At 68.4% G+C, this 42,973-nt stretch carries 31 protein-coding genes and 1 pseudogene; 7 read left to right on the forward strand and 25 right to left on the reverse strand.

The genetic code is table 11. The features are described 5' to 3' along the window. Both N2652_00005 and N2652_00010 read right to left on the reverse strand, forming a co-directional pair. Window positions 1–1,100: DegT/DnrJ/EryC1/StrS family aminotransferase (locus N2652_00005; protein MCX7817595.1), on the reverse strand; the 1,100-nt coding region annotated here is incomplete at its 3' end. 135 nt (window positions 1,101–1,235) lie between these two features. After that, window positions 1,236–1,748, reverse strand: coding sequence for a hypothetical protein (locus N2652_00010; protein ID MCX7817596.1), 513 nt, complete (start codon window positions 1,746–1,748; stop codon window positions 1,236–1,238). A gap of 240 nt (window positions 1,749–1,988) precedes the next feature. Here N2652_00010 and N2652_00015 point away from each other — a divergent pair, with 240 nt between their 5' ends. Continuing rightward, window positions 1,989–3,131 carry an acetoin utilization protein AcuC gene (locus N2652_00015; protein ID MCX7817597.1) on the forward strand — a complete coding sequence of 381 codons (1,143 nt, stop codon included), beginning with the start codon at window positions 1,989–1,991 and terminating at the stop codon, window positions 3,129–3,131. Between the two features lie 252 nt (window positions 3,132–3,383). Here the strand turns inward: N2652_00015 and N2652_00020 are convergent, their stop codons facing one another. The 6 genes from N2652_00020 to N2652_00045 are packed head-to-tail and all read right to left on the reverse strand — an operon-like array spanning window position 3,384 to window position 9,869. Then, complete coding sequence (locus N2652_00020) at window positions 3,384–4,079, reverse strand: hypothetical protein (protein MCX7817598.1); 696 nt, start codon at window positions 4,077–4,079, stop codon at window positions 3,384–3,386. Window positions 4,080–4,111: 32 nt separating this feature from the next. Further along, entirely contained in the window at window positions 4,112–4,951 is an 840-nt protein-coding gene (locus N2652_00025) for a type III pantothenate kinase (protein ID MCX7817599.1), read from the reverse strand. Continuing rightward, window positions 4,948–5,649 carry a biotin--[acetyl-CoA-carboxylase] ligase gene (locus N2652_00030; GenBank protein ID MCX7817600.1) on the reverse strand — a complete coding sequence of 234 codons (702 nt, stop codon included), beginning with the start codon at window positions 5,647–5,649 and terminating at the stop codon, window positions 4,948–4,950. The genes N2652_00025 and N2652_00030 overlap by 4 nt, the downstream gene beginning before the upstream one ends. Beyond that, window positions 5,646–6,530, reverse strand: coding sequence for a carboxylating nicotinate-nucleotide diphosphorylase (gene nadC, locus N2652_00035; GenBank protein ID MCX7817601.1), 885 nt, complete (start codon window positions 6,528–6,530; stop codon window positions 5,646–5,648). Before nadC ends, N2652_00030 begins: the two co-directional genes overlap by 4 nt. A gap of 30 nt (window positions 6,531–6,560) precedes the next feature. Beyond that, a complete protein-coding gene (uvrB, locus tag N2652_00040) occupies window positions 6,561–8,585 on the reverse strand; it encodes an excinuclease ABC subunit UvrB (protein MCX7817602.1) in 2,025 nt (674 codons plus the stop codon). Window positions 8,586–8,639: 54 nt separating this feature from the next. Further along, window positions 8,640–9,869, reverse strand: a complete 1,230-nt coding sequence (locus tag N2652_00045; GenBank protein ID MCX7817603.1) for a M20/M25/M40 family metallo-hydrolase — start codon at window positions 9,867–9,869, stop codon at window positions 8,640–8,642. A 1,480-nt stretch (window positions 9,870–11,349) separates the two neighbouring features. Here N2652_00045 and N2652_00050 point away from each other — a divergent pair. Beyond that, window positions 11,350–11,532 (forward strand): annotated as a pseudogene (locus N2652_00050) (lytic transglycosylase). Window positions 11,533–12,495: 963 nt separating this feature from the next. Here N2652_00050 and N2652_00055 read toward each other — a convergent pair. The 4 genes from N2652_00055 to N2652_00070 all read right to left on the reverse strand — a co-directional run bounded on the left by N2652_00055 (window position 12,496) and on the right by N2652_00070 (window position 16,909). Continuing rightward, the gene (locus N2652_00055) at window positions 12,496–15,054 is read right to left on the reverse strand and encodes a hypothetical protein (GenBank protein ID MCX7817604.1); all 2,559 of its coding nucleotides are present in this window, start codon (window positions 15,052–15,054) and stop codon (window positions 12,496–12,498) included. Between the two features lie 132 nt (window positions 15,055–15,186). Then, window positions 15,187–15,768, reverse strand: coding sequence for a hypothetical protein (locus tag N2652_00060; protein MCX7817605.1), 582 nt, complete (start codon window positions 15,766–15,768; stop codon window positions 15,187–15,189). Further along, a complete protein-coding gene (locus N2652_00065; protein MCX7817606.1) occupies window positions 15,765–16,322 on the reverse strand; it encodes a hypothetical protein in 558 nt (185 codons plus the stop codon). The genes N2652_00060 and N2652_00065 overlap by 4 nt, the downstream gene beginning before the upstream one ends. After that, window positions 16,319–16,909: a sigma-70 family RNA polymerase sigma factor gene (locus N2652_00070; protein MCX7817607.1), complete on the reverse strand. Its 591-nt coding sequence runs from the start codon at window positions 16,907–16,909 to the stop codon at window positions 16,319–16,321. Before N2652_00070 ends, N2652_00065 begins: the two co-directional genes overlap by 4 nt. Window positions 16,910–17,097: 188 nt before the next feature. Between N2652_00070 and N2652_00075 the strand changes: the two genes are divergently transcribed. From N2652_00075 to N2652_00095, 5 genes are all read left to right on the forward strand, one after another. After that, window positions 17,098–18,912, forward strand: a complete 1,815-nt coding sequence (locus N2652_00075) for a TolC family protein (GenBank protein MCX7817608.1) — start codon at window positions 17,098–17,100, stop codon at window positions 18,910–18,912. Beyond that, a complete protein-coding gene (locus N2652_00080; protein ID MCX7817609.1) occupies window positions 18,909–20,027 on the forward strand; it encodes an efflux RND transporter periplasmic adaptor subunit in 1,119 nt (372 codons plus the stop codon). The genes N2652_00075 and N2652_00080 overlap by 4 nt, the downstream gene beginning before the upstream one ends. After that, window positions 20,024–23,125, forward strand: coding sequence for an efflux RND transporter permease subunit (locus tag N2652_00085; GenBank protein MCX7817610.1), 3,102 nt, complete (start codon window positions 20,024–20,026; stop codon window positions 23,123–23,125). Before N2652_00080 ends, N2652_00085 begins: the two co-directional genes overlap by 4 nt. Window positions 23,126–23,241: 116 nt before the next feature. Further along, a complete protein-coding gene (locus N2652_00090; GenBank protein MCX7817611.1) occupies window positions 23,242–25,140 on the forward strand; it encodes a C45 family autoproteolytic acyltransferase/hydrolase in 1,899 nt (632 codons plus the stop codon). 66 nt (window positions 25,141–25,206) lie between these two features. Continuing rightward, window positions 25,207–26,211, forward strand: a complete 1,005-nt coding sequence (locus N2652_00095) for a permease (protein ID MCX7817612.1) — start codon at window positions 25,207–25,209, stop codon at window positions 26,209–26,211. 13 nt (window positions 26,212–26,224) lie between these two features. Here N2652_00095 and N2652_00100 read toward each other — a convergent pair whose 3' ends face one another. From N2652_00100 to N2652_00160, 13 genes are all read right to left on the reverse strand, one after another. Further along, window positions 26,225–27,373, reverse strand: a complete 1,149-nt coding sequence (locus tag N2652_00100) for a hypothetical protein (protein MCX7817613.1) — start codon at window positions 27,371–27,373, stop codon at window positions 26,225–26,227. Beyond that, a complete protein-coding gene (ftsA, locus tag N2652_00105) occupies window positions 27,370–28,587 on the reverse strand; it encodes a cell division protein FtsA (GenBank protein MCX7817614.1) in 1,218 nt (405 codons plus the stop codon). The genes N2652_00100 and ftsA overlap by 4 nt, the downstream gene beginning before the upstream one ends. Window positions 28,588–28,591: 4 nt before the next feature. Continuing rightward, entirely contained in the window at window positions 28,592–29,467 is an 876-nt protein-coding gene (locus N2652_00110; GenBank protein ID MCX7817615.1) for an FtsQ-type POTRA domain-containing protein, read from the reverse strand. Between the two features lie 54 nt (window positions 29,468–29,521). Next, window positions 29,522–30,421 (reverse strand): D-alanine--D-alanine ligase, encoded by a 900-nt coding sequence (locus tag N2652_00115; GenBank protein MCX7817616.1) that lies wholly within the window; start codon window positions 30,419–30,421, stop codon window positions 29,522–29,524. A gap of 132 nt (window positions 30,422–30,553) precedes the next feature. Further along, complete coding sequence (locus N2652_00120; protein ID MCX7817617.1) at window positions 30,554–31,585, reverse strand: alcohol dehydrogenase catalytic domain-containing protein; 1,032 nt, start codon at window positions 31,583–31,585, stop codon at window positions 30,554–30,556. A gap of 26 nt (window positions 31,586–31,611) precedes the next feature. Next, the gene (locus N2652_00125; GenBank protein ID MCX7817618.1) at window positions 31,612–32,535 is read right to left on the reverse strand and encodes a PfkB family carbohydrate kinase; all 924 of its coding nucleotides are present in this window, start codon (window positions 32,533–32,535) and stop codon (window positions 31,612–31,614) included. Beyond that, complete coding sequence (locus N2652_00130) at window positions 32,532–33,116, reverse strand: SIS domain-containing protein (GenBank protein ID MCX7817619.1); 585 nt, start codon at window positions 33,114–33,116, stop codon at window positions 32,532–32,534. Before N2652_00130 ends, N2652_00125 begins: the two co-directional genes overlap by 4 nt. 2 nt (window positions 33,117–33,118) lie before the next feature. After that, entirely contained in the window at window positions 33,119–33,685 is a 567-nt protein-coding gene (locus N2652_00135; protein ID MCX7817620.1) for an alkaline shock response membrane anchor protein AmaP, read from the reverse strand. Beyond that, the gene (locus tag N2652_00140) at window positions 33,682–34,143 is read right to left on the reverse strand and encodes an Asp23/Gls24 family envelope stress response protein (GenBank protein ID MCX7817621.1); all 462 of its coding nucleotides are present in this window, start codon (window positions 34,141–34,143) and stop codon (window positions 33,682–33,684) included. The genes N2652_00135 and N2652_00140 overlap by 4 nt, the downstream gene beginning before the upstream one ends. Beyond that, window positions 34,140–35,525, reverse strand: coding sequence for an acetyl-CoA carboxylase biotin carboxylase subunit (gene accC / locus N2652_00145; protein MCX7817622.1), 1,386 nt, complete (start codon window positions 35,523–35,525; stop codon window positions 34,140–34,142). The genes N2652_00140 and accC overlap by 4 nt, the downstream gene beginning before the upstream one ends. A gap of 15 nt (window positions 35,526–35,540) precedes the next feature. Then, complete coding sequence (accB, locus tag N2652_00150) at window positions 35,541–36,011, reverse strand: acetyl-CoA carboxylase biotin carboxyl carrier protein (GenBank protein MCX7817623.1); 471 nt, start codon at window positions 36,009–36,011, stop codon at window positions 35,541–35,543. 13 nt (window positions 36,012–36,024) lie between these two features. Next, the gene (gene aroQ, locus N2652_00155; protein ID MCX7817624.1) at window positions 36,025–36,483 is read right to left on the reverse strand and encodes a type II 3-dehydroquinate dehydratase; all 459 of its coding nucleotides are present in this window, start codon (window positions 36,481–36,483) and stop codon (window positions 36,025–36,027) included. 119 nt (window positions 36,484–36,602) lie between these two features. Then, complete coding sequence (locus tag N2652_00160; protein ID MCX7817625.1) at window positions 36,603–42,929, reverse strand: PEP-CTERM sorting domain-containing protein; 6,327 nt, start codon at window positions 42,927–42,929, stop codon at window positions 36,603–36,605. Window positions 42,930–42,973: the final 44 nt, after the last annotated feature.

Here is a 42,973-nt window from a genome sequence, read left to right on the forward strand (position 1 = left end):
GCGACAGCGCGAACCACTGCGCTCGCTTGCTCGTCGGTCAGTTCCGGGTAGACCGGCAATGCCAGCGTCTCTTTTGCTGCGCGCTCCGCTTCTGGAAAGTCTCCGGGGCCGTAGCCGAGGCCCCGAAAACACTCCTGTAGATGGAGCGGAATCGGATAGTAAATCTCGCAGCCGATGCCGCACCCCCGCAAATGCTCCACCAGCGCGTCGCGGCGCTCCGCTCGAATCACATACTGGTTGAACACGTGCCGATCCGTCACCGTCACCGGCGTGCGAACCAGTCCCCGCACCGTCAGACCGGCCTCCGCAAACATGCGATCGTACCGCGCCGCATTCCGCCGGCGCGCCTGGGTCCAGTTGTCGAGATGTCGCAGCTTCGCAAGCAACACCGCCGCCTGCAGCGTGTCGAGCCGGAAGTTCCCGCCAACTTTGCGGTGCACATACTTCGGATGCATTCCATGCATCCGCAAAAGCCGCACGCACTCGGCCTTCGCCGGATCGCGAGCGGTGACCATCCCGCCATCGCCAAAACCACCAAGGTTTTTGGATGGGAAAAACGAAAAGCAGCCATAGTCCCCGATCCCGCCCGCCCTCCGCCCGCGGTGCTCCGCCCCGATCGCCTGGCAAGCGTCCTCGATCACCACCAGGTGGTGGCGACTCGCGACTTCGAGGATCGGCCCCATCTCTGCGAGCTGGCCGAACAAATGCACCGGCAAGATGGCGCGGGTTCGCGCCGTCACCGCGCCGGCGACAAGGTCCGACCGCAAATTGAAGGTCACCGGGTCAATGTCCACGAACACCGGTTTCGCACCCAGCCGCACGATCGAACCGGCCGTCGCAAAAAAGCTGTAGGGCGTTGTGACGACTTCATCGCCGGCGCCGATCTCCTCGGCCATCATCGCGACGAGCAGCGCATCGGTGCCAGACGACACGCCCACCGCGTGCGGCACGCCGCAGTACGCCGCCACCGCCGCCTCCAGCGCGCCAACCTGCGGGCCGTTGATGAAGACCTGCGACTCCACCACCTCGCGCATCGCGGCTTCCACCTCGCTGCGGATCGCTGCGTACTGCGCCTTCAGGTCCAACAGAGGAACATTCATCACGCCCTCGCGTTCGGCTTCCGCTCTCTCCCCTCGCCCCGTCAGCTCTTCGCCGAATCAGCACAGGCTACCGCCCGTGGTCGTTGGAGCGGTGTCGTCCAACGGCCCCGCCGCTCGACTCGCGGCCATCCCACGTCACGTTTGCAGCATGCGCAGCAGCAGCGGGATCATCTGCTCCGCCCGCCGGTGCCATCGGCTGAGCTGCGCGACCCGCTCCTGCAGCACCTTCCGCGCACCACCGTTGGTCTCGGTCAGAAGCGCGCGGATTTCCTTCAGTCCTTCATCCCCGCTTCGGAGGTGGGGCACCACTTTCTCCTGCAAGTACCCCGACACGAGCTTCCGTAGTTCCCGTTCAGCGGTGAAGTGGTCCCGCCGGTCGCCCGGCACATACACAGTGCGCACCGCGCCAAACGATCGCAGCAACCGAAGCCCCTGGCTCACCGCGCCCTTGCTCAGATTCAGGCGCGACATCAGGCCGTCCATCGGCAGCGGGTCAGCACAGATAAAAAGACACCCGTAAATTTCGCCGACCGAGCGCGGCAGCCCCGCGACCTCCGCCAGCCGCACGAAGAGATCCACCACTTCGCGCTCTACTCGCTCGAGCTGCGCGACGGGCGAGACAGCAGACGCAGGGTCGGTCGACGCCATTCCGTTCGTTCACTCTAGAATGAACAAAATGAACGTCGCCGTCAAGACCAGCCGCGCTGCCCCGCCAAACCGCCGGCGCCGCGCCCTTCATCCGCCGGGGCAGACCGGCCCGCGGCCGCTCGGACGGCAGAGCTGGCGGTGCGCAGCCCGCGCGCGCAGGTCCACAGCGGGCTTGTGAGCGCGGCGGACAGACGCTATGTTGCGCATCCGATGCCAGCTGATCCGGATGGTTCCCGCGCGGTGAAGGGTGCGTCCATTTTCGTGCACGGACCCGAGCTGGACGAGGACGGCTACCCGCCCTCCTGCCCGTTCAACACTCACCGGGCCCAGCAGACGCGCGATGTCGTCGCCCGCATGGGGCTACTCGGCACCGACGATCGCATCGAACTGCCGCCCCGCCCCGCACGACGCGAGGAGCTGGAATGGTTTCACACGCCGGAATACCTCGACCTGCTCCAGCGCGGCGAACGCGAGGAGCTGGGCTGGGAAGGACTGGAGGCCGGAATCGGCACACTGGACTGCCCACGATTTGAGCACATGTACCGGTTCCCGGCGCTTGCCACCGGCGCGACACTCACCGCGGCAGAAGCGATCCTCGACGGTCGGGCGCGGGTGGCGTTCAATCCCTCCGGCGGCTTTCACCATGCGTTCCCGGACCGCGCCGCCGGGTTTTGCTATCTGAATGATGTGGTGCTCGGCGCGATGCGGCTGGCCTCCGGTGGCCGGCGAGTTTTGGTGCTGGATATCGATGCGCACCACTCCGATGGGGTGCAGCACGCGTTTTACCGGCGCGCAGACGTCATGGTGATCTCGGTGCACGAAAGCGGCCGGACGCTCTTCCCGGGCACCGGCTTCGAGGACGAAATCGGTGAGGACGAGGGCGAAGGATACACCGTCAATGTGCCGCTACCCGTCGGGACGCCCGACGCCGTCTACGAGCGGGTGCTCGCGGAAATCGTCTGGCCGTTGGCCGACGCGTTTGCTCCCGACGCGATCCTCGTGGAGCTGGGCATGGACACCCTGGCCGGCGACCCGCTGGCCCACCTGCGGCTCTCCAACAATGTGCCCGCCGGCGTTGTCTCCCGGTTGGTGCGAATGAACCGCCCCATTCTGGCGGTCGGTGGTGGCGGGTACCAGTTCGAGCCCACCGTTCGCGGGTGGGCTCTGTGCTGGAGCATTCTGTGCGGCGCGAACACCGAGACGGATGATTTTGGAGCCGGGTTCGGCGGCGTGATGCTCCAAAACACGGACTGGATCGGAGGACTCCGCGACCGCATTCTGATCTCCGACGCCGCGAACATGGCGGAGATCGATGCGGAAGTGTCCGCAACGATCGACCGGCTACGCCGCCGACTGTTTCCGCTGCACGGTCTACCGCTGTAGGCGAACGCGCGGTGTCCGACTGATCGAGGGGGGTGTTCCGCGCGCCATCGTGCGCCGGGGTTGCCTCCGCACCCAACGGTGACGGTCATGCGTGAGCCGCAACATCGGTCCGCCGTTCACGCGATCTCATCCACCGTTCCGGACAGAGTTGCACAAAGCCCCGCGACGCACCTGGACAGACCCGACGGCCCGGCTCGACGGCCAACGCGATGCTACCCCTGGCCCGCGCAAGCCAGTAGGTCGATGGTCGACTCAGCGGTCGATCGAGACGTAACGGACCACGCGCTCGGGCATCCCACAGAAGCGGAAGCTGTTGTTCATGTGGTCCCGCTCATCGAGTGCGATCCGACGAAACACGTCGCCCCAGGTTTGGAACGGTCCGAACTGCTGGGCCACGTCGCACTCGACCTTTTCCTGATCAAGCTCCGGGTGGTCCTTCACAAACTGCATGTAAGCGTGCTCCGCATGATCCTCAAACTCCGCGTTCAGGTAGAACGCGCGGCGGATGTTCACGCGCGCCAGCAGCCGGCTGAACCACGCGTACTTGAACGTGGCGAGCCGCGGCAGCCAGATCCGTCGAAACGCGCCTTCCTGCATGCCCAGCTGGCGCATTCGATCGTCGATCACCAGGAGATGCCAGAACTCGTTGTCCTGCGCCTCGCGGCCCCAGTCCACAATTTTCGTGGCCCGCTCCACCGTCGGTCGGTCGTGATGGTGGGTCGACAGCAGGCTGTACTGACGCGTCTCCCAGGCCTGGTACGGGATGCGCGCAAGGGTTTCGAGCAACCGCACTTTTGGCAGGGAGGTGTCCTTGCCGTAGAGGAGGTCCATCGCCGCAAACAGCATCCTTGCCATCGGCGTGTACTGCAGACGCGGACGGGCCAGCGAGGCCTCCTGCTCACGCCGGAGATCCACCGGCTCCTTCCGCAAATCGAGCACTGGACTCATACCACATCTCCTCTCGCCACGAGGCGAACCTCTCAGCAGACTACACGGGAACCGCGTGAATGCAAGAGCAGGCCGCGCCGGCTGCAGCATTCCGGAGCGCACCGCCGTTCGGCCAGGGCGGCCAAGCCCCGGAGGGTGAGGTCCGGATCGTGTCGCGCGGACGGAACCGCACGCACCACTAACTTCGCCGCCCCGCCCGTTGCGACGACCCTCGCCCGCCGCAACCCGCCGTTGCCGCGCATGCGGCAAAGAATCGCCCTGACCATTCCCGCAAACCCCGCTTCGGCTCCGATTCGGATCGCCGACACGGTCCCATCACCCACCGAACCGGTCGCCGCCGGCCCCGCCCGAAGGTGCGGAAGTCGCGCGGTCCGCTCGGCGAGGTAGTCGTAGAACATCGCCGGGCCCGGTGCGATCACCCCGCCAATGTACCGATCGCCGATCACCGCATCGAAGGTGGTGGCAGTGCCGGCATCCACCACGATCACCGCCCCCCCTCCTCGGCGGGCGATCGCGGCGATATTTGCGAGACGGTCCGCTCCCAACGTGGACGGCCGCGGATAGTCGAACCGAACATGACGGGCCAGTGCCGGGCTCGCCGTCAGTGCGACCAGACGACCGTCCAGCCGAATCGCGCGGCGCCAATCGCGGGTCGCAGCCGGTACGACCGATCCGACCACGATCGACTTCGCCCCCCTGACCGCCAGCCAGCCGACCGCCCGGGCGAGCACCGCGGGCTCGCGGCGAGCCGTCCGCTGACGCCACCGCCGAAGGACCCGTCCTCCCACGACCAGCGCGAGGGTTGTGTGCGTGTTGCCGATGTTCAGAACCGCAACCGGCTCCCCGACCGACCGCTGGCGTGCCACCTTCATTCCCACGCCGGAACGCGAGCCGGCCCGCCGGCGGCGCGCCAGGCCTCCCGCAACACCCGCCGCTGTGCACCCGACAACGGCCGGGGACGATACAGCCCATCGAAGCGGGCCAGCCATCGGGCGGCGACTTCCTCAAGGGGCACCACAAGGCCCTCCATCCGGCACGACGTCGCGTGGCCGCGCAGTCCGACTGCGCTGAAATGTTCCTCGCTCTGGCCCACGTTGATGCCCACACCGAGCACCACAAAGTCAATCTGGGAACCGTTCAGTCGAGGTTCCGTGAGGATGCCCGCAATCTTGCCGCGCGGTGTGACGACATCGTTCGGCGGCTTCACCCGAACGTGTCGGATGCCCAAATCACCGAGCGCCCGAAGCGTCGCGACCACCGCCAGCAAGGGCAACCAGCCGGCGTCCGCGGCGGCCCACGCGCAGCGCAGGAGCACCGACAGATAGACACCCTGATCGCGCGGCGACTGCCAGCGGCGCCCATGACGCCCACGCCCGGCGGTTTGCTCTCGTGCGAGTACCGCCGTTCGATCCGGTGCACCGCGCTCCGCGAGTCGCCGTACCGTGTCCTGCGTGGACACCACGCGATCGAGCACTCGCACCTGCCATCTCGGCGCGGCGGCGAGCAGCCGCTCCTGGATGCGCGCGCGCATCGCGGCCGGGGTGGACTCTGGCACGGCGGCCGGACTCACAGGAAATCCATACCGAAATCCGCGGCCGGCGCAGAGTGGGTCAGCGCGCCCACCGAGATCGCATCCACCCCTGTCGCCGCAATGGCGCGAACGTTGTGCAGGCTCACCCCCCCGGATGCCTCCAGCCGGGCCCGGCCCCGCACAAGCCGGACACACCGGCGCAGGCGCGCCAGAGACATGTTATCGAGGAGGATCCAGTCCGGCCGGCCCTCCAACGCGTCGAGCAGTTCGCGCTCCGTGTCCACCTCGATCTCGATCAGCCGTCCGCCGCAACGCCGGCGGGCGGCGCGGATCGCGTCGGCGAGCGGGCGCGCGGACGTTCCCGCCCAGAGTTTGCGATGATTGTCCTTGATGAGCACCCGGTCGTAGAGCCCCATCCGGTGGTTCTCTCCGCCACCGCATCGTACCGCGTACTTTTCCAGGCGGCGCCAGCCCGGCGTCGTTTTACGCGTGTCGAGGATCGTGACGCCGGTGGAGCCAACGCGGCGGACAAATTCACGGGTGAGCGTCGCGATGCCGGACAACCGTTGGAGGAAGTTCAGCGCGATTCGCTCGCCGGCCAGCAGCGCGCGCGCGGGCCCCTCGACGTGCAACGCGGCCGCCCCTGCGCGCAGCGTCTCGCCGTCGCGATGGTCGCTTTCACACCGAATCCGTCGGTCGAGCCGGCGAAATACCTCGGCGGCGAGCGGCAGCCCCGCCAGCACGCACGGCCGCCGCGCCACGATCACCGCGCGAGCGACCGCTCCCGCCGGCACCAGCGCGCGCGAGGTGACGTCGCCCCTGCCCACATCCTCCCGGATCGCAGCGCGCAACAAGGTGGCGGCCTCGCGGCGTGTCGCCCGATCCAGCGCAGTCCACTGCAGCGCAGAGCCTGTTCGCATGCGAGCATCTTACGCGGCGGGGGGGCGGGGTCAACGGCGCGCGCGCGCCCGCCGACGACGACAGGCCCCGCCCGCCGCCGAAACCAGTGGCCGACCCGCTTTCAGCGCGCGAATCCGGTCACGCAGCATGGCCGCGCGCTCGAACTCCAGCGCCTCCGCCGCCTCAAACATCTCGGCCTCCAGCTGCTGAATCGCCGCATGAACGTCCTCGTCCTCTCCCCCCTCGCGGACAATCCGGCGCTCGATCTCTCGCGCCCGTTCTCGCACCGCGAGCGCCGCCTGGATCTCTTTCTCAATCGAACGCGGTGTGATGCCGTGCTCGCGGTTGTAGGCCAACTGCCGGGCGCGCCGCTCCTCCGTCCGTTCGATCATCCGCCGCATCGAATCGGTGATCTCGTCCGCGTATAGAATCACGCGTCCCCGTGTATGGCGTGCGGCGCGGCCGGCAGTCTGCACCAGCGAGGTCTCCGAGCGCAGAAATCCCTCCTTATCCGCGTCGAGGATCGCCACCAGCGACACCTCCGGCAGATCCAGACCCTCGCGCAGCAGATTGATGCCGATGAGACAGTCAAAATCGGCCTTCCGCAGACCCCGAAGGATCTCCACCCGCTCGATCGCGTCAATCTCCGAGTGCAAATACCGCACCCGCAGACCGGCGGAGCGTAGATAGTCGGCGAGATCTTCCGCGGTTTTCTTCGTCAATGTCGTGACCAGCACCCTCTCCCGCCGGGCGGCCGCGCGACGAATCTCCTCCATCACGTCGTCAATCTGGTTGGCGAGAGGTCGGACCTCGACCGGCGGATCAACAATGCCGGTCGGTCGAATCAGCTGCCGTACCGGTGGGCCGGACATCTGCAGCTCGAACTCGCCCGGCGTCGCGGAGGTAAACAACATCGGGCCGGTGACCGCGAGAAACTCTTCGAAGTTGAGCGGGCGGTTGTCGAGCGCGGACGGCAGCCGGAACCCGTGTTCGACGAGCGTGAGCTTCCGCGCACGGTCGCCGTTGTACATGCCCCGCAGTTGCGGCAGTGTCACGTGCGACTCGTCAATCACCGTCAGAAATTCCCGCGGGAAATAGTCCACCAGGCAGGCCGGCCGTTCACCGGGCCCGCGGCCGGAAAGATGGCGGGAGTAGTTCTCGATGCCGCTGCAGAAGCCGACCTCCGCCAGCATCTCGAGATCGTACTCGGTACGCATGCGCAGCCGCTGCGCCTCGATCAACTTCCCGCGCTCGACAAACCACGACACGCGTTCCTCCAGCTCCGCACGGATCGCCTCTAACGCCGGTCGGATCTTCGCGGATGGCATCACAAAGTGACGGGCCGGCGAGAGCGTCACCGCCTCCACCGGCGGTCCCGCCCGACCGCTCACCGGATCCAGCCGGCGCAAACCGGCGACCGTGGCGCCATCGAACGTCACACGGATCTGCTCGTGGCGGTAGGAGGGAAAAACGTCCACCGTTTCACCCCGCACCCGGAACGTGCCGGGCTCCGGCGCCAGGTCGTTGCGCGAGTACTGAATCGCGACCAGCCGAGCCAGCAGCTCATCTCGGTCCAAACGGTCGCCCACTTGCAGCCGGACGGTCATCTCCCGGTAGTCCTCCGGCGAACCGAGGCCGTAGATGCAGGAGACCGAGGCGACGATGATCACGTCTTCGCGGTTCAGCAACGCGTCGGTCGCGGCCAGCCGTAGCCGTTCGATTTCTTCATTGATGGAGGCGTCCTTTTCGATGTACGTGTCGGTCGCGGGAATGTACGCCTCCGGCTGGTAGTAGTCGTAGTAACTGACGAAGTACTCAACCGCATTGCGCGGAAAGAATCCTTTCAGTTCCGCATAGAGCTGCGCCGCGAGCGTCTTGTTGTGGGAGATCACCAACACCGGCCTCCCCCAGCGCGCGATCACGTTCGCGATCGTGAACGTCTTGCCCGAGCCGGTCACCCCCTCGAGCGTCTGAAAACGCCGGCCCTCTTCAAGACCGCGAACCAAGGCCTCGATCGCCTCCGGCTGGTCGCCGGTGGGCGCATAAGGGGCCACGAGCTGAAATCGTTCGCGCATCGTGCGTTCGACTATAGGCCCGGGGCGCCGGTCCGACAACGGCCGGGCCAGCGATCATCCGCCGGTTGCCATCGCGGCGTCGCGCGCACCTCCGCCCGCCGCTTCCAGCACCGCCGCCGCAACGCCGTCGACCACCGCCGCCAGCGCCGTGTAGTTCAGCTTCTCGGGCAGGTCGTCTGGCTGATGGTATGCGTCATAGCGGAACGGCGCGGTGTCCGTGACCATCAGCGCGGGCACCCCGCGGCGCGCAAACGGCCAGTGATCAGACCACGCAACGCCCGCTACCCACATCGGTAGCGCGGCCCAGCACACGGGCACGTCCGTCGCGCATCGCATCGCGGCGGCGAAGCGGCGGAGCGCGCCGGCACTGCGCACACCGCCGACGAGCGCGATGAAGTTGCCACGGTCCGGATACAGCAGGTAGAACAACGGTGAGGGATAGGCCTGACTGCCGGGCACGTCGCGAAAACATCCCATCGTTTCCAGCGCAACCATCAGTGCGATCCGTTCACCCCGACGCACCGCGGCCGCCGCGTGCACCTCGCTGCCCATGTGCGGCGTCATGAAGAACGGCGGCTCCTCGTTCACAAACGCGACCAGTCGCAGCGTGCGGTCCGGCTCCAGGCTTCGCCACCGCGTCGCCAGTTCAAGCAACGCCGCGACCCCCGACGCGTTGTCGTTGGCGCCGGGCGTGCCGGGCACGGTATCGTAGTGCGCACCGACCAGCACCAGCTCATCGGGACGCACGCGGCCACGACGCTCCGCCACCAGATTCACTACCGTCACCACACCCTGCCCACTCGGAGCCTCAAAAGGTTCCTGCCGCACCGGCCAGCCCGCGGTCTGCAATTCGGTCGCGATCCAGCCGGCCGCTTGCCGCAGCGCGTCCAGCCGGCCGTTCGCATGCCGTTCACCGATTTCGCCGGCCAGCTGTCGCACCCGGCTCTCCAGCCTTGCGGCGGTCGCCTCGCGCGCCGCGGTGAGCGTGGGCGCGTCGGCGGTGCGGCCACCGCAGCGTGCGACAACCAGACCCATCGCCGCAGCCCAAGGCAGCAACCCGCCCGCCGCACCCGCCGCTCGTTGCAGCCGCGAGCGGCCCTCCGACCGAACGAAAGTGCGCCAGAACTGGACGGAACCGGCCACCAGCCACAGCGCGAACAATACTGCCGCCACTACCGTTGCGATCCCCCGGACCCCCGCAAGCGGTCCGACACGGCGATACGGAATCGCCCCCACCACCAGCAGCGCGACCGAGGTCCAGATCGCCAACCGCCAGGTGTTCACGGCTGCCGTTCGACGGGTGCCGGACCACGCGCCCGCCGGGTGCGGTAGTCCATTTCCAATATTTGGATCGCCGCGATATCGGCCGGTATCGTGATCGGGCCGTGTGGCTTCATCGCCTCGTCAAGCACCGCCCGGACCCGCCGCACCGTGGCGACCAGGTCGCGAGCCAGCTCTGGCGGCAGATCACCGGCCACCGACAATGCCGCCCGCGCGTCGAACAGACGACCGCGAGCCACAAGCAGCGCCGCCCGCCGCACCGCGATCTCCGCACGCAGCAGTGGATCCGCCTCCGCGCCCCCTGCCGATTCTATCGCGGACCACGCACGGCCATACGCCTCGTCCGCTTCGTCCGCACGACCGGCCATCGCGAGGGCACGGGCCCGCTGAAGCCAGATCCGGGCGAGCGCTCGCGCGGAAAGAGCCCCGCCGAACGACTCCCCATACGCCGCAAGGGAGTCTGACGACCGCACCGCCTCCTCCAACGCCCCCGCCTCGATCCAGGCGAGAACCTCCTGCGTCCGCGCGCGCACCCACTCCGAGCGCGACTCCGGCCCGAGTTCCACCAGGACCGCCGCCGCGTTCGACCACGCGACCGCGGCCTCCGCGTAGCGGTGCAGCCGCATGCGCGCATCCGCCAGCAACACCCACACGGCGGACAGCGATGGGCGATTCGTCACTGCGGACCGCGCCCACTCCGCCAGCGCGCGCTCCGCGAATTCCGCGGCGCGCGCCGCATCACCACTGTTCAGGTGCAGCGCAGCAAGATCCGCATGCAGTGTCGCAAGATCCTGAGCGGCAATCTCCGGGCGTGCCGCGGCCATCCGCCAGGCCTCCTGCGCGTGCTGCAGCGCACGAATGCGGTCGCCACGCTGGTTCCACGCCCAGGAAAGCAGAATCTGCAGGCGTACCCGCTCCACCTCCTCGACCGATGTCGCAGCCGCCCCCTCGGCCGCCGCCTGCAGACGACGGATCGCCTCATCGGTCTCGCCTCTCTCGAGCAGCGCACTCCCCAGCGACACCACCACCGACAACGGCGGTGCTCCACCGCGCCACACTGACCACTCGTCGCAGGCTGTCCGCCACGCATCAATCGCAGCGTCCAGCTGACCTACTGCAAAGCGGGCGTCGCCCATCTCCGCGCAGAGAAGCGGCACTTCCGGGCCAGCCTCGACGGCGGCACGGGCTGCCGCGAGTGCCTCTTCCGCCTGCGCGGCCGCGGCGCCGGGATCGCCGGCCAGCCGCAACGCGCGCACCAGACGACGTCGCGTCCCCGTAACCAGCGCCGTATCCGCCACCCTGCCGGCCGCGGCGGCATCGGCGGCGATTCGATACTGCCGCACCGCCTCCACGAAATCCTGTCTGGCCTCCGCCGACATGCCCAGCACGCGCGCCGCGTGAAACCGCGCCACCGCAGCGGAGGCGCCAGACGCGTCGGTCTCGCGGAGAACCTCCGTCGCCATACGAACGGCGTCGGTGGGATCCTCCTGTTCCCACCGCACCTCCGCCAGCAGTGCCCGCGCCACCAGTGAGCGGGGCTCCGCACGAAGAATCGCGCGCAGCTTCTGCTCCGCCTCCTCCCGACGTCCTTGCCGCCAGACGGCCGAGGCCGCCACAACGCGGTCCTCTACCTGCTCCGCGGTCAGGCCCTCCGGCCGGAGAGCCACCGCAAGCTCCGCGAGCCAGTCCGCCACCCGCGACGCACCCTCCTCCCGAGCCACCCGCCAGGCCGTCGCCCAAACTTCGGCCGAACCTCTGTCTCCCGGAGCATGCCCCACGACCTCGGCGAGCTGCTCCAGAGCCGATCCGAGCTGGCCGAGCGGCGTCAGCTGCAGCACGTCGCCCTGCGGCCACGTGACCCCCGCAAGCGCATTAGACGGAGAGAGGCTGCACACCGTTCGGCCGGCGCTTTCCAGCTCGCACCGACGGATCGCGGCGCGCAACCACTCTCCTACACTGCCGCCCGCCGGGCGGGTCCGAATACGTTCCAGTTCCCGTGCCAGCGCGTCGGCCGCGCGTGAGCGCCCGAACCATGTCTCGGCGGGACGCTCCGCCGCACCCGCCGACCACAACACCAGCGGCTCCGGAAACGAAAACGCAGACGCCGCCGGTGCCCCCGCCGCGCGGCCGACGCCAGCCGCGATCTGGATCACGACCACCGAAGCGGCACACGACCCGAGCAGAGAGCTCACGGCGGCAGGCACCGCCTCCGCCTCGTTTTTCCCCTCCAGTCCCGCCCAAGCTGCCCCACTTTCACCGTCCGTTGCCGGTGCAAGCGGCCCGCTGTAACCCACCACCGCCAGATCGCCCGTCTGAAGGCGCGCGCGCAGACGAATCAGGGCTGCCAGCACCAACTCGGCGCGAACGGTTGCGCCGGTGAGCACCGCCAGGTTCGCGCCGCCGGCGCGCGACCATACGGCCGCCAGATGCGCCGCGTCGGCTGGGCCGTTCGCGTCGCCGGCGCCAATCCAGACCGCCATCGGCACCGGCGTCCGCGCGAAGGTTTCGGACGCTCCGAGCGCCACCGCGAGCACCATCACGGCGACCGCGCGCCCGGCCGTCCAAACGATGGACGGCCATCCCGGCGTCCGGTCCCAACCTTGGACACCTCGAATCCGACGCGGCCGCCTCATCGCGCGTATTCCGGCCGCCAGCCGAGCCGCGGCGGCACCAGCTCCCCCTGCCGCTGAGCTTCGGGGTCGTGGTAGGCGCCGTAGAACAGGCTGTTACAGTCCAACCACGTCACGATCCGCTCCCAGTCCTCCGGCGACAGTCGTACGTCGTGGTGTCCGTTGCTGAGCATCCGCGCGAGGTGGGCGGCATCGGCGCCGACTCGCCCGGGCGTCGAGTACTGTTCCTGTTCGAAGATGATTCCGTTGCCGCCGGCCCGCGACCAGCCAAACGGCGAGAGCGCAGCGTACGCACGGGACCACCCATGGTGCGCGTGTCGGACGCCGGCGAGCCACTCGGGCGCAGAGACTCGCGCGCCGGGGCCGGTGGCCGGCTCGAACGGTTCTGCGCGCAGATCGGGGCGGCCGCGCGCACCGGCATGGCATCGAACACAGTGGCGATCGAGCACCGGTTGGACCAGCCGCGGAAACGTCAACGGATAGGAACCCGACGGTCCGGGCCGCAGCGAGGAAGGGGGCCGGCGCGCAGCCAGAGGTGAGAACTGAACCGGCGGTGCGGCGTGACGCGGCTCGTGGCAACCGGCACAGCTCAGTGTCGCGCCGTCGTGCGCCCAGGTGCCGGAGCGCATAGTTTGAATCGCACGGCCGCGGCCGTCCAACGCCTGAAAGTAGACCTCTACGCCGGCGGGCATCACAAAGTGCGCACTGCCGTCTTCCTCGACCGGGACGGTGCCGAGCACGCCGCGCGCAATACTTTCGGCAGCGGCCCCGATGCGGGGCACATCGAGCCAGGCGGTGTCCTTTCCGAAGATCTGCACGATCCGCAGCGCGGCGACGCGCCGGCCGGCGGGAAACGGACGGCGGCTCGCATAGACGTTGGCGACCACCACGGTCGCCAGGCCGGTCGGGCGCGAGGGTGAGTAACCGACCATCGGAGGTGCGCGGCGCGGAATCACCGGCGGGCGTTCCCTCGGTCGCACCGGTATCGGGTCCAGGCACGGGAACTCCGGATCGCGATAGAGCACCTCCCGGTTGCCAAAGCTGTCGGCGAGCGTGAGCGCGTAGTGGCGTTGTTCGGGATCCCATACGCAGAGGAAAAAATCCTCGTCCAACGGCCACGGCTGGCCAAACACCTCCCCTTTCGGTTCGTGTCGCCCGCGGTCATGCGGCACGCCGGGCGCGGACTCGGCCTCCGGAAACAGCACCTCCGGCGTCAGCCGGCGCACCTGAGACATGCGGCCGTCGTCGGGCATCGCCGGATCCACCAACACCACCGAACCGTACTGCTCCCCGTGATGGGGTGCCGCAACCGCAATGAAGGTGCGCCGGCCGGGTACCGCGCGCAGCCCCAGCAGCATCCACGGCCGCATCTCGCGCCGGTCGGTGTAGTTGCCATGCGGTGCGCGCGGGTCGCTACCGTCGGGATTGCACACCCACATGTGATGCGCCGCGTCGTTGTCCCGGTCTACGTAGTCCCACCGCGTATAGACGATTCGCCCATCGTGCGCGACGGACGGCTGCCACTCGTTCGTTTCGTGAAAGCTGAGCGGCTCGAGCGCAGAACCGTCGGGCTGCATCGCATACAGCACCGCGGAGGGACACCAGCGCGCGCCGCAGCGCACATTCGAGCCCACCCGCTCCGAAATGAACGCGATGCGGCCGTCCGGCAGCACGCACGGGTCGTACTCGTTCCACCGCCCGTCGGTGAGCTGCATGACCGGCCCACCCTCGAGCGACGCGCGGAAGATATGATAGGTGCTCTCCGGCCGCCAGTGGTAGTGGTGATAGCCGGCGGGCCGCAGACGACACTCCTCCCACGACCACGGCTGGCCCGCCCACTCCTCCGGCGAGGGCACGCGCGCGTCCGCTTCGGTCCACGCGAAGTAGACGGTGCGCCCGTCGTAGTCGAGCTCCAGCGAGATGAACGAACCGCCCGCGAGCGGCCGACCGGTAAGCCGGCCGTTTGCGATCGTCGCCCCCTCGAGCGGGCGGCGCACGCGCGGCGCCGCTCCGAACGGATCCTCGATCACGACCAGCCCCCCGCCACGCGCTGCGTTGAAGCCGAAAAACTGGTCAATCATATGGATTTCGCCGCGTGCTTGCTTGGAATGCAGCAGTAGCGCGATGCGATCAAAGTTGAGCAGAGGATTGCGGAAGGCGATCCGGCGACGGAGCGCGCGCGCGGCGAGGAAACGCTCGTCGGCGCCGTCGGCAGGGAGCGGGCCGTTCGCCGCCCGCGCCTCCAGCGCCGCCAGCTCCGCCGCCTCCGCGGAGAGGTCGGGCGCCCCGGGCTGTGCCCGCAGATGTGTCAGCAGCGCGCGCGTCCGACGCAGCACCACGTCGAGCGGAGAGCGGTCGGTTGGCTGGATCAACGCGTCGGTGCGGCGCGATTCACGCTCGAGCCGCTGGCGCACCTCCGTGTCGAATTTCGTTCCGGCGATCTCGCGCGCCAGCCGTTCGAACTCTTTCCGAGCGTCCTCCCCGTGCACGACCCCCGTCGCGCCAATCGCGGCAGCGACGCATGCGGCGCGCAACAACAGACGGCCGACGCGCTTCATCGCGCCGGATTATGCCCCAGTGACACTACGCCGTCGATGACCAACGGACAACGGGGGCCGCGCGCCGCGCGGCCCCCGCCACCCGAATCTCCCTGACTCCCTGGACTACGTCCCCGTCCACCCCCGCGCCCCTCAGGGGGTCGCGGCACTGCCCTCCAAAATCTCGCGGACCTTGCGCTCGATCATCTCGTCCCGCGCGGCCCGCCGTTGCTCCAGCTCGCGTTTGAGTTTCTGCAGCTCTTTTTCGATGCGGGCCAGCCGATCCCGCCGCTCCGCTTCACGAAGGTCAAACGCGATGGTGACCAGTCGCCGAATCTCGTTCCGAATCGCGGGCCGCTGCTCAGCCGCGGCCTCCCGATAGACCCGCGCCAGGCTTTCAATGCGGGCGGCGTACTGCTCTGCGGCGCCGCCGGACGCTCCCGTCATCCGATCGGGAAGACCGCGCGGCCAGTCCGAAAATCGCCGCCGCACTTCCGCCTCGAATGTCGCCGGGGCCTCCGCGCGCAGACGCACCAGCCGCTCGTACTCGGCGGGACGGCGCTCCCGAACCCACCCGAGCCAGCGTTCGACCCACTGCGCGTCGGGGGTTGCCGCGCAGCTAGATTCGGCCGCCGGCGCCGCGGCGGCGGGCATCGGGTCCGCGGCCACCGGAACGCTGAATCCCCCGGCGACGGCGACGACCAGCACCACCGCGAATGATCCGGCGCGACTCATGCGTCAGCGGGCGACTCGTTGAAATCTGTTTCGTCCTCCCTGGCCTGTGCGGGCTCCGGCGGACGCTCCACCGGACGCTGCAGCTCCCGAGCCAGCGCAGCAGCTTCGTCGCTCAGCAGGTCGAGTTGTAAATCCATCCACTCATCCAGCGTCCAGACGCTGGTCGGGGGCGCTGCGGTCGACATCGCGGTCGAACCATTCGGCCGAAAGCTGGCGCGGAGCACCGCGGCAGTGAATCCAACGAGAAACGCGACGACCATCGCCGCCGCGACCGACCACGCCGGATGTGCCAGCCACCGCGCGCGGGTCGCGTGCGCGCTGACCATGCTGCGGCGGGTGATCTCGGTGAGAATCGTGTCCGCGGTCACCGCCGACACCACCTCCTCCGCGCGCGCCTCGCTGCGGGCGACGGTCTCGACCCGCGACAGCGTGTCACGATACGCGCGGCAGGAGGCGCACCGCTCCAGATGCGCAGTCAGCGAAGGCCGCCGCACCGGTTCCAGCTCGCCGCTGGAGTCCAGCAGGATGTCGCGAATCGCCTCGTCGCACTTCATGTCATTCTCCCCCCGAAGGCCTCGTATTCATCTTTCAGCGCCTCGCGCAGCTTCAACACCGCGTAGTGCATCCGCGCCAGCGCAGTATTCAGTGTGACGCCCTGAATGCGGGCGATCTCCTTGAACGGAACCTCGCCCTCCGTCCGCAGCAGAAACACCTCGCGCTGCTCGGGCGGCAGTTTCAGGATCGCTGCCCGGATGCGCTCCCCCAGGTCCGCACCCGCCACCCGTGTTGCGGGCCCGATCCCGCTCTCCGGCACGCGCTGCAGCCAGCTGCTGCGCGCCTGCGTGCTGCTGGCCGCGCTTTCCGCATCCACGAACAGCTTCCGGCGCCGCGCCAGGTCAATGATCAGGTTGTGCGCGATCCGGAAGAGCCACCCCAGAAGGTTTTCCTCCCGAAAGGTGTCCAGTTTCCGGATCGCACGGATCCAGACCTCCTGAAAAATCTCGTCCGGATCCACCCGGCCCTCGGTCATCTTGAGAATGAACGAATAGAGCGGCCGGCGGTAATGCTCGACCAGCTTCCCCAGGGCTTCACGGTCACCCCGGCGATACTCGTCGAGCCACGCGCGTTCCTGAGCGTCCATCCGGTCCGTCCAGGGACCGCTCCGAACTACGCTTATAGAACGGAGGATCCCGCTGAATATTGCGCCGCTGCCGGCACAAAAGACTGCCACATGCCGCCCCGCCGGCCAACTCGCCGCCCCGCGCCGAGCCCCGACTCCGCCGGCGGGTGGCTGGACCACTGCCTCGGCGGACTGATATAGTTCACAAAATGAAACATTTTTCTCCGCAATCCCCGTCGCGCTCGATCGCGAAGTTCTGCGACGCGCTGGGGCATGTGCTGACGCTGCTCGCCCGCCTCGCGGTGAGCCGCGAGCGCCATGCGCTCGCGCGCGGCCGGCTGACGATGCCGCAAATGTGCCTGCTGGACCACTGCGCCAGCGTGGGCCCTTGCACGATGGGCGAGATCGCCGCGGCATTTCGACTTCGGCGTTCCACGCTCACTCAGATCGTGGACCGCCTCGCCGAACGCGGCCTGGTGACGCGGCGCCGCGCAAGCTGCGACCGCCGGCGGGTGCTGGTCCAAATGACGCCCGCCGGCCGCCGCCTGGTCCGAAGTTTCCGGCTCGAACGACGACGAACCCTGCGTGCGCTGTTCGCGGAGGTGCCGCACGCGCAGCGGCGTGTCTTCCTCCGGATTCTTGAGCATGCGGCCGACGCGTTCAGCGCCGGTACGCCCCCCCGCGCTGTCGCCAAAGCCCGTCGCGCCACGACAGTCGTGTTCGCGCTCGCCGCGGTCACCCGCGCCGGCGAGGTCGCCGCCCTCCGCCGACTCACGCTCGACGACTGTCTGCGCAGCGGACTCGAACGCAGCGTCGCGGTCGCCAACGCGGAGCGCGACCGCCTCGCCGCCAGCGCGATGATCGCCGAAATGCGGGCACCCCTGCTGCCCGAGCTGCACACGCGCGCGGACTACACCCGCCGGAATGAGCTCGACACGCTCGAACTGGATGGCCCGCCGGTGACATTTGGCCGGCTGGATAACTACACCGCCGCCGTCGAGCTGCGGCAGCTCCTCTACGACGGTGGCAGCGTCGCAGCGGGGCTGAAGGCGGCGCGCGTGTACCGCGACCGCGTAGACCTGGCGTCGGAACGCGTCCGCGAGACGCTCGCACGCGACATTCACCTCGCTTTCCACGCCCTCTGGTACCTCGAGGAGGCGGTCCGCGTGCAGACGGCGACGATCGTGCAGCTCGACGAGTTCGCCAATGAAATCGAGCACAAGCACCGGGAGGGGGTCGCCTCCGAGTTTGACGCGATGGCGGCCCGCGTGCGCGCCGCGAACGAGCGGCCCACGTTGGCCGCACTCGAGCGCGAACGGTGCGTCGCCCGTGCTGCGTTCCGCAACCTCGCCCGGCTCGAGACCGATCAGTTCGAACTCGCCGGAGAGGGCGTCATCTCCGAGCGAACCGCGGACCTCACCGAGCTGGAAACCGCGGTGCGGATCGCCCTGCAGCAACGCCACGAACTGCATGAGCAGCAAAAACTCGTGGAGCTGCGCGCGACGGATCTGCGTGTTGAACGTGGCGCGTACTCACCCGTGCTGCGGGCCCGCGGCAGCTACGAGGGACGCAACCCCGAGACGTTCATCTCGTCCGAGGACCGCTGGGAGTGGGACTGGCAGGTGGGTCTGACGGTGGAGTGGAGCCTCTACGACGGCGGTCGGCGCGCCGCGCGTATCCAGCAGAAGGAGCTGGCGCTCGCGTCCGCCCAGGCCGAACTGGAGGAGCTCCAGCGGCGGATCCGGCTGGAAGTTGAGGAGGCGTGGATGCGGCGCCGTGAGGCGGCGCAGGCGAACGAGGCGGCGGAGCAGACGGTGCGGCTGGCGGACCGCAGCGTCGAGATCGCGCATACGCGCGTCCAGACGGGGCTTGCGACCCGCCTCGAGTTCACCGACGCAATGCTCGCGCAGCGCCGCGCCCGGCTCCAGCTGCTGGGAGCCCGCCGCGATCTGCGCAGCGCGGACGTGCGGCTCGCCTACGCGATCGGCCGGTCGCTGCTGCCCCGTGGGGAGACCACTCGATGAAGGAACGTCGGACCGACGAAACCGACGCGGCGGCGCCGGCCGCACGCCGCCATCATCGGCCCTCGGCCTGGTGGATTGCGCTGCTGCTGGCGGCCATGATCGGCGCGGTCGCGCTGCTGCTGCCGCGGCAGACGGAACCCCGACCCGCAACGCCACCGCGCACCGTGCCGGTCCGCGTCGTGACAGCGACCAGCGACGGTGTGCGGGACGTGCTCGATCTGCCTGGCCGGGTCGAGGCGATCTACGCCGCAACGCTCGCCGCGGAGCGCGCTGGGCGCGTCGTCCAGGTCGCCGTCGAGCGGGGCGATCGCGTCCGCGCCGGTGCTCCGGTGGCGCGCGTTGCCGCCACGCTCTGGGAGGCCCGCCGGGACCAGGCCGCGGTGGAGCTGCGTGAGGCGGAACGGGATTTGCGACGTCGCGAAGCCCTCGCGGAGAGCGGCGCAATCGCGCCGCACGAGCTCGACGCCGCTCGCGCCCGCGCCGACCGTGCCCGCGCCGCGTTCGCGGAGGCAGAGGAGTACGTTCGCCAGTGCACGGTCACCGCGCCCAGCGACGGCGAAATCACCGAACGGTTGGTGGAACCCGGCGAGCACGTCGCCGAGGGACAGGCCGTCGCGCGGCTGGTGGACGTCTCGAATGTGCGGATCGTCGTGGAGGTGCCGGAACAGCGGGTGGACGAGGTGACGCCGGGCACGCCGGTGAGGGTGGTGGTCGGCGATCCCCCCCTGCTCGTCCGCACCGGCCAGATCGCGGCGGTCGCTGCGGAGGCGGACCCGCGCAGCCGAACGTTCCGGGCGGAGATACGACTCGACAACCGCGAGCGCCGGCTGCGCGCGGGCCAGATCGTCCGCGTGGAAGTGGACCGCCCCATGCCGGCCGGCTGGGTCGCCGTCCCGCTGCCGGCGGTGATTCCGCGCCGCGGCGAGCACGTGGTGTTCGTCGCCACAGGGGGCCACGCGGAACGCCGCCGCGTGGAGCTGGAGCGAATTGCGGGCGGTTTCGCGCTCTTGTCCGCGGGTGTTGTGGCAGGGGAAAGCGTGGTCATTGAGGGGCAGCGCGACCTCGCGGACGGCACCGCGGTCGAGATTGTGGCGGAGGGAACGCCGCCGCCATGATCCTGACCGATCTTGCGATCCGCTTCCGGGTAGCAGTCGTCGCGCTCGCAGTGGTGGCGGCGGGCGCCGGTGTGGTCGCCTACCTCGAGCTGCCCCGGGAGGGCCCCCCGGACATCACAATTCCGCACGTGTTCATCACCGCGACGTACGACGGCACCTCGCCCGAGGACATCGAACGGCTGATCGCGGTCCCGCTTGAAAAACGGCTGAACGGCGTGGACGGCGTTCGCACGATCCGTTCCACCTGCAGCGAGAACGTTTGTCTGTTCGACGTCGAGTTCCGCGCCGGCGACGACATCGAGACCGCGCGCCGCCGCGTGAAGGATAAGGTCGATCTTGCCCGGCCGGACCTCCCGCCCGATCTGGACGAGCCGATCATCGAGGCGCTGAACTTCAGCACCGACACGCCGGTGCTGACGCTCGCATTGTCGTCGCCGGCTGGCGCGGAGCGATTGCGCCACACCGCCGAGCTGCTGGAGGACCACCTCGAGCGGGTGCCGGGCGTGCGCGACGCGGCGGTCGCCGGCCTGCCCCGGCGCGAGCTCCGCGTGATCCCGGACCCTGCGCGGCTGGCCGCCTACGGCGTGCCGCTCGCGGTGCTGCTGCGACGACTGCAGGAGGAAAACGCGACCGTCACCGCGGGTCACCTCGACCTCGGCCGCGCAAAGTTTCAGGTCCGCGTGCCCGGCGAGTTCGACCGGGCCGCGGAACTGCGGCGCGTGGTGCTCGACGCACCGAACGGCCGGCCCATTTATCTCGGGGACGTTGCGGACGTCGAGGACACCACGAAGGACGCCGACTCCATCTCGCGGCTCGATGGTTCGCCGTGCGTGGCGATCTCGGTGACGAAACGGGCCGGCGAAAACACCGTCGCGCTGATCCGCCGGCTGCGGGACGCGCTGCAGCGCTTCCCCCTGCCCGCGGACATTCGGCTCACGATCGTGATGGACCAGTCGCGCGATATCGCGCGCATGCTCAGCGAGCTCGAAAACAACATCGCCACCGGATTCCTGCTGGTGGTCGCGGTGCTGCTCGCCGCGATGGGCTTGCGCAACGCGGTACTGGTCGGCCTGGCGATTCCGATGTCCATGCTGCTGACCTTTGTCGCACTGCGCGCGGCGGGGCTGACGCTGAACATGATGGTGCTGTTCAGCCTGGTGCTGGTGGTCGGCATGCTGGTGGACAATGCCATTGTGATCGTCGAGAACATCTACCGGCTTCGCACACAGGGGCTGACCCGGCACGAGTCCGCGCGGCGCGGCGCTTCGGAAGTGGCCTGGCCGGTGATCACCTCGACCCTGACCACGGTGCTCGCGTTCGTGCCGTTGCTGTTCTGGCCCGACGTGATGGGCCAGTTCATGGGGTTTCTGCCGCGCACGGTGATGCTGGCGCTGGGTTGCTCGCTCTTCGTCGGACTGATTGTGAACCCCGCGATCGCCTCGTTCGTGATACACGTCCGCCCGCGCCACCGCCGCGCGCAGCCGCATCCGTTCCTGCGTGGGTACGAGGCGATGCTGCGCGCGCTGCTACGCCGCCCCGGCGCCTCGGTGGTGTGCGGACTGCTGTTCCTGCTGCTGTCGCTGGTGACGTACATGCGGCTCGATCGCGGCGTCGAGCTGTTCCCCCTGGTTGAGCCGCGCAACGCGCAGGTGTACATCCGGTTCCCGCAGGGAACCGCGATCGGACGCACCGACGAAGCGGCGCGCCAAATCGAGGCGCTCACCCCGGACGACGACGTCCGCTTCGTGCTAACCACCGTCGGCCAGGCGGCGGGCGCGGACGCGCTCTTCGGCCTCGGCACCGGCGGCCCGCACCTCGCCCGCCTCCACATTGAGTTTCGCGACATGGAGGAGCGCCGCGGCAGCACGAGCGCCTACATTCGCCGTCTCCGCGAGGCGCTGCCGCGCCTGCCGGGCGCCGACATCGTCATCCAGCGCGAGCAAATGGGCCCGCCGACCGGTGCGCCGGTCGAGATCGAGATCGCCGGCGACGATTTCGACACCCTCCGGAGGGCAGCCGAGCAGGTACGCGGCGCGATCGCAGACGTCCCTGGCCTGGTAGACCTCCGCGATGACCTCGAAGACGCGCTGCCGGAGATCCGCTTTCGAGTGGATCGGGACCGCGCGGCGCTGCTGGGCGCCGACACGCGCGGGATCGGCCAGTTCCTGCGGATGTCGCTGTTTGGGGTCGAGGCCGGCCGCTTTCGCGGCGAGCGCGAGGAATACGACATCACTGTGCGCTGGCCGGCGGCGGGCCGCAACTCGTTTGAGTGGCTCGACCGGTTGCGTCTGCCCGCCGGTGCGGGCGTCAGCGTGCCGGTCAGCTCGCTCGGCCGTTTTGAATACGGAGCGGGGTTTGGCGTGATCCATCGGAAAGACCAGCGCCGCACCGTCACGATCAGCGGCAATGACGCGGGACGGGGCGTTGATCGCCTGCTGGCGGACGTCCGCTCCCGCGTTGGCGCGCTCGCGCTGCCGGCCGGCGTCGCGGTGAGCTTTACCGGCGAAAACAAGGAGATGCGGGAGTCGGGCCGGTTTCTCGCACGCGCGTTCGTGCTGGCGAGCGCCGCGATCTTCGTCGTGCTCGTGGTTCAGTTCAACTCGCTGTTGCTGCCGGCGGTGATTCTCTCAAGCGTAGTGCTCTCGCTGGTCGGTGTGATGTGGGGGCTGATTCTCACCCGGATGCGCTTTGGGATCATCATGACCGGCCTCGGTGTGATCACGCTGGCCGGTGTGGTCGTGAACAACGCGATCGTGTTGGTGGACTGCATCCAGCAGCTGCGCGCAGCGGGAATGCCATGCCTGGAGGCGATTCTCACCGCGGGCACGCGGCGGTTTCGACCGGTGCTGTTGACCGCGGTGACGACGATCCTCGGTTTGATCCCGATGGCGATGGGCTGGAGTCTCGAGATCCATCAGTGGCCATGGCGAATTGTTGCCGGTGCCGAATCGAGCGCCTGGTGGGCCCCGATGGCAGTCGCGGTGATCTTCGGGCTTGCGGTTGCAACAATCCTCACGCTCGGATTGGTACCCGCAATGTATCTGCTGGTCGCCAGCGCGGTGGACTGGGCAAAGCGGCGCTGGTCGCCGGAGCCCTGAGGCGGGCCGGTGTGGGGTCGCTCCGCGAATCGAGCGCCACCAGCGCCACTCGCCGGCCCTCCGGCATGGTCGCCACCCCGTGTGCACAATATCTCCCCCGCCCCGACCATGTGGCCATGATGCGTCGAACACGGCTTGTGGCGGTGCTCGGGCTGGCGGCGATCGCCGCGGGGATCGCGGCACTCATGCTGGCACCTCGGCCGGCCCGCGAGCTGATGCGCTGCCTCTGGCGCATCACCGCAGTGCTCGATCCTCCGTTAACCGCCGCGCGCGTCGCCCTTTCAGGCCGGATCACCGTCACCGAGGCGGTCGGCACGTTCCGCTCTCTGGGAGGTGGCCAACTGGAGTTTTCGGTACAACCGCCCGCGTCGGTCCGCGCTGTTGTCCGGCACCCCACAGTTCATCTGATCACGGGGCGTCAGGGCGACGAAATCTGGGTGCACTCCCCTGACGCGCGGTTCGCCGTGGTGGGGCGGCCGGGTCTGCCGAAGTTTCCCGGTCTGTCCCCGGAGCCGGACACGACCCGTCTGGGGCCGATTCGAGCGCCATGGTCCCGCGCCACGATCGTCGGGTTGGCGTGTGCGCTGCGTGTGACCGAGCGGTCGCCGGAAACGGTCGCCGGTTCGCCGTGCCGGGTGCTCGAGGCGCGCCCCCGAAAGCTCTTCGCGCAGGTGCTCAGTCTGCCACCCCTTCACGCCCGGCTCTGGATTCGAACCGCGGATCACCTTCCCGCGCGGTTGGAACTGGCCAGCGCAACGGACCGGCTCACGGTGGAGTGCACCGACTGGCGAATCACCGGCGAACCCCGAGAGCCGACCACCCAAACGCTTGCGGTGCCGGCCGGACACCGTGTGGAAACCGTGCCGCTTGGCCATCTGCGCCGCGCGATTCTGGCGATGAGGTCCGCCGCCCGTGGCAACGCGTCCCCGCCGGGATCGCCCGGGGGCCAGCGGCGGCTGATCGCCACGTCCGGCGACGGCCGGCTGGAGCTGCATGACGGTACGCGGGTGCTCTTTCTCCGGGGATCCCCCGAAGCGATGGGCCGCCAGCACGGCGAACTGCTGCGGCGATCTGTCCGCGAAGTGGCGAGCCGCCTGCTCTACGGCGTCGGCGTGGGCGCCTCCTTCTCAAAGGGCCGCTGGTTCTTTGACGAAATCGCCGAAGCATGGACCGCGCTCCAGCCTCACCTGAACCCGCGGCATGTGCGCGAGATGGACGCGTTGGCGGACGGGGCGGGGCTGGATCGCTGGGAAGTGCGGCTGGCCAACGTGTTTCCTGAGCTGTTCCACTGCAGCGGCTTTGCGCTGATGGGCCGCGCGACAGAGGGCGGCCGCATCTACCACGGACGAGTGCTGGACTACCTGCGCGGAGTGGGGCTGGAAGCGAACGCGGTGGTGATTGTCCATCGCCCGGACCAGGGCCACGCCTGGGTCAACGTTGGCTACGCCGGGTTCATCGGCTCTGTCACCGCCATGAACGAGCAGCACATCTCGATCGGGGAGATGGGTGGCCGCGGCGAGGGCCGTTGGTATGGGCGGCCAATGGCGCAGCTAGTTCGCGATGTGATGGAAACCGCTTCGTCATTGGAGGAGGCGGTCGCAGTGCTGCGGCAGGCGCGTCGGACCTGCGAATACTACTACGTGATCGCGGACGGGCGTCGCCGCACGGCGGTCGCGATCTGGGCGACGCCGGACCGCTTCGAGACGGTGGGGCCTGGCGAACCGCACCCGAAGCTGCCCCGACCGGTTCCGGATGCGGTGCTGCTCTCCGCCGGCGAGCGATACGACGCGCTGGTTGAGCGGGTGCTCGTGGCGTTCGGCCACTTCGACGCCGAGCGGGCACGAGAGCTGATGCGACGCCCAGTCGCAATGAACTCGAACATCCAGTCCGTGCTGTTCGCGCCCGACACGCTGGACTTCTGGGTGGCGAACGCGGATGGGGCGCGGATCGCCAGCGACACCCGCTACACCCGCTATAACCTTCGGGAGTTGCTCCAAACGATGCCGGCGCGTTGATGTTCACGGTCACCGAGGCGGCAGTGCCGCCTTGCGATTGCGCAGCACGGCCCCATATTGAATCTTGTGATCTCGCTGCTCCACCTCCTGCAGCGGTGGGTCGTTGCGACGTGGGATGTCACTGCGCAAATGGCCCCGTATCTGCTGTTCGGTTTTGGTGTGGCTGGGCTGCTGCACGTGTTGCTGCCGACGTCGTGGGTTGCCCGCCATCTGGGCGGTGACGGATGGCGGGCGGTTGCAAAAGCGTCGTTGATCGGCGTTCCGCTGCCGCTGTGCTCGTGCGGGGTGGTGCCGGTGGCGCTCTCGCTACGGCGGCAGGGCGCATCGCGAGGTGCCGTTGCGGCGTTCCTGATGTCCACGCCGCAGACCGGCGCCGACAGCATCCTGGTCACATGGGGGCTGCTGGGTCCGGTGATCGCGGTGGTGCGGCCGATCGCCGCGTTTCTGTCCGGGCTGCTCGTTGGCTTTGCAGTGGGTTGCGGGCCGGCGGGGAACGGGGTCGCGGCGGAGGCGGCCGAGGCCGGCGGAGTGGCCGCGGTGCCGCGGCCCCGGTGGCAGCGTGCGCTGCGGCACGGTTTCGTCACGCTGCCCGCGGATATCGGCCGCGAGCTGTTGGCGGGACTGGCGATCGCCGGCCTGCTGGGCGCGATCGTTCCATCCAACCTGTTCGCCGATCGCATCCCGGCCGGCTGGCCCGCTATGCTGCTGATGCTGGCCGTCGGCATCCCGATCTATGTCTGCTCCACGGCATCGGTCCCGATCGCGCTGGGACTGATCCGCGCAGGCATTTCACCGGGCGCAGCGATGGTGTTCCTGATCACCGGGCCCGCGACGAACGCCGCGACGCTCACCGCGCTCGGCCGGATTCTTGGGGGCCGGTCCACCGCGGTGTACCTGGGATGCCTCGCGCTCACCGCGCTGCTGACCGGTGCGGTGTTGGACGTTTGGGTGCTGCCCGCTTTTCCGGAGGCCGCGCCGCTCTGCCATACCCCCGAGATCTCGGCTGCACAGCACGGTGCGGCCGCGGTGCTGCTGGGACTGCTCACCGCGAATTGGCGCCGCCGCAAATAGAGCGGCCGGGACGTCAACCGCGGACCGACGTCGAGAGCCGGATGTTCCGCCGTAGGAAGGTCGGCACGTCCACGTTCACGCCGTCGCGAACGGTGGGCGAAACGCCGTCAAACCGGTTGGGCATCTCTGCGGCCAGTTGCAACTCCGGCTGCCGCAGTCGGTCAATGGCGGCGGGAGTCTCGGTGCGGCCGCGCGAGCCGGTTGGCAAGGCGGGGCTTTCCGCCGGCTCGGCCGCCAGCAGCGTGACGGTGATCCGCCCTTCCCGCTCGCGGTCCGCCACCGTCGCGCCAAGCGTGAGCGTTGCATCGGAGCGGATGTTCGCACGCAAGCCCTCGGCGAGCCGTTGGAGTTCCCTGAGCGTCAGCTCCGCGCCCCCTGCGACACCCACCAGCACCGCGGGCGAGGCGGCGAGCAACGCACCATGATCCAGCAACGGCGAGCGAAGCAGCTCCTCCACCGCCGACTCCACTCGCCGCTCACCCGAGGTCTCCACCGAGGCCATCGCGAGCAATGAAGTGTGGTCCGCCGCCAGCCGGGCCAGGTCCGAGAGGTCCACGGGCAGAATTGCCGGCGAGACAAGAAGCCGCCAGAGCGTGTCGAGCGAGGCACCGACGACGTGGTCCGCAAACTGGAACGTCTGCTGCAGCGGGGTGCCATCTGGCACCCACTCCGCGAGCCGCTGGTTCGGAAACGCAATCACCACATCGGCCGCCGCCTGTAGCGCAGCGAGGCTCTGCCGGGCGACCTGGTTACGCCGGGGCCCCTCAAACATGAAAGGCAATGTCGCGAGCGCCAGCACGAACGCCCCGGCCTCGCGCGCGGCGCGCGCAACGACCGGCACCGCGCCCGAGCCGGTGCCCCCGCCAAGCCCCACGAGCAGCACCACCACCGCGAACCCGTGCATCATCTCGCGCAACTCGCCGAGCACCTCCGTCGCGGCGCGCTCGCCGACCGCGGGATCCCCGCCGGTGCCGCCGGCCGGCCCCGCCGGTAACACGACCGCGCGCGCGATGCCCGTCTGCGCGAGCACATCGGCACGGGTGTGCACGACCGCCAGCTCCGGCGTCTCGGCCAGGAACCCCCGCATCGAGGTGAGCATCCGACAGCCCGCGTGACCCACCCCCACCCACAACGTCGGCAGTGGCGGAACGCTGGCCATCATGTCGGTGGTCGTCCGGTCAGCAGCCGCGAGAGCACCTCCGTCAGTCGCCCCCCCCGGCGCTGTTGGCTGCGCATCATCACGCCATATCGCAACATGCCGATCACCGCCGCATAGCCGGGCATCGCGCGCAGCTGCGAAAGGCCCGAGACCCTGCACGGCTGGCCGATCACACAAGGCATGTTGAAAATCTGCTGGGCCAGTTCCACGATCTGGTTCGTCATCGCACTGCCGCCGGTCAACACGATGCCCGCGCCCAGCTGGTGGAGAATGCCGAGCGCATCCAGGTCCGCCCGAATCCACCGCAGCAGCTCATCCAGCCGCGCATGCATGATCGCGTGCAGGTCCGAGAGGCGCACCGTCCGCTCCGGGAATGCACCGTCCGCATGAACCGAGACTACGCGGTGGCGATGTGCCGGCTGCAGCACCGCGCTGCCGTACTGAATCTTCAGCTGTTCGGCCTGCGACAGCGGTAGCCGCAGTCCACTGACAATGTCGTTGGTGACATGATCGCCGCCCACCCCGATCGAACCGGCGTACGCAAGCACCTGGTTCGCATACGCCACACATCCGGTGGTGCCCGCGCCGAGGTCTATCACCGCGACGCCGGCGGCCTTCTGCTCGCGCGACAACACCGCGAGTGCCGCGCAGAGCCCAGAAAACGCGGCATCATACACGTCCACCTGCGCGCGCGCGACGGCCTCCAGAAGATTCCGGATCGGCGTCGCGCTGCCGTGGATGATCAGCATGTTCTGCGACAGCACCTCCCCCCGCATGCCCGCCGGATTGATCACGTTCGGCTGCGAGTCCACCGCGTAACCTTGATTCACGCTGTGCAGCAGCTGACGGTCCTCGGGCAGCGAAAGGTTCCGCGCGATGTCGCCAACCGCCTCGATGTCCTCCTCGGTGATCTCGCGCGACGGCCGTGAAATGTGCAAACGCCCGGAGTTCACCGTACCGCGCACGTCCGGATTCGAGACCACCAGATGCACCTCGCGGATGGGCCGCTGCGCGTCATGCTCCGCCATCTGGATCACGTCGCGGCAAAGCTCCACCACCGCCGGAAAGTCCACAATCTGGCTTTTCCGGATGCCGGCGGAGGGCAGTTCCGCGCCGCCGAGAATCATCAGCGTTCCGTCGGTCCGGTCCTCGCCGACCAGCAGCCGGATGCTGTGGGTTCCGAGCTCCAGCGCGGCGATGGGCGACGAGCGCCGCATCGCTTCAGCCCGCGCCGATCGGCGCGACGCTTGCATTCACCTCGCCGGTCAGGTCGATCTGATGGGGGCCCGGCGATGCGCCGCGGCGGGCGCGAAGATGCCGCAGCAGATCCGGCAGGTCATCCAACCGCTCCAGCAGCCGCCGCCGCGGCAGCAAGACCTCGTCGCCGGTGTCGAGCACCAGCACCAGCGTTTCGGCATCGAGACGGCGCACCTCGCGAGGCGTAAGCCCCAGAAACGCCCGGCGGCGGGCACAGTGGTCGAGCAGCAGGAGCGCGTCACGCACCTCGGGCGACGAAAGCTGCAGCCCCGGCCGCAGTCCCGGCGTCGGAAACCCCTTCAGCAGCGGCAGCGCGGCGCTCGCGCCGTCCCCGACGAGCACCCACCCCTCCACGTCCACCGCCAGCGGCAGATCCGTGCCCGGCATCCGCAGCCGTGCCAGCGGCGTGCGCTCGGTGACCCGCACCTCCAGACCGTTCGGCAGGCGCCGGCGCACCCGTACCTCGCGAACGAGTGGAACGCTCAATAAATCCTCCCGGACCCGCCGCAGATCCACCGCAAAGAGGTTGTCGCCGGCACGCACTCCAGCGTACTGCCGCAGCAGCTCGGGCGTGAGGCGCCCGTCAGAGGAAACATCGAGCGTCTGCAGCGTGAACAGCGGATTCTCATAGACCAGCGCGGCGGCGAGACGCCGGGCACCGGCCAGCGTCCCCCATCCGACCAGCGCCAGCAGCGCGACGCCGGCCGCAAACACCGCTGCGACCCGCGTGGGCACCGGGCGAACCGCCGCACTCGGCACGCGTGCCGTCAGTACGCGGATTTCACCCCGCCGCACACCGGCCGGCCCCGCCGACCACCGTCGGAAAGGGTTCCACTGCATCAGGTGCTGATCACTTCGCCAGTCGGTCGGACGCAACTCCGACGCTCGCGCACGCTAGCACGGGCCGCGGGCGAGATTCAAGACGTGATCGCACAGCTCCGGAAACGGAATTCCGACCGCCGCCGCGGCCCGCGGAAAGAGGCTCGTCGCGGTGAATCCCGGAATGCTGTTCAGCTCCAGCACGTGCGGCCGGCCGTCCTCGGAACAGCGCAGATCAACCCGTCCCAACCCTTCCGCGCCGAGCACCCGGAACGTCCGCCATGCCAGGCGTCGAAGCTCCAGCTCAAACTCCGCTGCGATCGGTGCCGGGCAACACAACCGTGCCGCGCCCGCGGTGTACTTCACGTCGTAGGTGAACATGCCGGCCGGCGGCACGATCTCCACCGGCGGCAGCACCCGACCCCCCAGCACACCCACGGTCAGCTCTCGACCCGCCAAATATGTCTGCACGATCGCTTCACCGTTGTGCGCAAGCGCGGCGCGGACGGCGGGCCCCCACTCCGCCGCCGTGCGGACCAGGTGACAGCCCACGCTCGATCCCTGCCGCGTCGGTTTCACCACCACCGGCAGCGGCAGCGGACTGCTCGCCGTCGCACGGCTGACCACCACACTGGCGGGCGTCGGCACACCGGCCTGCGCGAGCGCCCGCCACGCAAGCCCCTTGTCGAAGATCCGCCGGCACGCCTCCGCGCCCGAGCCGGTGTACGGTACGCCGAGGCGATCCAGCATCGCCTGTACCTCCCCGTCCTCCCCAAACTGCCCGTGCAGCGCAATGAACACCGCGTCTGTCCGGGCCGGCAGCTGCAGATGGGTTCCGCAAACCTCCACCAGCTCCACCACATATCCCCGCGAACTCAGCGCCGCTGCCACCGCCCGCCCGGAACGTAGCGACACCTCACGCTCGGATGAGGGTCCGCCCGCCAACACCGCGACACGACGAAATCGCCGCCTCATCGTCACCCCGCGTCTGTTTCCCGGCCGTAACCGGATCTGTCAGTATAGCTGCGTGCCACGGTCCGCGCAGCGCAGAATCCCTGAGGGTGGTTCGCTACGGCGTGACGACGCGCGTCTCTACCGCGGACGCGGTCAGCGATCCATCACCAGAACTTTCGCGCCGCGGATCTTGCGATGGTACAAATCGCGCAGCGCCTCGTTCGCCGCCCCGAAAGGATAGATCTGTACCTCCGGCCGTAGCTCGATCTCGGCCGCAAGCTCGAGAAATTCGCGGACATCCGCTCGCGTGACGTTCGCAACGGAGATGATCTCGCGCTCCATCCACAAGTCCCGCGCGTAGTCAAGCTCCGCCATCACCGCGCGGTCGGCGGGCTCTTTTCGGATCGCGTTGATCACCAGCCGCCCTCCCGGCGCCAACCGACGCAGCGCCGCGGCCACCGGTGTCCACGCGGGTGTGGTGTCGATCATCCGATCCACCGGCGCGGGCGGTTGGTCCCACGTGTCGCCCGCCCACGCCGCGCCGAGCTCGCGCGCAAACTCGCGCTCCGCCTCAGAGCGTGCAAACACGAAGATCGGCGAGGCGGGCCACCGGCAGCGCACCACCCTGGCGACCAAGTGGCCGGAGGCACCAAAGCCGGTCAGGCCGAGCGTCTCACCATTCCGCAGGCCGCTCAGTTTGAGCGCACGCCAGCCGACCGCGCCGGCACACAACAGCGGCGCCGCGGCGACGGAGTCCAGCCGCTCCGGGATGGGATACACGTAATCCGCGCGCGCCAGCGCGAACTGCGCGTAGCCGCCATCCACGTCGCGGCCGGTCGCCTGAAACTCCGCGCAGAGGTTCTCGCGGCCTTCGCGGCATCGCGCGCAGCGGCCACATGCGGCCGCGATCCACGCGACGCCCACCCGATGGCCGATCATCGTCGCGGCCACGCCCGCACCCACCCGGTCCACGCGGCCGACAATTTGGTGACCCGGCACCACCGGCAACACCGGCGGGGGCGCGCGCCCCTCAATCTCGTCCAGTTCCGTGTGGCAAACGCCGCAGGCCTCGACCTTCAGCCGCACCTGGCCCGGCTCGGGCTCCGGCACCGGTCGTTCAACCCGTCGCAGCGGCGCCGGCTCATCCCGCAGCGAGACCGCCCGATGCAGCTCCCACACCCACACGGCGCTGCCTCCTGCGAACCGCGCGCTCAGCCGGGCCGGCACATGCGGCGCAACTCGCGCACGCGCCGCTCGACGGCGGCGCGCGTTGCGCGGGCGACCCAGTCCAACCCGAACGCCTCCACCGCAAAGGACGCCATCACGGTGCCATACACCATCGCGCGGCACAGCGTGCGCTCAGACACCTCACGCTCAAGGGCGAGCCGGCCGATCAGGCCGCCGGCGAACGTATCACCCGCGCCGGTTGGATCGCGGGCATCCACAACCGGATAGGCCGGCAGCACGCGCAGTCCGCGCCGGTGCATGAACACGCTGCCGTATTCGCCGCGTTTCACGATCACCCACCGCGGCCCCAGCTTCAGCAGCGCCGCACCCGTCGCCCGCAGCCCGCGACACCCCGAGAGGTGCTCGGCCTCGGACTCGTTCACCATCAGCAGGTCGACCTGCCGCAGCAGCCGCCGCAGGTCATCCGGCGCGGTACGGATCCAGAGATCCATCGTGTCCGCGACGACCAGCCGCGGCCGACGTTCCATCTGGCCCAGCACATGAAGCTGCAGCGACGGCGCGATGTTCGCAAGGAACAGAAAGGGCGCGACACGGCACTCCGCGGGCAGTTCGGGCCGGAAATTCTCGAACACATTGAGCTGGGTGCAGATCGTGCGCCGCTCGTTCATGTTCTGCGCGTACTCGCCGCTCCAGCGGAACGTCCGGCCAGGTGCCGTCTGCAGGCCGGCCAGCCCGATGCGCAGCCGTTCAAAGCGCCGGCGCTCCGCGGCGGGGAAATCCTCGCCAACCACACCAATCATCGCGGTGCGCACACCAAGCCGTGCGGCAGCCGCGCACGCGTAGGAGGCCGATCCGCCGATCACTTCCTCCCGCCGCTCTCGGGGTGTCGTGATCGTGTCGAGGCCAACCGACCCCACCACCACCACTTCGGGTGCCCAGGCGCTCATCGGCCGTTCACCTCCCCGCCGGCGAGCAGCTCTTCGATCCGCTCGCACAGCAGATGCAGGATCAACTGGTGGCCCTCCTGGATGCGCGGCGTGTGCGCACTGACCGAGACGCACAGGCTGGCGTCCGCCGCGCCGGCGAGCGCACCGCCGTCGCCGCCGGTGATCGCCAGCGTCCAGAGCCCCTGCCGGCGGGCAACCTCCACCGCGCGCAGCACATTAGGCGAGCGGCCGCTGGTACTGAACGCGACGAGCGCGTCGCCGGGCCGGCCCAGCGCTTCCACCTGTCGGGCAAACACCGCATCGAAGCCGCAGTCGTTGCCAATCGCGGTCAGCGCGGAGGTGTCGGTGCTCAGCGCGATCGCGGGCCACGCCGGCCGGTCGAGCAGGAACCGGTTCACGAGCTCCGCCGCCATGTGTTGCGCATCCGCGGCGCTGCCCCCGTTACCACACAGCAGCACCTTCCCGCCCGACCGCAGGCAGCTGGCCAACCGTTCCGCGGCCGCCTCGATTGGCGCGCGCAGCCGCGTCAGCGTTTCATGCAGCACCGCGAGTGCGTCCGCGGCGATGGCGTCCCAATCCATCCTCATCCCGGACGCGGCGGCTCGCCGTTCGCGTATGCGATGTCCCCCCCGGCGCTCCCGCCGCCGGTGACGAACTCGGTCACGCGCACGCAAATGTCGCCCGTCTCGCTGAGGCCGACGTCGTCCGCAAGCCGCGAGCGGATCAGTGCCTGCAGCCGTCGGCCGAACTCCACCGCGGAGCGGCCGACCGGCAGACGGCAGTGCAGCTCGATGCGGACGCGGTCGCCCTCGCGGGTCGCGGCGCAACGCACGGTCTGCACGCCCGGCAGCTCGCCGGCCAGCTGCACCACGTAGTCGCGCACCGCGCCCAGCCGGATCCGCACCTCGCCGCCGTCGGTCGGGTAGCGCAGCTCCTCCGCACCGGCCGGCCGGGTGCGCAGACTCATCGCGGCGAGCACTGCCAGCCCGGCCACCAGAATGCCGACGGGCGCCGCGGCCTCCGGCCGCCGCGCAATCCATCCATCCAGCCGCCGGTGCATGGGCCACGCCGCCGCGACCAGTAGATAGAGCCCTGCCGCGAGCGCGACCAGCCAGCAGAGCCCACCCAGCGTCCAACGCAGCGTTTTCACGGCGCAGTGTCGGGCGATGACGTCGCGGGCGCCGGGGTCTCCGGCAGCCGCACGCTCTGGACGATCACGTTCACGCTGCGCACCGGTTTGCCGGTCATCCGCTCCACATCCTCACGAATGCGGCTCTGGACCTCGAAGGCGACCTTCGGGATGCTCGCGCCGTACTCCACAACCAGCGCGACCTCGATGATCAGAGTGTTGTCCGCCACTTCCACCCGCACGCCGCGGTCGAGCGGTTTGCGACCGACCATGCCCGCGATGTCGTCCACCAACGAGCCGACGAGGTCCGCGACGCCCGCCACCTTCAGCGCCGCCTCGCGCGCGATCACCGCGATCACGCTGTTGTGGATCTGGATTTGGCCGAGGTCGTGCGTCTCCTCTGCGCGCTCCTCCGGGGGCGGATACATCGGGGGGCCGGCCGCGGGCGCCTCGCCGCTGTGGATTCGATCGCTTCTCATGGCTCACCTCCGCTTCCGGACTGACGGATCAGGAAGCTTTCCTGCATGAACGATTCCAAAAATGCGGTGTTGTAGTCGCCGCGCGCAAAGCGCGAGTCGCCGAGCACCGCCTGCCCGAGCGGGGCGGTGGTCGGCAGCCCCTCCAGCGTAAACTCCGCGAGCGCGCGGGAGAGCGTCGCAATCGCCTCCGCGCGCGTCGCGCCGACCGCGATGATCTTTGCGAGCAAGCTGTCGTAGTGCGGCGGCACGGTGTAGCCGCTGTAGATGTGGCTGTCGACCCGAACGCCGCGGCCGCCAGGGAAGTGCACAAACTCGACCACGCCCGGCGCCGGTGCGAAGTTCCGGTAGGGGTCCTCCGCGTTCACGCGGAACTCGATCGCGTGGCCGGAGGGTTCGATCTCGCGCCGGCCCAGCGAGAGCTTCTCGTCCGCCGCAATCAGGATCTGCTGCTTGATCAGGTCCACCCCGGTGATCTCCTCGGTGATCGGGTGTTCGACCTGGATCCGCGGGTTCATCTCCATGAAGTAGAACTCGTTTGTCTCCGCGTCGAACAGGAACTCGATGGTGCCCGCGCCGCGGTACTTCACAAACTCCGCCGCACGCACCGCCGCGCGGTGGATCCGCTTGCGCACGTCCGGGGAGAGCGCGGGGCTGGGCGCCTCCTCGATCACCTTCTGGTGCCGCCGCTGGATGCTGCAGTCGCGCTCGCCCAGGTGCATCACGTTGCCGTGGTGGTCGGCGAGGATCTGCACCTCGATGTGGCGCGCGTTTTCGACGTACCGCTCCAGATACACCGCCGCGTTCCCGAACGCGCGCTCCGCCTCCGCGCTCGCGGTCATAAACGACTGCGCGAGGCTCACGTCGTTGCGCGCGACGCGCATCCCCTTCCCGCCGCCGCCCGCCGCCGCCTTGATCACCACCGGGTAGCCGATCTTCCGCGCCACCTGCAGCGCCTCATCCTGACTGGTGACGACCCCCTCGCTGCCCGGCGTCACTGGCACGCCCGCCTTCTTCATCGTGCGCCGCGCCGCGGCCTTGTCGCCCATCGCGCGGATGTTTTCGGGGCTCGGACCGATGAACGCAATGTTGCAGCTGCGGCAGATCTCCGCGAAGTGCGCGTTCTCGGAAAGAAATCCGTAGCCGGGATGGATCGCGTCCACGTCCGCGACCTCCGCGGCGCTGATGATGTTGGCGATCTTCAGATAGCTCTCCGACGCGGGCGGCGGGCCGATGCAGATGGCGGTGTCCGCCATTTGCACGTGCAGCGCGTGCTCGTCCGCTTGCGAGTACACCGCGACCGTGCGGATGCCCATCTCGCGGCAGGCGCGGATCACCCGCACTGCGATCTCGCCGCGGTTCGCGATCAGAACGCGTTCAAACATGCAGCACCCCGCCCCTCACAGCGGCTCGATCTTGAACAGTGCCTGTCCGTACTGCACCGCGGTCGCGTTCTCGACCAGCACCTTCCGCACGATGCCGCGGCATTCCGCCTTGATCTCGTTCATCACCTTCATCGCTTCGATGATGCAGACGACCGTGTTCTCGTCCACCTCCTGGCCCACCGTCACGAACGGCTCCGCGTCCGGCGCCGGCGAACGGTAGAACGTGCCGACGATGGGCGCGGTGATCGTGTGCCACCGTTCCTCCTCCGCCTCCGGCGCCGGCGCCGCCACGGCCGCCGGTGGAACCGCCGCCGCTGCAGGCGTGGCCGCCGTGGCCGAGGCGGACGCCGGCGTCAGCGCGACGGCCGGCTCCGCACCGATGCGGCGGCGCACCTTCAACCGGAACCCCTGGTCCTCCACCTCGAACTCTGCGAGGTCGTTGTCGCGGATCATGTCCAGTATCTTGCGGATCTCCCGGATGTCCATCGTTCGCCTCCGTTCAGGCGGGCCCGGTCGCCCGCCGCGCCGTCAGCCAGGCCACCAGTCCGTCCAGCGCTAGCCGATAGCTCTCTCCACCGAAGCCCGCGACCACCCCGATGCAGGCGGGTGCGGTGAGACTGCGGCGCCGAAACCGCTCCGCCCGCGCCGCGGGGTGGCTCAGATGCACTTCCACGCACGGCAGCGCCGCCGCGCGCAGCGCATCGTAAAGTGCCACGCTCGTATGCGTGTAGGCGGCCGGATTGAAGAGGATGCCGTCAAACCGCCCCGGCGCCTCCCCGATCGCGGTCACCAGTTCCCCTTCGCAGTTGCTCTGCCGGAACTCAATCTCCACCTCAAGCTCCCTCGCGCGCGCTTCCAGCCGGCGCTGAATGTCGGCGAGCGTCTCCCGCCCGTACAGCTCCGGCTCGCGCCGGCCCAACAGGTTCAGATTGGGCCCGTTCAGCACCAGGATCTTCATTCGTATCGCCCCGCGGTCGGCGCTCAGCATAGCCGAGCGGGCGCGGCTGTCCAATCCGGAAAGCGAAGACCCGCCGGACCGCGCTTGCCCTCGCGCCGGCGGGTCTCCCCCTCAGGCCCTCAGCGCAGCCGACGTCGCAGCAGCAGCGCCGCAGCGACCATCCCGAGCAGCCCGAGCGTGGCCGGCTCCGGCACCACCGTCAGCGTCACGTCATCCGCGTAGCCCGGCAGCGTGCCGTAGTTGATCTGGAACTGGTTCGCGCCGGCGGTGAACGTCGTGCCGTCGGGCAGCCCGTTGAAGACGCTCGAATCGATCGTGCCCCAGTTCTCGATGATCGGGAACACAAAGCCGAGCGTGAGCGGGTTGGGCGCCAGCACCGACAACGTCGCGTTGTTCAGCGTCAGCTCGTACACGCCCGTCATCAGGATCTTGTCCCACTGGCCCGCGAGCGTGCCGAGCAGCTCCACCTCGAACGTCGAGCCGCTCTGGAAGGTGACGTCCCCGGTCATCGTCAGCGTGCCCGGGCTGGTGCCGGGCTTCACGATCGAGCCGCTTTCCGCGATCAGACCGCCCTGCAGCGTGCCGTTCCCCTGCAACGTCTGCCCGCTGGCCAGCCACAGCGTGCCGTCCGTGCGCGGCGTCACGTTCAGCGTCGCGCCCGCGTCAATCTGAATCGTATGCGCGTTGCGGATCGAGCCGGTGCCAGAGAGCGCCAGCACGCCGGTCATCACCCGCGCCAGCCCGCTGAACGAATTGCTCGCCAGTAGCGTCATCGTCGCCGGCCCGTCCTTCAGAATGCTCAGCGGCGCGGCCGGCTGGTCCTTCTCATACGGCGACCAGTACGTGCCGTCCCGGATCGTCGCGGAGATCGTCGCGTTCGTGTGCTGCACGATCCGGAAGCTACCCGGCTGCGTGCCCGCGTTCTCAATGAACGAGTTCGTCGTCAGGTCACTGCCGAAGTAGTCGGTGGTCAGGTTGTCGGCCTTGCCGTCGGTGAAGAGCGTACCGATCGTCACCTGGCTCCCAAACGCCTGCAGGTTCGCATCATGGCGCATCACCACCACCACGTTCGAGGAAATCGCGAGCGTGGGATTGCCGTCGTTGCGCCCGAACCGCACATAGGCCTGCTTGTCCGAGTCCTGCCCCGCCCACGCCACGTCCGTGCCCTGCCGATTGCCGAGCTCCAGCGTGCCGGTCCAGCCGGTGTTCGTCCCGCTCAGCGTCCAGACCATGCGGACCTTCAGGTTCGTCGGATTGTTCTGCGTGTTGGGCAGACCGCCCGGGGAATAGCTCTGCTCGATCGACACCCGGATCCGCTTGTTGATCCCGGTGATCGGTCCCTCCAACCACGCGTAGTTGCGCTCCTCAAAAGTATCGCCCCCGTCGCTCGCCCGTCCCCCGGAGATGTTTTCCTCCAGGCGATGCAGGCGCAGCTCCCGGAGATTGCCGAAATTGTCGAAGCCGGTCAGGTCCAGCCGCCCCGTGAAGCGCACCACGTCGTTGTAGTCCGGCCGGAAAACCCCCAACCGCGTATCATCGCTCTCCCCCACCACCCGAATGTTCTGCTTCACCACGGCCTCCCCGGCGAAGCCATCTGCATCTGTCCGGACATAGAAGGCCACCGTGCCGCGGTTGGTATTGGCGGGGAACCCGAGCACGTACTCGGACGCGTTCGGCAGCAGGTCGACATGCCGGGTCGCAAACTCGAATGTCCCGTCCTGAATCCGTACAGCGCCGGTGAAATCGGGGCTGAACCCGCGCACGGTGAGCCGCGCATTCCCCTCCTTCACCAGCGCACCTGTGCCTTCGAGATATCCGGCATCGGTGTTGAGGTTGAACTCGTCGCGGTCTACGAAGAACACCGCGTCGCCGAGGAAGTTGATCGGCGCGTTCCACCGCCACCCCTGGTAGGTTGTCGTGTCGCGATCCCACACCTCGATGCGCGCGCCCTGCTCGAGCGTCAACCAGTCGCGGAAATCGGTCGTCGAGGTGTACGGCCCGAGCGCGTTGCTGATGACCAGCGAACCACCGCTGCGAATGACGATGCCGTCATAGTACGAGTGGCTCGACCCAAACACCTGCTCGTTCGAGATGGCCACACGATCCACCACGATGGATCCGTTGCGAATGTCCACAAGCCCCTCGATCATGTTGACCACCGTGGTGATGGTGGGGCCGCTGCCGATGATCAGCGCGCCGGGGCCGGTCTTGATCAGATCACCATGACCGTTGTTTTGCAGGACCGCGGTGGTCCCGAAGATGTTCGTCTCCGACCGGATGCTGCCCTCGAAACGCGCCGCCTGACCGGCCCCGACCCAGATCGTGCCGCCGTCCCCGCCGAGCTCGACCGCGTTGGTCAGGAAGTTGATCGAGGACAGCACCTGCAGAACACCGCCGCGCAGCCCGAGCACGTTCGTGCCAATCACCGTCGACGCGCCCAACTGTGAAAGCGCGCTGACCGCCAGCACGCCACCGTTGAGGAAGACGCGGCCCGAGAACGTATTCGCGCTGGAGAGCCAGGTCGTCGATATTCCGGAGTGCGTGAGGTGCACCGGACCTGTGATCGCCGCGGAAATGTTGAACCCGTACGGCGCATAGTTGTGAATGATCAGCTCGTTCACCTCGCCGGAGCTGCTGGTAAGGAAGCCGTTGCCAATACCCTGCGGTCCGCCGAAGCCGTCGCTCGAGCCTCGCGTCACGAGAATGCCGCGGTCCGCGATGCGCAGCGAGCTCCCGCCCAGATCCAGCGTGGTGAACAGGTTCGTGTCAAACCGCAGCGACCCGACCACGTCCGACGGCAGCAGCCCGGGGCTTCCGTTGCGCACATCGGTGTGGTAGCTCGGCGACCCGTACGCGTCCACCGAATAGCCGGTGTAGGGCACCAGATTCGTGCCGCCCGGCGCGGTAGCCGCCCACGAGAGCATCTGGAAGTCGTTCGAACTGAACACCGCCCACGACGACACACGCGTGTTCGCGTTGGTCCCGAAGAAGATGACGCCGCCACCGCCGCTGGTGAAGTCATAGTTGAAGTGCACCGTACCGCCCCAATCCCGCACCAGCGAGGCGCCGAGGAAGTTTGCCACCTGCAGCACGTTGGACTGACCGGGACCGGCCGGCCGCACGCGGATCACCGAATCGCCGGACATCACCCAGAGGTTGCTGTTCAGGATCTCGCTCGACAGGCTATTGGAGACGCTCCCGAAGAGCGTCACATCGCCGCCCCCAAGCACCAGCTGCGCACCGCTGTCGCGCGTTCGGCGATGAGTGGTCGCCGCGCCGGCCTCCGGCCGCCGGTCGAGCACCAGCTCGCCACCCAGCAGCACAAATCCAAAAATGTCGTTCGCCTCGCTATAGGCACTGTCGTTCGGCCCCTGCAACCAGACCTGGCCGTTGCCGACCTTCACCAGGCGCGACGCCGCACTCCCGCGCAACGTCTGCACGATGTTCACCCGGCCGACGCTCGCGGTGCCGGCCGCGGAATCCCATCCGTTGTGCGAGAAGACGTTGAACGTACGGTCGAAGGTGATCCGGTTGTCCTGGGTGGAGGGGCTACCATCGTTCCAGAAGTTGCCGATTGTCACCGTCTTGTTCTGCGGGCCGAAGTGCTCCAGCCCGATCATCAAGGTGTTGTTGGTCACGTCGGTCGCCACCGTCCACCGCTCAGCGTTGAAGATCTGGCCGTCCCGCGTCAGCAATAGCGTTGCACTGCCGCCAGCGTCAGTGCCCGGCCCGCCGAGCTGGAAGCCGCTCATCCCATTCGCAAAGTCCGACCGTTCCAAAGCGGTCTGATCCCAGAAGACCCCTTCGCCCAAAGTCGGATCGCCGAGGAACCGGAGCGCACCCTGCTCGTGATACACACGGCCGGTGACGCGGAACGGACGGTAAACATTGATCGCAAACTCGTCACCGAAACTCGAAAGCGCAGGACCATCAAAGCGGACTCGGAGCGCAACATTTTCGTGCGAGATCCGGTTCGTAATATCGCCAGGGCCCAGCCGGTCAAAGGTCGCACCCGTCGTATCTTGCGGCTGGGGAACTCCGCCCACGAAGCGGTCGCCGATGTAGCCTTTCAGGTTGAGAATGCCGCTCGAGCCGCTGAAGGTCAGTCGAATCGGATCGAAGAGCCAAATGTCGGGATTCGCGTTCGTCGCGACCGCGGCAATGTCGCCGGCGATCGTCAGCGCGGCGTTCTGGGAAGCGTTGCCCGCGAGGATCTGAGGGTCTTGGATAATCGTGCCCACCTCATCAACGTTCGCAATCACAATCCGGCCATTCCACTGGTTGTGCTGGGTCTCGCCGACCAGCGCGGGATGCCCATATGGCATCGGGGGGATCCGCAGCTCCGCGGCGTTGAACGATCCGCCAAAGTTCAGGTACAACTGTCCGCCGGCGCTCACGACGACCTGCGTCGCGCCGCCCAACGCCGCCGGATGCCGAGCGTACAGCAAGCCTCGCGCGATGTTCACCGTGCCGCTGATCGCGTTGGCCTTGTACAACACCAGCGGGTTCTCGCCACCTTTCGTCAGTCCGTTCCGCGCCTCAATCACACTCGCGATGTAAAGCCCGTGACCACTGGCGACCTGGACGATCGCTTCCCGGTTGTTGTTCGTGCCGTCGAGATCAATCGTGCCACGCCAGAACCAGCTGTCCGTTCCCGCGGCATCATCGCCGCTCGCGCTGCGGGTGTCCCGGCCAGCCAGCAACATGCCCGACTCGAGCGTCAGCTTCGCACCATGATCCAGCAGCACGGAATTGCCCGCCCAGACCGTCCCGCCCTCGTTCGTCGCAATGCCAAGGCGCAGCGAGTTCCACGTGACGTCGCCCACAATCCGATTCTTAATCATGTTCAGCGAACCGAGGACCCCGTTGGTGGAGGTGTCCAACAGCACCCGGGTCGCCCGCCAGGCAAGGTTCACGTTCGCGTCGGTCGGCGCGTCGGCCTGCGAGATGACCAGGAAATTCGTCGCACGTCCGCCGAGGTGGACCATCTCATCGTGCCGTAGCGTCCGCAGACGGTTGCCGTCCATCGTCGTGAACTGGTCGGCGCGCGTCGGCGTAAGCGCCACCGGATCGTTCGCCGGATTGTCATGAAATGCAATGTCGCTCGCATCGCCCCCAAACACGCCCACCACGAGCGACCGGTTCACCGCCCCGACACCGCCGCCCGAGCCCACCTGCAAGAGCGAGGCGCCGGCATCCGCAAGATTCACGCTCACCACCCCCGGCCCCGCATTGGTCGCCAGCGCCCCCTCCCGCACATCCTTCACGTGCAATTGCACGATCGAGCCGGGCTGACGAACGAGGTTCGCCGCGTTCAGCGTCATGGGCTGATTTGCGGAGTCGTTCAAATCGAACACAAGAAACAATGTGCCGAGAAAATTCGTGACACCACCAATCGTTTCGCTACTGGGCGCGCTCGCGTTGCCGCGCATCTCCAGGCGCCCCCATCCGCGGTTGAGGACATAGAAGTCGTCCGGCAGGCGGTTGCCGAGATTGACGTCCTGGTTGTCCAGATACAGGCTGCCAATCCGCAGAAAACGGACACCCTCGGCGTCGGTCAACTGGCCGTTCAGACGGAGCGCCACCGCACCGTAGCGACCGCGGCCAAGATCGAACTCGCGGACGATGTTGATCGGTCCCTGGAAATCGTTCGTCGCCAGGAGGAGCATCTCCCCCGAACCAAGCTTCGTGAAGCCACCCGGCCCCGTCAGCGGTCCAGCCCAGACCTGTTGGCGCACGTTGTTGGTGAGTAAGGTACCCTGCGTTTCGTTCCAAATCCACACTTCACTCGCGTCGCCATTGAGCGTCCAAGTGCCGGTGAACACGGCGAGATGGTTGGTCCAATTTGCGCGGAACGCGAGGGTGTCCAGCGGCCGCGAAAACGTTCGGAATGAGCCTTTATTCAGCGTAACGTTGTACCCGTGGAGGAACAACGCGGCTTCGTTGGTACGGTTGTCGCCGGAGATCTGCCAGTAGGGGACCGCGGTTCGGTCGAGACTGCCTCCCTCGCCCACATTCGTCTGAGTCTGGATCGGGTGCCATTCGCCGCGGTCGAGTACGCCCGGCGCAACGCCCACCACGATGTTGGTGATCGTCGGGCGCATGAGCCACAGCCCTTCCAGCTCGTTGATCACGCGGCCGCTGCGGACATAGAAGTTGTTCACGTTGGTGACGATTCGCTGAATGTACAGCGCACCGGCCTCCGCCTTCACCACGTCATTGCCCATGCCGTCGAGCGCGCGGGAGTTCGTCGTGCCCCCATGCAGGCGCATGTCCTGCCACATGTCAATGTACAGGCCCTGCGGATCGGCAACGCGAATCCCGGTATTGATGAAGTCGGCGCTGTTGCCGATGTTGTAGTGCCAGCCGGGGACGCTCGGCATGTGAAGGTCGCCCGAGCCGTGCGAAAGCAACGCCCGGCGACCGTCACCCGTATCGAAGGTCAACCACGCGCTCGTTGAATCGTTGAGACCACGCAGTTGCACTCCGC

Source organism: Kiritimatiellia bacterium (assembly GCA_026417735.1).
GTDB lineage: Bacteria > Verrucomicrobiota > Kiritimatiellia > PWTM01 > PWTM01 > CAACVY01.

Excerpts from the sequence above, each read along its gene's own strand:
- N2652_00065 (MCX7817606.1), bottom strand. The coding sequence starts at position 16,322 with ATGAAGTGCGACGAGGCGATTCGCGACATCCTGCTGGACTCCAGCGGC.
- N2652_00130 (MCX7817619.1), bottom strand. The coding sequence starts at position 33,116 with ATGGATTGGGACGCCATCGCCGCGGACGCACTCGCGGTGCTGCATGAA.
- N2652_00075 (MCX7817608.1), top strand. The coding sequence starts at position 17,098 with ATGAAACATTTTTCTCCGCAATCCCCGTCGCGCTCGATCGCGAAGTTC.
- accC (MCX7817622.1), bottom strand. The coding sequence starts at position 35,525 with ATGTTTGAACGCGTTCTGATCGCGAACCGCGGCGAGATCGCAGTGCGG.
- nadC (MCX7817601.1), bottom strand. The coding sequence starts at position 6,530 with ATGCGAACAGGCTCTGCGCTGCAGTGGACTGCGCTGGATCGGGCGACA.
- N2652_00110 (MCX7817615.1), bottom strand. The coding sequence starts at position 29,467 with ATGCAGTGGAACCCTTTCCGACGGTGGTCGGCGGGGCCGGCCGGTGTG.
- N2652_00070 (MCX7817607.1), bottom strand. The coding sequence starts at position 16,909 with ATGGACGCTCAGGAACGCGCGTGGCTCGACGAGTATCGCCGGGGTGAC.
- N2652_00140 (MCX7817621.1), bottom strand. The coding sequence starts at position 34,143 with ATGAGAAGCGATCGAATCCACAGCGGCGAGGCGCCCGCGGCCGGCCCC.
- N2652_00085 (MCX7817610.1), top strand. The coding sequence starts at position 20,024 with ATGATCCTGACCGATCTTGCGATCCGCTTCCGGGTAGCAGTCGTCGCG.
- N2652_00010 (MCX7817596.1), bottom strand. The coding sequence starts at position 1,748 with ATGGCGTCGACCGACCCTGCGTCTGCTGTCTCGCCCGTCGCGCAGCTC.
- ftsA (MCX7817614.1), bottom strand. The coding sequence starts at position 28,587 with ATGCGGCGCTCGTCGCCCATCGCCGCGCTGGAGCTCGGAACCCACAGC.
- N2652_00080 (MCX7817609.1), top strand. The coding sequence starts at position 18,909 with ATGAAGGAACGTCGGACCGACGAAACCGACGCGGCGGCGCCGGCCGCA.
- uvrB (MCX7817602.1), bottom strand. The coding sequence starts at position 8,585 with ATGCGCGAACGATTTCAGCTCGTGGCCCCTTATGCGCCCACCGGCGAC.
- N2652_00125 (MCX7817618.1), bottom strand. The coding sequence starts at position 32,535 with ATGAGCGCCTGGGCACCCGAAGTGGTGGTGGTGGGGTCGGTTGGCCTC.
- N2652_00060 (MCX7817605.1), bottom strand. The coding sequence starts at position 15,768 with ATGAGTCGCGCCGGATCATTCGCGGTGGTGCTGGTCGTCGCCGTCGCC.
- aroQ (MCX7817624.1), bottom strand. The coding sequence starts at position 36,483 with ATGAAGATCCTGGTGCTGAACGGGCCCAATCTGAACCTGTTGGGCCGG.
- N2652_00100 (MCX7817613.1), bottom strand. The coding sequence starts at position 27,373 with ATGATGGCCAGCGTTCCGCCACTGCCGACGTTGTGGGTGGGGGTGGGT.
- N2652_00090 (MCX7817611.1), top strand. The coding sequence starts at position 23,242 with ATGATGCGTCGAACACGGCTTGTGGCGGTGCTCGGGCTGGCGGCGATC.
- N2652_00020 (MCX7817598.1), bottom strand. The coding sequence starts at position 4,079 with ATGAGTCCAGTGCTCGATTTGCGGAAGGAGCCGGTGGATCTCCGGCGT.
- N2652_00025 (MCX7817599.1), bottom strand. The coding sequence starts at position 4,951 with ATGAAGGTGGCACGCCAGCGGTCGGTCGGGGAGCCGGTTGCGGTTCTG.
- accB (MCX7817623.1), bottom strand. The coding sequence starts at position 36,011 with ATGGACATCCGGGAGATCCGCAAGATACTGGACATGATCCGCGACAAC.
- N2652_00055 (MCX7817604.1), bottom strand. The coding sequence starts at position 15,054 with ATGAAGCGCGTCGGCCGTCTGTTGTTGCGCGCCGCATGCGTCGCTGCC.
- N2652_00115 (MCX7817616.1), bottom strand. The coding sequence starts at position 30,421 with ATGAGGCGGCGATTTCGTCGTGTCGCGGTGTTGGCGGGCGGACCCTCA.